Source organism: Sulfuricurvum sp. (genome assembly GCF_036279695.1).
In the GTDB taxonomy this organism is placed as follows: Bacteria; Campylobacterota; Campylobacteria; order Campylobacterales; family Sulfurimonadaceae; genus Sulfuricurvum.
In genome coordinates, this window is record NZ_DASUIQ010000127.1 from 1 (window position 1) to 43,689 (window position 43,689).

At 43.1% G+C, this 43,689-nt stretch carries 52 protein-coding genes and 1 pseudogene; 33 read left to right on the forward strand and 20 right to left on the reverse strand.

What is annotated here, in order from left to right; translation table 11 throughout:
- Together VFW36_RS12045 and VFW36_RS12050 are read left to right on the forward strand one after the other, a co-directional pair.
- A partial coding sequence (locus VFW36_RS12045) for a hypothetical protein (RefSeq protein WP_329659059.1) occupies positions 1-185 on the forward strand: 185 nt, incomplete at its 5' end.
- Between the two features lie 101 nt (positions 186-286).
- Positions 287-586: a DUF4242 domain-containing protein gene (locus VFW36_RS12050; protein WP_329659060.1), complete on the forward strand. Its 300-nt coding sequence runs from the start codon at positions 287-289 to the stop codon at positions 584-586.
- Between the two features lie 34 nt (positions 587-620).
- Here VFW36_RS12050 and VFW36_RS12055 read toward each other — a convergent pair whose 3' ends face one another.
- The 3 genes from VFW36_RS12055 to VFW36_RS12065 are packed head-to-tail and all read right to left on the reverse strand — an operon-like array spanning position 621 to position 2,033.
- Positions 621-929: an antibiotic biosynthesis monooxygenase gene (locus tag VFW36_RS12055; protein WP_329659061.1), complete on the reverse strand. Its 309-nt coding sequence runs from the start codon at positions 927-929 to the stop codon at positions 621-623.
- Positions 920-1,555, reverse strand: a complete 636-nt coding sequence (locus VFW36_RS12060; protein ID WP_329659062.1) for a Crp/Fnr family transcriptional regulator — start codon at positions 1,553-1,555, stop codon at positions 920-922. The genes VFW36_RS12055 and VFW36_RS12060 overlap by 10 nt, the downstream gene beginning before the upstream one ends.
- Before the next feature lie 40 nt (positions 1,556-1,595).
- Complete coding sequence (locus VFW36_RS12065) at positions 1,596-2,033, reverse strand: DsrE family protein (protein ID WP_329659063.1); 438 nt, start codon at positions 2,031-2,033, stop codon at positions 1,596-1,598.
- Positions 2,034-2,156: 123 nt separating this feature from the next.
- Between VFW36_RS12065 and VFW36_RS12070 the strand changes: the two genes are divergently transcribed.
- A complete protein-coding gene (locus tag VFW36_RS12070) occupies positions 2,157-2,570 on the forward strand; it encodes a VOC family protein (protein ID WP_329659064.1) in 414 nt (137 codons plus the stop codon).
- Positions 2,571-2,619: 49 nt separating this feature from the next.
- Positions 2,620-3,042 carry a DUF3995 domain-containing protein gene (locus VFW36_RS12075; protein WP_329659065.1) on the forward strand — a complete coding sequence of 141 codons (423 nt, stop codon included), beginning with the start codon at positions 2,620-2,622 and terminating at the stop codon, positions 3,040-3,042.
- A gap of 164 nt (positions 3,043-3,206) precedes the next feature.
- Here the strand turns inward: VFW36_RS12075 and VFW36_RS12080 are convergent, their stop codons facing one another.
- From VFW36_RS12080 to VFW36_RS12090, 3 genes are read right to left on the reverse strand one after another with little or no spacing between them, the layout of a single operon-like run.
- Complete coding sequence (locus VFW36_RS12080) at positions 3,207-3,872, reverse strand: type 1 glutamine amidotransferase (RefSeq protein ID WP_329659066.1); 666 nt, start codon at positions 3,870-3,872, stop codon at positions 3,207-3,209.
- A gap of 22 nt (positions 3,873-3,894) precedes the next feature.
- Positions 3,895-5,175 carry a GNAT family N-acetyltransferase gene (locus tag VFW36_RS12085; RefSeq protein ID WP_329659067.1) on the reverse strand — a complete coding sequence of 427 codons (1,281 nt, stop codon included), beginning with the start codon at positions 5,173-5,175 and terminating at the stop codon, positions 3,895-3,897.
- Positions 5,176-5,185: 10 nt separating this feature from the next.
- Positions 5,186-6,448, reverse strand: a complete 1,263-nt coding sequence (locus tag VFW36_RS12090; RefSeq protein WP_329659068.1) for a serine hydroxymethyltransferase — start codon at positions 6,446-6,448, stop codon at positions 5,186-5,188.
- A gap of 152 nt (positions 6,449-6,600) precedes the next feature.
- On the opposite strand from VFW36_RS12090, the gene VFW36_RS12095 reads away from it, so the two are divergent.
- From VFW36_RS12095 to VFW36_RS12120, 6 genes are all read left to right on the forward strand, one after another.
- The gene (locus VFW36_RS12095; protein WP_329659069.1) at positions 6,601-7,074 is read left to right on the forward strand and encodes a pyridoxamine 5'-phosphate oxidase family protein; all 474 of its coding nucleotides are present in this window, start codon (positions 6,601-6,603) and stop codon (positions 7,072-7,074) included.
- Positions 7,075-7,115: 41 nt separating this feature from the next.
- The gene (locus VFW36_RS12100) at positions 7,116-7,403 is read left to right on the forward strand and encodes a YciI family protein (RefSeq protein ID WP_329659070.1); all 288 of its coding nucleotides are present in this window, start codon (positions 7,116-7,118) and stop codon (positions 7,401-7,403) included.
- A 161-nt stretch (positions 7,404-7,564) separates the two neighbouring features.
- Complete coding sequence (locus tag VFW36_RS12105; RefSeq protein ID WP_329659071.1) at positions 7,565-8,074, forward strand: cytochrome P460 family protein; 510 nt, start codon at positions 7,565-7,567, stop codon at positions 8,072-8,074.
- 3 nt (positions 8,075-8,077) lie between these two features.
- Positions 8,078-8,761, forward strand: coding sequence for a response regulator transcription factor (locus VFW36_RS12110; protein ID WP_329659072.1), 684 nt, complete (start codon positions 8,078-8,080; stop codon positions 8,759-8,761).
- On the forward strand, positions 8,751-9,743 hold the full coding sequence (locus VFW36_RS12115) for a HAMP domain-containing sensor histidine kinase (protein WP_329659073.1): 993 nt from the start codon (positions 8,751-8,753) through the stop codon (positions 9,741-9,743). The genes VFW36_RS12110 and VFW36_RS12115 overlap by 11 nt, the downstream gene beginning before the upstream one ends.
- A 65-nt stretch (positions 9,744-9,808) precedes the next feature.
- Entirely contained in the window at positions 9,809-10,180 is a 372-nt protein-coding gene (locus VFW36_RS12120) for a thioesterase family protein (protein ID WP_329659074.1), read from the forward strand.
- Here the strand turns inward: VFW36_RS12120 and VFW36_RS12125 are convergent.
- Genes VFW36_RS12125 through VFW36_RS12170 form a run of 10 tightly spaced genes read right to left on the reverse strand, consistent with a single transcriptional unit; the run spans position 10,175 to position 17,516 of the window.
- Positions 10,175-10,633 carry an ankyrin repeat domain-containing protein gene (locus VFW36_RS12125; protein WP_329659075.1) on the reverse strand — a complete coding sequence of 153 codons (459 nt, stop codon included), beginning with the start codon at positions 10,631-10,633 and terminating at the stop codon, positions 10,175-10,177. The two genes, VFW36_RS12120 and VFW36_RS12125, sit on opposite strands and share 6 nt — an antisense overlap.
- Complete coding sequence (locus VFW36_RS12130) at positions 10,630-11,136, reverse strand: ferritin-like domain-containing protein (RefSeq protein ID WP_329659076.1); 507 nt, start codon at positions 11,134-11,136, stop codon at positions 10,630-10,632. Before VFW36_RS12130 ends, VFW36_RS12125 begins: the two co-directional genes overlap by 4 nt.
- 59 nt (positions 11,137-11,195) lie before the next feature.
- On the reverse strand, positions 11,196-11,861 hold the full coding sequence (locus VFW36_RS12135; protein WP_329659077.1) for a Crp/Fnr family transcriptional regulator: 666 nt from the start codon (positions 11,859-11,861) through the stop codon (positions 11,196-11,198).
- Positions 11,839-12,891, reverse strand: coding sequence for a hypothetical protein (locus tag VFW36_RS12140; protein WP_329659078.1), 1,053 nt, complete (start codon positions 12,889-12,891; stop codon positions 11,839-11,841). Before VFW36_RS12140 ends, VFW36_RS12135 begins: the two co-directional genes overlap by 23 nt.
- 11 nt (positions 12,892-12,902) lie before the next feature.
- Positions 12,903-13,565 (reverse strand): uracil-DNA glycosylase, encoded by a 663-nt coding sequence (locus VFW36_RS12145; RefSeq protein WP_329659079.1) that lies wholly within the window; start codon positions 13,563-13,565, stop codon positions 12,903-12,905.
- Positions 13,566-13,612: 47 nt separating this feature from the next.
- A complete protein-coding gene (locus VFW36_RS12150; protein ID WP_329659080.1) occupies positions 13,613-14,023 on the reverse strand; it encodes a hypothetical protein in 411 nt (136 codons plus the stop codon).
- Positions 14,024-14,073: 50 nt separating this feature from the next.
- The gene (locus VFW36_RS12155) at positions 14,074-14,721 is read right to left on the reverse strand and encodes a response regulator transcription factor (protein WP_329659081.1); all 648 of its coding nucleotides are present in this window, start codon (positions 14,719-14,721) and stop codon (positions 14,074-14,076) included.
- On the reverse strand, positions 14,702-15,751 hold the full coding sequence (locus VFW36_RS12160; RefSeq protein WP_329659082.1) for a hybrid sensor histidine kinase/response regulator: 1,050 nt from the start codon (positions 15,749-15,751) through the stop codon (positions 14,702-14,704). Before VFW36_RS12160 ends, VFW36_RS12155 begins: the two co-directional genes overlap by 20 nt.
- An 11-nt stretch (positions 15,752-15,762) precedes the next feature.
- Entirely contained in the window at positions 15,763-16,533 is a 771-nt protein-coding gene (locus VFW36_RS12165; protein ID WP_329659083.1) for a response regulator, read from the reverse strand.
- 2 nt (positions 16,534-16,535) lie between these two features.
- On the reverse strand, positions 16,536-17,516 hold the full coding sequence (locus VFW36_RS12170) for a HAMP domain-containing sensor histidine kinase (protein WP_329659084.1): 981 nt from the start codon (positions 17,514-17,516) through the stop codon (positions 16,536-16,538).
- A gap of 143 nt (positions 17,517-17,659) precedes the next feature.
- On the opposite strand from VFW36_RS12170, the gene VFW36_RS12175 reads away from it, so the two are divergent.
- The 12 genes from VFW36_RS12175 to VFW36_RS12230 all read left to right on the forward strand — a co-directional run bounded on the left by VFW36_RS12175 (position 17,660) and on the right by VFW36_RS12230 (position 30,318).
- The gene (locus tag VFW36_RS12175; protein WP_329659085.1) at positions 17,660-18,070 is read left to right on the forward strand and encodes a response regulator; all 411 of its coding nucleotides are present in this window, start codon (positions 17,660-17,662) and stop codon (positions 18,068-18,070) included.
- A 9-nt stretch (positions 18,071-18,079) separates the two neighbouring features.
- On the forward strand, positions 18,080-19,762 hold the full coding sequence (locus VFW36_RS12180; protein ID WP_329659086.1) for a PAS domain-containing sensor histidine kinase: 1,683 nt from the start codon (positions 18,080-18,082) through the stop codon (positions 19,760-19,762).
- 75 nt (positions 19,763-19,837) lie between these two features.
- Positions 19,838-20,224 carry a response regulator gene (locus tag VFW36_RS12185; protein ID WP_329659087.1) on the forward strand — a complete coding sequence of 129 codons (387 nt, stop codon included), beginning with the start codon at positions 19,838-19,840 and terminating at the stop codon, positions 20,222-20,224.
- Between the two features lie 2 nt (positions 20,225-20,226).
- Positions 20,227-20,724 carry a chemotaxis protein CheW gene (locus tag VFW36_RS12190; RefSeq protein ID WP_329659088.1) on the forward strand — a complete coding sequence of 166 codons (498 nt, stop codon included), beginning with the start codon at positions 20,227-20,229 and terminating at the stop codon, positions 20,722-20,724.
- Positions 20,725-20,741: 17 nt separating this feature from the next.
- A complete protein-coding gene (locus VFW36_RS12195; protein ID WP_329659089.1) occupies positions 20,742-21,002 on the forward strand; it encodes a hypothetical protein in 261 nt (86 codons plus the stop codon).
- Positions 20,999-23,053 (forward strand): chemotaxis protein CheA, encoded by a 2,055-nt coding sequence (locus VFW36_RS12200; protein ID WP_329659090.1) that lies wholly within the window; start codon positions 20,999-21,001, stop codon positions 23,051-23,053. The genes VFW36_RS12195 and VFW36_RS12200 overlap by 4 nt, the downstream gene beginning before the upstream one ends.
- Before the next feature lie 2 nt (positions 23,054-23,055).
- Positions 23,056-23,868, forward strand: a complete 813-nt coding sequence (locus VFW36_RS12205; RefSeq protein WP_329659091.1) for a protein-glutamate O-methyltransferase CheR — start codon at positions 23,056-23,058, stop codon at positions 23,866-23,868.
- Between the two features lie 12 nt (positions 23,869-23,880).
- Positions 23,881-24,924 carry a chemotaxis response regulator protein-glutamate methylesterase gene (locus tag VFW36_RS12210; protein ID WP_329659092.1) on the forward strand — a complete coding sequence of 348 codons (1,044 nt, stop codon included), beginning with the start codon at positions 23,881-23,883 and terminating at the stop codon, positions 24,922-24,924.
- Positions 24,925-24,937: 13 nt separating this feature from the next.
- Positions 24,938-26,410 carry a response regulator transcription factor gene (locus VFW36_RS12215; protein WP_329659093.1) on the forward strand — a complete coding sequence of 491 codons (1,473 nt, stop codon included), beginning with the start codon at positions 24,938-24,940 and terminating at the stop codon, positions 26,408-26,410.
- 33 nt (positions 26,411-26,443) lie between these two features.
- Positions 26,444-28,150: a two-component system response regulator gene (locus tag VFW36_RS12220; protein WP_329659094.1), complete on the forward strand. Its 1,707-nt coding sequence runs from the start codon at positions 26,444-26,446 to the stop codon at positions 28,148-28,150.
- A 45-nt stretch (positions 28,151-28,195) separates the two neighbouring features.
- Positions 28,196-28,693: a chemotaxis protein CheW gene (locus tag VFW36_RS12225; protein ID WP_329659095.1), complete on the forward strand. Its 498-nt coding sequence runs from the start codon at positions 28,196-28,198 to the stop codon at positions 28,691-28,693.
- 2 nt (positions 28,694-28,695) lie between these two features.
- A complete protein-coding gene (locus tag VFW36_RS12230) occupies positions 28,696-30,318 on the forward strand; it encodes a HAMP domain-containing methyl-accepting chemotaxis protein (protein ID WP_329659096.1) in 1,623 nt (540 codons plus the stop codon).
- A gap of 57 nt (positions 30,319-30,375) precedes the next feature.
- Here the strand turns inward: VFW36_RS12230 and VFW36_RS12235 are convergent, their stop codons facing one another.
- Complete coding sequence (locus VFW36_RS12235) at positions 30,376-30,795, reverse strand: class II SORL domain-containing protein (protein ID WP_329659097.1); 420 nt, start codon at positions 30,793-30,795, stop codon at positions 30,376-30,378.
- 182 nt (positions 30,796-30,977) lie between these two features.
- Between VFW36_RS12235 and glyS the strand changes: the two genes are divergently transcribed.
- From glyS to VFW36_RS12255, 4 genes are all read left to right on the forward strand, one after another.
- Positions 30,978-33,014, forward strand: coding sequence for a glycine--tRNA ligase subunit beta (gene glyS, locus VFW36_RS12240; protein WP_329659098.1), 2,037 nt, complete (start codon positions 30,978-30,980; stop codon positions 33,012-33,014).
- Between the two features lie 87 nt (positions 33,015-33,101).
- On the forward strand, positions 33,102-33,416 hold the full coding sequence (locus VFW36_RS12245; RefSeq protein ID WP_329659099.1) for a nucleotidyltransferase domain-containing protein: 315 nt from the start codon (positions 33,102-33,104) through the stop codon (positions 33,414-33,416).
- Positions 33,406-33,816 (forward strand): HEPN domain-containing protein, encoded by a 411-nt coding sequence (locus tag VFW36_RS12250; RefSeq protein ID WP_329659100.1) that lies wholly within the window; start codon positions 33,406-33,408, stop codon positions 33,814-33,816. Before VFW36_RS12245 ends, VFW36_RS12250 begins: the two co-directional genes overlap by 11 nt.
- Positions 33,806-34,930: an FAD-binding oxidoreductase gene (locus VFW36_RS12255; protein WP_329659101.1), complete on the forward strand. Its 1,125-nt coding sequence runs from the start codon at positions 33,806-33,808 to the stop codon at positions 34,928-34,930. Before VFW36_RS12250 ends, VFW36_RS12255 begins: the two co-directional genes overlap by 11 nt.
- Position 34,931: 1 nt before the next feature.
- Here the strand turns inward: VFW36_RS12255 and VFW36_RS12260 are convergent, their stop codons facing one another.
- Positions 34,932-35,165 (reverse strand): helix-turn-helix transcriptional regulator, encoded by a 234-nt coding sequence (locus VFW36_RS12260; RefSeq protein WP_329659102.1) that lies wholly within the window; start codon positions 35,163-35,165, stop codon positions 34,932-34,934.
- A 307-nt stretch (positions 35,166-35,472) separates the two neighbouring features.
- Here VFW36_RS12260 and VFW36_RS12265 point away from each other — a divergent pair, with 307 nt between their 5' ends.
- Positions 35,473-37,143 (forward strand): putative bifunctional diguanylate cyclase/phosphodiesterase, encoded by a 1,671-nt coding sequence (locus VFW36_RS12265; RefSeq protein ID WP_329659103.1) that lies wholly within the window; start codon positions 35,473-35,475, stop codon positions 37,141-37,143.
- A gap of 2 nt (positions 37,144-37,145) precedes the next feature.
- Here the strand turns inward: VFW36_RS12265 and VFW36_RS12270 are convergent, their stop codons facing one another.
- Positions 37,146-37,610 (reverse strand): hypothetical protein, encoded by a 465-nt coding sequence (locus VFW36_RS12270; RefSeq protein WP_329659104.1) that lies wholly within the window; start codon positions 37,608-37,610, stop codon positions 37,146-37,148.
- 5 nt (positions 37,611-37,615) lie between these two features.
- Complete coding sequence (locus tag VFW36_RS12275; RefSeq protein ID WP_329659105.1) at positions 37,616-38,404, reverse strand: C40 family peptidase; 789 nt, start codon at positions 38,402-38,404, stop codon at positions 37,616-37,618.
- 128 nt (positions 38,405-38,532) lie between these two features.
- Between VFW36_RS12275 and hemH the strand changes: the two genes are divergently transcribed.
- The 6 genes and pseudogenes from hemH to VFW36_RS12305 form a co-directional block, all read left to right on the forward strand.
- Positions 38,533-39,480, forward strand: a complete 948-nt coding sequence (gene hemH / locus VFW36_RS12280; protein WP_329659106.1) for a ferrochelatase — start codon at positions 38,533-38,535, stop codon at positions 39,478-39,480.
- A gap of 11 nt (positions 39,481-39,491) precedes the next feature.
- A complete protein-coding gene (locus tag VFW36_RS12285; protein ID WP_329659107.1) occupies positions 39,492-40,742 on the forward strand; it encodes a hypothetical protein in 1,251 nt (416 codons plus the stop codon).
- A 36-nt stretch (positions 40,743-40,778) separates the two neighbouring features.
- Positions 40,779-41,507 (forward strand): DUF695 domain-containing protein, encoded by a 729-nt coding sequence (locus tag VFW36_RS12290; RefSeq protein ID WP_329659108.1) that lies wholly within the window; start codon positions 40,779-40,781, stop codon positions 41,505-41,507.
- A complete protein-coding gene (locus VFW36_RS12295) occupies positions 41,494-41,862 on the forward strand; it encodes a diacylglycerol kinase (RefSeq protein WP_329659109.1) in 369 nt (122 codons plus the stop codon). The genes VFW36_RS12290 and VFW36_RS12295 overlap by 14 nt, the downstream gene beginning before the upstream one ends.
- A gap of 59 nt (positions 41,863-41,921) precedes the next feature.
- On the forward strand, positions 41,922-43,106 hold the full coding sequence (locus VFW36_RS12300) for a saccharopine dehydrogenase family protein (RefSeq protein WP_329659110.1): 1,185 nt from the start codon (positions 41,922-41,924) through the stop codon (positions 43,104-43,106).
- Between the two features lie 157 nt (positions 43,107-43,263).
- Positions 43,264-43,689 (forward strand): annotated as a pseudogene (locus VFW36_RS12305) (flagellar motor switch protein FliG); the annotation flags it as partial.

Genomic DNA, 43,689 nt, shown 5'->3' on the forward strand with positions numbered 1-43,689 from the left:
GTCAGGAAATGATTCTTGTGGTTGAGAAAAAGCATTTTAACCTTGGGGTATTATTCATTAGTATAGGTTTGTTAACCTATTTTGGGCTAGTTGTATATTTAGTTTATTATCGATTTTTTTTGAAACCTCGTCGATTATTGATTGATTTATCCAATACTTCAGAATATATGACTTTAGTAAAATAAAAAGTCTTGTGTGATGAAAGTCACTGAGATGAGGGACACTTAATTGTTAAACTCTAACTGTTGAACATTTAGTGTTCATACATAAAAACAAGGAGTTTCCAATGAATCAAACAATGCATTTTTACATGGATACCCATGATAAAAGTAATGGTACTTTTCCCGATGGCATTACACCTGAAGGGTTGGCGGAATTTTACAAACAGTACGAAAAAGCGTGTGAAGAAGAGGGAGTGATTTCACTCAATATTCAAGTAGGATTTAATGAAGGGAGAGCTTTTTGTCTGACAATGGCACCGAGTATTAATGCCGTATTTAAAGTACATCAGAAAGTTGGATTGCCGTTTGATACGATCACAGAAGTGAGTTCAATCTCTCCTGCGGATTTACTCCGTATGAAATAAATTCAAGGCGGAAATTCCGCCTTATGAACGATGGTTAAAAACCGTACTCTCGCTCAACTTTACACACTCTTACTCTAAAATGGGTGTAAAAATAATGAGCCATTGTTTGGGCTTTTTTATGCAGCGTTTGTTCTTTCCATTCGCGGATGGATTCCAGATCCCTCCAATACGATACAGAAATTCCGATCTCATTTCGGGCCGATTCGAAACCTAAAAATCCTTTTTGCTTTTTTGCTTCTTCTAAAACGTGCTCGGCAATAGCACTATAAGATTCTGCGTCGGTCCGGATAGAGGTGAAGATAACGGCGTAATAAGGTGGAGAAGTATGTGTGACTATTGACATGTTGGATTCTCACAAACTTTTATCCATCCTCTGCCAACTGTTACGATTCCCTCTTTTTCAAGATTTTTTAGGATACGGCTGATCACTTCGCGAGATGTACCGAGAATGAGCGCTATTTGTTCATGGGTAGTGCGTATGGTATCTCTCCCCTGAACATACAGCCAATTTAGTAGTCGTTGATCCATCCGTTTGAAGCGTAATTCTTCTACAAGATGCATAACTTGAGTAAGACGTTCAGCGCAAAAGGAGAGTTTGAAATTACGATATGCAGGAGAATTATCGATTAGCCATCGAATCGTACTTGCCGGAACGAGCCATCCCTCGATGCTTTCATCGACAATGGCGCTGGCAGTTGCCGGAGTTTGGGAGATGGTACTTAGCGTATTGACTAAACACTGCTCTCCCGGTGTGATGTAATAGAGAGTAATTTCCCCTTTACCGATTTCGTCGGAATGGAGGAAAACTTTTACACTCCCTTTATTGAGAAACAAAATCCCCTGATTTATATCTCCTTGGTAATAGAGAAAGGTTCCGACACCTAATGAGACATGTTTGGCATCCGAACGTACTTTTTCAAAAGATTCGGGTTCCAACGACTGAAAAAATTGGTAATGATCCAGTTCCATAACTTATCCTTTCTCTTTGAAAAAGTATAGCTCAGTGAGATTAAAAAGTCATTGATTGAGCATTTGGTGCATATAATGCGCCTGCAAGATCTGCCGGAGCTGCAACTTCAACACCTTCTACCATATCAGATGGTTTGATCCCACCCAATTTTACAAAACCTTCACAGATTTTTACATGACCACCTTTGCGGATAAGACCTGTAATCAACTCTTTGGGTGTAGAACCGGCGAATTTAGGTTGATTCCCTTTATTGAGAGCAAAATTGACTGCATCGGCAGCGATGAATACGTTACTTTGTACTCCGGCATCTTGCATAGCATTCGCAACGGCAAGGCCGAAACCGGCTTTAACAATTGAGCCTTCAGTGATGGTGATCACGATACTTTTTGGCGAGTCAGTATTACATCCACCTGCTTCAGCGCTTGAAATCGCCAACATCATTCCCAACATTCCGCTCATTAACATTTTGAGGTTCATTGTAACCCCTCCTATTTGGATTTAGCATTTTTGATGCAGTTGAATTGTAGGACAGAGAGGCAGGTGAGTTCTGTGACTAAAGTCACATTAAATCTGTATTATAATTGTGAAAAAAGGGAATCCATGCAAAACTTGATTGTCAATCTAGCAGTGAGAGAGATAGGTGAAAGCATCGCGTATTATCGAGATATTTTGGGATTTACCCCCATTATGGCGGTTCCTGAGGATAAAAGCAGTTTTAGCCCTGAGTTGGAAGATGGCAAACGCTACCTTTTTGCGATGGTACAATCAGGCGGGGTGGAGATAATGCTTCAACAAGATGAGAGTTTGCGTGAGGATGTGGGAGACTTTTTTACAGACATCGGTGCATCGGTGACGTTTTACATCCGTGTCGATGATGTCGATGGATGGTATGAGACGATTGCACCCAAAGTGGAGATTATCAAACCGATAGAGACGACATGGTATGGGATGCGAGAGTTTTATATCCGTGACGTCAATGGGTATGTTTTAGCCTTTGCAAAACAAGTGGTATGATGAAATATTCAGAAATGGTGAAGTACAGACTCAAGCAGGTTAGAACAATATGAGTATTCTAGCAGCTCTTGTTATTGTTGTGTTGTGCCTGATCGGATTGCTCCATTTTTATTGGGCATTTGGCGGAAAATTCGCAGCTGAACAAGCGATACCGACAGAGAACGGACAGCGATTAATTAATCCAGGAAAAATAGCTACCGTTATGGTAGGAATAGCTTTATTTTGTTTCGCTTTTGTCGCTTATATACTCTATTTCTATGATTTGTCTTCGTCACACTATCGGAATTATTTCATCATTAGCGGATGGATACTATCGGTGATATTTACACTTCGTGGTATCGGTGAGTTTAATGCGGTTGGGTTGTTTAAAAAAATAAAATCATCTGAGTTCGCATATTATGATACCCATTTTTATACCCCGTTTGCATTATCTATGGGATTGATTTTCGCTACTTTGGCATATCGAGTATGATGAAAATCAATATAAATTTAGCTGTTTATTTGGGAGAAAACAACGGTATGAAATTTTCCTACGATCCATGTGAGTGCAGGACGAAGAGAGATGGAGATAGAACTCTCGCAGAATGATTTCAAAATAGTCTGTTCGGCTGAGTTTTATGATTTGAGGGTATGATTTTAGCTTTTTACCCACTTATCCAAAAGAGTGAATAGTGCTTGATTGCTTTTAAAGATATTGGATACCCCTTGGCGTATTGTTTGGGGGTCGCTAATGTACACAGAGTCAGATCGAAGATACTCACCATCAGCATTTAAAAGTTTTTCCATACTCTCCGCTGTCGTCTCAAAATGAAATTGGGTAGCGATAATCCGTCCATTCTCCGTGGCAAATGCCTGATTCTCATAAGCATCATTACGTGCGATACGGACAACATTATTTGGCAGATCAAACGTATCCCCATGCCAATGAAAGACGCATTGGGTTTTATCCAGTAAATCGGTGAGTGGATGAGGCAATAGTTCGATATTTCTCCATCCTGCCTCGCGTGTTCCGGAAGAATAGACGCGTGAGCCCATCGCGCTTGCCAACAATTGCGCACCCAGACAGATACCGAATACTTTGCCACCCTCACGGATACGTCGGCGTAGAAACTCGATCTCGTTACGGATAAAATCGAGATCATCATACGCACTCATCGATCCGCCCAATACCACCAGTAAATCATCCGCTTCCAAGGGTTCGTTTTCCCAACATCGGATGATGCGGTATGAGATACCGCGACTACGCGACCACTCACCTATGGCCGCTTCGTTTTCAAAAGGTACGTGTTGCCAGATAGTCATAATAACTCCTGCGGTGTTGATGTTAGAGTTGAATCCGAAAGGGGATCATTGCCGATTTTGAAAATCCCATACTTTCGTAAAATCGGTGTGCCGAGAGATTGTCCCCATCGGTGAGGAGGGTGACTCTTCGAATCCCTTTTTCTTTGGTGCAGGTGAGGACGTATTCGAGTAAGGATGAACCGATATCCTCTCCACGGTGTTTCTCATCGATGACCATATCTTCGAGCAGGGCGACTCTCTCTCCCAATGCCGTTGAGACGGTGTACAAAAGATTTACCATTCCTACAATCTCGCCCTCTTTGCATGCGACGTATATCTCACCGATTTTCTCATCCTCAATGATCATTTTCAATCCCTTCGTCTGATTCGCACTATCAGCGGTAAACTCGACCTCTTTCGAAAAGAGCTGATGCAAAAGTGTGCAAAGGATCGGAATATCTTCTATAGTTGCCGTGCGGTAGGTGATGGGGTTATCTTTAGAAGCTGATTCGTAGGCGATCAGGATTTTTTTGCGCTCAATGCCCCATCGATAGCCGCTCATAGCACCGCTTTTGGCGATGACGCGATGGCAAGGGATGAGATAGCCGATGTGGTTCTCCCCGATGGCGTTGGCGACCGCACGAACGGCTTTGGGCTTGTCGATAAAGTTCGCGACATCCTGATAGGTCGTGATGCCGCCGTTAGGGAGATTGATAAGCGCTTTCCAGACATTGATCTGTAGGTTCGTCCCCTTGACCAAGAGATTGTATTTTTTATTTTTGATAAAAATATTTTCCAGATAGGTACGGGCTTTTAGATCATCATGCACCAGATTGGCATTTTCCCAAAGCTCACAAAATCGTTTATAGATCGACTCTTTGTTGTTGTCGATAAAGCCTAAATAACAGACCCCTTTGTCGGTATAGGCGATCAGTGCTTCACCGAAAGGGGTAAGGCCGAAACCGTAGGTGATGGTGACGTCTTTCCCTTTTTCTCGCCACTCTTTTGGGGTAACCCCTATGAGATTGACAAAAAGTTCGTGCAGTCTGCTGGAACTGGATAACCCGATATCCAGAGTGCTATCCAGCAGAGATTTAGACTCTTTGATATGCTCTTTGGCGTAGTTCAGCGTCACGGAGTGGAGAAACTGTTTGGGCGTTACACCGACATACTCTTTAAACACCCGCATAAAATGGTATTTGCTCATCCCTATGTTTCGAGCTATCTCATCGATCGAGGGCTGATCTTTAAAATGGGTGTCGATATAGGTAATGGCTTTGGCAATAAGCTGATAATTCTGATTTAATATCTCAATATCTTGCATACGATCACCTTTAATAGGTTGCATTATTATAGACTCTAAAACCCTTTAAAAGAGTTTTGAGCTCCTCTTTGATCTGCACTTGAAGGGGGATGTTTTTAATGTCGTCCAAAACATCGCAAATTTTATGCGCGATAAGGATAAACTCTTTTTCCTTCATCCCCAATGTACTCAACGCGGCAGAGCCTAGGCGTACTCCTGACGTAGACGAAGCAGGGCGGGGATCTGAGGGAATAGAATTTTTGTTGACGGTGATACCGGCATTTTCTAATGCCACACTTGCCTCTTCACCTGAAAACTCTTTGTCCATCAACGATATGAGAATCATATGATTATCGGTTCCTCCGCTGATGAGCTCATAACCTCGTTGGATCAGCACCTCCGCTAAAACTTTTGCATTGGATTTGATGGCTTTGGCATACTCTTTCCATGAGGGGTGCAAAACTTCTCTAAACGCCACCGCTTTTGCGGCGATAACATGCACTAGCGGTCCCCCTTGTATTCCGGGGAAAATGGCGCTGTCAATTTTTTTAGCGATCTGTTCGTTGTTCGTCATAATCACTCCGCCGCGAGGACCTCTGAGTGTTTTGTGGGTCGTGGAGGTAACGACGTCAGCGTAGGGAAACGAGCTCATATGCTCTCCCGCCGCGACCAATCCGGCAATATGGGCGATATCGGCAAAGAGTATTGCACCTACTGCATCGGCAATTTCTCGGAACCAGGCAAAATCAATTTCGCGAGCATAGGCTGAAGCCCCGCAGACGATAATTTTGGGTTTAACGATTTTTGCGATTTCTAAGACATTATCATAATCGATGCGACCGTTAGATGATACTCCGTAGGTAAAGGAGTGGTAGTTTTTCCCCGAAAAGTTGGGTTTTGCACCGTGGGTCAGATGTCCTCCGTGGCGTAAATCCATCCCCAATATTTTATCTCCGGCATTCAGCAATGCCGCATAGACGGCTCCGTTTGCCTGACTTCCCGAATGAGGCTGTACATTCGCATAGCGGCAGTCGAAAATTTTGCAAAGTCGATCTTTCGCCAGTTGCTCTACCTGATCGGCAAATTGACATCCGCCGTAGTATCGTTTGTTCGGATACCCCTCTGCGTATTTGTTGGTAAAAATACTCCCCATCGCCTCCATGACGGCGGGAGAGGTAAAGTTCTCACTCGCGATCATTTCCAAATGCGTTGACTGCCGGTCGAACTCATTTTCAATAATGGCGAAAACTTCCGAATCCGCAATCGATAAACTCTCTTCACGTATAAAACTCATCGCGTCCCCTTTTTGAATGGTTCGTCAAAGTTTATCTCTCTGAGTAGATATTGGCAATCCAAATCTTGCTGAAATAGAGGGAGAAATGAGCAATTTTTGGATTGTTTTTGATTATTTTTTGAACTAGAATTCACCAAAAAAAAGGATGAAGCATGAGACACAGAACCAAGAACCATTTGCTGACACAAGAGCAGATAGAAGCATTGTTTAAAAGAGCTGAAGTCGGGAGAATAGCGACTTTGAATAAAGACGGTTACCCCTATGTTTTACCGATACACTTTGTATACGTTAATAGTAAAATATACTTGCACGGTTTACCTAAAGGGCAAAAAATAGACAATATAAAGGCAAATCCAAAAGTATGTTTTGAGATTGATGAAATGATTTCATTAATCAGTGAGGGGATTGAAGACCCTTGTGACGTTAACACCGAGTTTAATAGCATTATCCTCTACGGAACAGCCAGTATTGTGGATGATTTTGACGAAAAGAGAGCGGCATTATCCAGTATTGTGGAGAAATTTACACCGCATCTGATGGAAAAAGAGTTACCTGTTCCTATGATTAACGGAACGGCAGTCATAAGAATCGATATTGTAGAATGCATAGGTCGGTATTATAAATGAGTATGAATTGTACAGATTAACAAAGATAAATAGCGGTAACTATGTTTATTATCTCACTTACCTACATAAAACCACTCGAAGAGGTTGATGCACTATTAGAAGAGCATGTCGCGTATCTCAAAGAGCAGTATTTTCTTGGAATTTTCCTTGCATCGGGGCGTAAAGTACCCCGTGATGGCGGGATTATTTTGGCACGTGCCGTTTCTCGCGAGGAGATTGAGACGATTATTAGCCTCGATCCGTTTTATCGCCACGGTGTAGCAGAGTATGCGATCAGCGAATTCACTCCGACAATGACATCGGATGACTTGGCATTTTTGAGGGAATAGAAGTTTGGCTTACCACCACGACGGATACACCAGCGATTTTTTGAGATGGGGATAAAAGTCTTTTTTACTATCGATGTGTCAATGGCTAAATTAAAAATGGTATCTTCATCCAATCTTGAGAAAGAGGCTCTATCATGATGAAAATGAACCAAGGAGCTTTCATGTTTTCACGACTTATCACTTTCACAACGGCTTTGAGCTTTTCATCACTTTTACTAGCGGCTTCGCTTCCCGATATAAAAATGCCCGATAACGGTCTTTCATTTACAATGATCGAAGGGTATCAAGATTATAAAATCGTAGCAACCCACTGGCGTACCGATAAAAAGGAGCTGCGTTATGTATTGGCAAATCCAGTCGCCTATCAAGCATTGAAATCGAAAAAAATACCCCTTCCTGAGGGGAGTAAAATTGTCAAAATCGGATGGAGTGTCAAACCGATGGGGGCATTTCCTGATGCACTTGAAGCGGATAAACTTCAACGGGTTGAGTACATGGTCAAAGACTCTGCACGGTATAATCAAAACGGCGATCATTGGGGATATGCCCGATATGTGAAAAAAGGAGACGCTTATGTACCGTACGCGAACGGCTCTGCGGAGTGTGTTGCCTGTCATAGTGCTGTTAGCGGGAACGATTACCTCTTTAGCGGGTTTCAAGAGACCTATTAAGCGATGAGAAATAGGATTCTGATCGTCGAGGATGAAGAGGAGATTGTCCGTCTCATCTGTAACCGTATCGATCCTGAGCGTTATGAGGTGGTGATTGCCCAAGACGGCAAAGAGGCGTTGGCACAAGTGGCGCGCGAGGTATTCGATATTGCGGTGATTGATATCATGATCCCCTTTATCGACGGTTATGAAGTATCTACTCAGTTGCGCCGAAAGTCTAAAGAGACTTTGATCATTATCGTCAGTGCACTGGGGTCTGAAGAAAACAAACTCAGAGGGTATGAACTCGGAGCCGATGATTTTATCCCTAAACCGTTTTCTCCACGTGAACTGATTGCGAAAATCGATACACTGATCAAACGACGCTACGAGATGATGAACCATCATATCACCGTATTGCGTTCCATCACTCATGATAGGGCAGGTAAAAAAATAGAGATCGAAGGGGAAGTTCTGGCACTGACTCCGAGCGAATATCTAATTTTTGCGACACTTTTGCTCAAACCCAAAAACATCATCTCCCGTGATCAGTTAGCGCAGGCAATCTATGATAATGATATGGGTGAAATCGATGCACGGGGAATCGATACCCATATCTACAACCTCCGCAAAAAAATAGCCTCCATCACCTCACAGCCGATTATCCATACCGAACGTTCATTGGGGTACACCATCCATGAGTTTTAAAACTCTTCTGATTCTCGTATATTCTCTCGCGGGACTTTTAATCGCACTCTTCAGTGCCTTTATGACCTATCTCATCATCGGTGAGCCGATAGGGATGAAGATGTTTTCTAAAATTGCTTTGGTCGTAGTGGCGGCATTACCAGTTATTGCTCTTATCAGCTATGGAGTAGGGAAATATTTTTTCGGTAAATTTGAGGGGATACGCTACCGATTGGATCAGATTGCACACGGTAATTTTGTCTCTATTGAACCACAGGAACGTATCGCCGATGTTGAGCGAATCCATCGCTCTATTACACTCCTCTCTGAACGCTTATCGGAACTGATCGAATCCCTACAGAAGCAAAACGAGATAACCTCAAACATGACCCTTTCACTGGCGCATGATATTAAAACACCGCTCATGATTATCAACGGTTATCTCGAAGAGATACGAGACGGCTTGATTGCTCCCGAAGATTTACCGAAAATTGTGGATAAAATGGGATTAGAGTGTGGATATATCGACGATCTCACGAGTGATGTATTGGTGTATCTCTCGTCGATGAATCCGAACCGTGAACGTGAACAGGTGGTTATCTATGACGTTGTTCATGAGGTTTTGCCGCTGATCCCACTCACTCCCGAGACACATTGGAATATCGACCTACCTCGTGAAGCGATTATCGAGTTTAATCGGATGGATCTGAAAAAAGTACTAATGAATCTGCTTCATAACAGTGCTAAATTCACATCTCACGGTGTGATAACAATTCGCATAGACGATGAAAAAATCATTATCGAAGATATAGGGTGTGGAATCGATCCACAATTTTTTCCCCGCTTGTTTGAGCCTTATAGCACTGCCGATACGAGCCGAAACCGTCAAAAAAACGGGTTAGGTTTAGGGCTGAGTATTACTAAAAATCTCGTACTCAATAACGGCTATAATATCGTGTTTGATGAGAGTGTTACGGTGGGTGCACGTGCGATTATTAGATGACAATACGATTTTTGTAATATCTAAAGGAAATATTGCATAGAATATATAAAATATGAGGTTTACTAATGCTAATACGTGTTTTCTATGAGGATACTGACGTAGGCGGTGTCGTTTATCACTCTAACTATCTGAACTTCTGTGAACGGGCGCGAAGTCAGCTCTTTTTTGATGCGGGACGTTCTCCGATTTTGGAGGGGGGACATTTCGTTGCCAAACACATCGAAGCCGATTATCTCAAAAGCGCCAAGTTTGGAGAGGTATTGGAAGTCAAAACAACGCTCTTGGAGATCAAAAATGCTTCCTTTCGGTTATTGCAAGAGATTTTTAGAGGAGACGAAAAAGTATTCGTGATGACGATCGATCTCGTCTATATCGATTTTGCGGGTAAAATGGCTAAAATACCTTCCGAAGAGAAGGCTTTTTTAACAGCCTTATAGCAGTTTTTTTCGTTTCGGAGTTGCTTTCTCGATAGCGGAGGCAATCTCCTGATTTCCTTGCATGATTGCAATATCAAGCGGAGTCATCCCATCCTTGCTCATAATGCTCCCTGAAGCCCCACGGTCGATCAAATGCAGAGCAATAGGGGTAAACCCTTTCCATGCCGCCAAATGCAGCGCCGTAGCTCCACTGACATCTTGGGCATTGACATCGGCACCTTTGTCGATCAGATAGTTCACCGCCTGCGTGTTTCCGACCCAGCACGCATACATCAGAATCGTTTTGTTATTGTCCTCTCTTGCGGCGTTCGCATCGCTAAGGGTTTGAACACGTGTTTGAAACGTCTTGGTATCATTGCGATCGAGTAAACCCACCAAATCAAGAATATCTGCCGCATGAAGAGAAAAGGTACTCACCAAAACAGCAATCAAAAACGGATATTTCAATCTCATTTTTTGAACTGCTCGATAAACTCTTCGATGTCGTCAAAGAGGGTTTGCAAATCCTCTTCGTGTTCCACTTCATCCGCTAAAATCTGAGAGACCAGATCATAGGTAATGATGTCTTTCTCACGGGTAATATCAAGAATATTGGAATAAACGCCAATGGCGCACTGTTCACCCTTGATCGCTTGCTCTAACACTTTGCGCACATCACCGTCCGTCGGTGCATCATAGCCGCAATTTGAATTAGTTAACCACTCTGCAGGATGCAGTGCAGGGGTTCCTCCGAGTTGGATGATACGATCGCACACCATCGTCGCATGGCGAAGCTCATCCGCCGCATGTTGGGTGAGTTCAACGATTGCCGCATCTTTCATAAGCCCTTTGACCACTTTCGCCTCAATGAAGTATTGATAGTACGCCAGCCACTCATCGCAATAGGCTTTGTTTAGTAGATTATAAACCGTTTCTGCCTCGATACCTCGAAGCAGTGAAATTCCTCTTTTTCCCATCGCTTACTCCTCAACACTAGATTCTTAACTGTAGCACCACATCTCTTAAAGGAAAATAATTATCCACAACTACGATTGAGTTCATCCGGTAACAAAAGGGTAATCCCCTCTGATTTTGAGAGGGTAATCACCCCTTCTGATTTGAGCTTTTTAATCATACGGGAGAGGGTTTCGGGGGTTATACCGATATGACGCGCTATCTCTATCCCTTTGAGGCGCTGAAAGATTCCACGATCATCACGGATCAAACGTGCTACTTTAGCCAATGCGCTCGGTGCGCTGTGACGTTGTAATGCGTGTTCCAATGCTCCGATTTTTTGCGTTAGCGAAGAGATCAGAGCTATACTCAAAGAGGGATCGCTCTGGATCAATGCTAAAAACGGATCACGAGAGATTTTGAGGATAGTGGAGGGCTGGATCGATTCACACGATGCAGGGTAGGGGATTTCTTTGAGAGTTGCGACTTCCGCAATCAAAGAGGGGGCACGGAATCGATGAATCTGTATCGTTTCGCTCGAAGAACCCGATTTGAAAATCGATACTTCCCCCTCGATCAGAAAATGAAAATAGCGGCTCTCATCCCCCTCATAAAAAACGATCTCGCCTGTCGTATAATGACGAAGAATACCGATATGCTCAATTTGTGCACGCTGTGCTGGGGATAGATGGCTAAAGAGGCTAACCTTATCAAGCGATAACGCTTCAGTGTGAGGTAAGGGATTCAAAACCGAACTCTTTTGCCTGTAGCAACTCGACCGGATAGATGACCTGCGAATTGATAAGCCGCATCGAATACTCTCGGGAACTATTATCGAGCGCTGAGACCAGATAATCGATCCCGACACTCGTAGCATACTGTATCCAGTCCACCGTGATGTCATTGTTCATCAACGCATTTGCTTCATAGATACGTGCGGGGAATTCTACTAACGAGTTGGCGAGGATCACATTTTTCCGATCTTGACTTTGGGTCAAGATAAGCAAGGTGGGATCGATGTTGATTTGTGTTGAGAGGATATTACGTGCTTTAACCCCTCTAAAGGTAAGCTGAGAAGCGACAAGCGCGCTTTTTACAACCGGAATATGGAGAATAATACTCGCTTTGTTGAATTTTGCCGGTTTCGAAAAATGGGAGATGATGTTGTCCCCTTTGGTATCCACCGCGTAGCTCTCCACCTTTTTCTTTTCACTTTTATGCGCTAAAAATACCTCTTCAGTGATCGATTTTAGCTGTGTGCCCACACTGGAACTGTCATAAAAAATAGCAATCGAATCCCCCATATAGGAGTGTAAAGCTTCAATCTGAGCCATATAATCGATCCCGCCGAAGATAAAATTCGCAGGGGCACTCGGGAGATCGCGTTTATGCACGGTAGGGATAAATACGGGAAGATTGGTAGAGTGGGTGATAATATTTTTAGCTCCGAGTGACGTCAGAGGGGCGAGGATAGCGTCCACATTATCACGACGAACCTCATCCAACACCGCCGCCAGTGATGCACTCGATTCATCCGCTATATCGTATCGTTTGATCTCATACCCCTCGCTTCGACGACTCATCAATGTCGCGAGTGAAACGTTATAGAGCGATTGTGAATATTTACCGATAACATTGGGGGAGGAAATGAGGGCGATTTTAATCGTTTTATCCGTGGATTCGATCAGTTGCATCAGACTCGAGTTATCCAATCCTTTTTGAATCACGATGTCTCGTCCTTCAACGACACTCACAAAGAGCCATAACAAAAAAAACATCCGTAAAAATATCATGATAACTGTGCCTTAATCGTCTGAAGATCGCGCATTGCCTCTTTTTTCATAGAGGGATTACGGACAAGATAGAGTGGATGATACATCGGGATAATCAAAGCATCTCCCAATGGGACAACCGCTCCCCGAACCCGCTCAAAATCACTGCAATCGCCGCTAAGTATCTGATACGCGTCAGCTCCGAGGGTAACAATAATGCGAGGTTTGATCAACTCGATCTGTTTGGATAGAAAAGGGGCACAACTGCCGCATTCGCTGGGAGATGGGTTTTGAAATCCGAACGGTTTACATTTCACCGCGTGGGTAAAATAAACATCTTCGACTTTTAACGTAAGCACTTTTTCGATCATATCGCGCAACATTGTCCCCGAACGCCCAACATAATATTCGGAAGATTCATCTTCGGCGGCAGATACATAGGCATCAACAAACATCAGATCAGCACGTGGATTACCATATCCTGCCATGCTTTGAGAGCGAGACTTGCATAAATCGCATAGATAGCATTGCGCTATGCTTTTCTCTAACGTGTTGAGGGAATCGGGGAGGGTATTCGAAGCGGTTTGGATATTAGGTGTGATCGGATCGACATAACTGTACCCTAGAGATTTGAGCCGATATAGGTTTTCGAGAAGAGCTAAGTTTTGAAAAGAGTCCACGGATTTCACTTTTATAAATTTGGGTAATTGAGTATAGAGAACGCGTACTATCGATCCAAAATATCATCCGTTTCAACACGGAGATAGGAACTTTTACGAGTCTCAATCATAATTTGTTTCAAACGGTTCAAGACATTTTCGGGTCTCTTGGATTTATCAAACGCATCTACCGCTATGCAAGTAGTATGATTGTTAAAATGGTTATCAAGCTTTTGAATAATATTTTGTGCCGCCTTGTACGCATTCTCTTGTGACGTAAAGGCAAAGATAATAAAGTAGTGATGTTCATCTACCGGAATAAGTTGATCCGATATTCTAACGTATTTGGAAAGATCTATAACAGTTAAAGGCTCCTCATGATACAACAGTGCAAATGTTGCATCAATACTGAATCGTTCAAACGTATAGTATGTCTTTTTTATGGAGACATTGATGCGATTTGAAATCTCATAACTCATAGGGATTCTTCTATTTTATTTTTTCTATGATACCTAAAAAAAGATGAAATTCACACCACCTTTAGCATATACCCCTCACCACGGATATTTTGGATCATTATCTCTTTTACGGCAGCGCGAATTTCCCGAATATGGGAAGCGATAGTATTGAATTTTATAAACTTATCCTCCCATATATACTCAATCAGCATATCATAAGTGATTACACTGTTACGGTGTTTGGTTAGGAGATAGAGTATATTGCGCTGATTTTTAGTCAGATTCACAATACTCCCCCCCGCATAAAGCTGTTTGGAAGCAAGATCAAAGGCATGAATCGAAGTAATGTAGATCATATCATCACCAACATGAGATAAAAGCTTTTGTACTCGTAACAATAGTTCCATCAGCTCGAACGGTTTTTTCAGATAATCGCTGCATCCCAGATGATAGGCGCGGGTAATGCTCTCGATGTCGGTATAGGCACTCATAAAAATAACCGGTTTTCCCGGATCGTTGCGAGTGATCCATTCGATCACCTCAAACCCGTTCGCTCCGGGGGCATTTATATCCAAGATGTAAAGATCCGAATTAAAACGGCATTGATCGAGCATCACATTTCCGTTCCCGAACATCTCAACTTCATACGAATGTAGAGTTAAAAAATCGTTTATATTGGTACGGAGGGCATACTCGTCCTCAAAAAGGGTGATTTTCATTTGAGTTTCTTTTAAAAATATAGGTAAAGGTGGTTATCCCCTCTGCGGACACGACCTCGGCATCGATATTGTGCCGCTTGCATATCGATGCGACAATCTCCAAACCGATCCCCATCCCGATCGTGTCATACGCTTCGCGATACCCCTCGGTAAAGATATAGTGCGGATTGATAATGGTACTTCCGTGGTTCGTAATACTCAGCTTCAATTTCGGATTTTCGCTCAGAGTTATACGAATCTGCGTGTTTTCAAAAGAGTATTTGATCGCATTGGAGATCGTGTTGTCGATAATCCTCTGCAAATCAGCAGAGACGATCTCAACCGTAGAGCCGGTTGTTGCTTCGAGTTCGATACGAATTTTTTTGACTTCGGCTATAAGGGTGAAATATTCAACCCGTTTTTTCAAAAAGCTTGCAATATCGATAATATCCTTTTTGGGTATCTCTTTTTTGGTACCGAGAGCATAATAGAGGTCCTCATAGATGAGATGGAGCGATTTGCTAGCAGCGTACATCGTATCGACATAGCGGTTTTTAGGATGACGATAACCGTACATTTCCGCCGATGTTTTTATAACACTCAAAGGGTTATAGAGCTCATGATACGAGCGTTTCAGGAGGGCTTTTAGATGTTTGATCGCCCAAGCTTTTTTGAGGTGCAACTGTACGCGTGCAAGCACCTCTCGCTCATACAATGGCTTGACGAGATAATCATCCGCGCCGCTTTCGAACCCTTTGGTTTTATCTTCGTGGGTACGCAGTGCAGACATAAATAAAATCGAAAGATCTTTCTGGCGTGTGCTGTTTTTGATTTGCCTGCATACTTCATATCCATCAATATCAGGCATCAGAATATCCAACAACACCATATCAAATTCGACTTCATTCACCCGTTTTATCGCATCTTTACCGTTTTGTGCAACATAAATATCGAGATCCAAAGGTTCGAGTATTTTTTTAATGAGAATAAGGTTGCGAACTTTGTCGTCCACAACCATCACTTTCGGTCTATCGGGTTTGTATTCAAACATCTCAGCCTCTTTTAGTCTACATCAACGCTGAGTGCGTTGATAATCGCATCAAAATCCATAAGATCCAATCTCTCCAAAAGCCATGTTTTAATCTCTCCTGCTTCAAGCATTTCCACGAGCTTCTCGGATTGACTCAAAGCACCGTGTTCAAGTGCACTGCAAAGCTCTTTCCGAAATGCTACACTTAGAGGTGAGAAATCAAGCGATACCTCAGTGATGTCACCCCTGCTGATACTCTGGGAGGCGAGAAGGGAGATAATCTGTTCCGCCGTGAACGGTTTAAAAAGCCAAGCATCAAAAACACTTTTAGAGAGATCTTCTTTGAGTGCACTGATGGCGATCAATGTCCCTTCATAGCCCGCTTTGCGTAATTCGGCGGCGGTTGCATATCCATCCATTCCCGGCATCAATATATCCATACAGACCATATCGGGAGCAAAGGAGCCGACAATCTGCAATGCTTCCAAACCGCCGGATGCACTTCGTACGTCACAATGCAGTGTCTGAAATATATCACTCAATATCTCTCTGTTTTCCGACATGTCATCGACGATCAATACCCTTTTACCCGACGCCACATTGGTGTTTAAAGATTTAGGATACTCGTCAGATGGGGTATGATTGGTCTGAAATAGCTCTTGAAGGTTCGTATCGATGGAAAATGCCGTATGTTCAATCAAATGGGTGTACTCATCTATTTTATCCGGATATTTACGTAAAAGCGCCGCATAGGAGGTGATTTGATGGAGTGAATTGATAATAGAGTGAAGGTAGTATTTCATGGCTAGTAACTTATTATTTCCGGATTAAAAATAACCTCAAATCGGCTACCGCCGCTGATGGGAATATAGTGCAGTTGGCTATTGAAACTTTTACGAATGATCTCAAGGCTCATATAAAGTCCCAATCCTGTCCCTTTCCCTTTGTCTTTGTGAGTAAAGAAAATATTGAAAATCTTATCGCGGATGGATTCGGGTATTCCTCCGGCATTATCTTCTACGCTGAGAATCAATCGAGCCTCTTCATCCATCATGATAGTGATGATTAGCGTTTTCTCTTCCTGCTGTGACTCATCAAAGGCATCACGAGCATTTGAAAAGAGATTAAGAAGAACCTGCTCAAACTGATCTTCATATCCGAAAATTTCTACCCCTTTGATCTCTTCATGAATTTTGATCGTAATATTGTGGTTGTACAGCTGTCGTTCAATCAAAAGGAGAGATTGATCGACACTATGACGCAATGAAAACCCCTGTACCTCTTTGCTCGGTTTGACAAATTCCATAAACGTATCGATGGTTTGGGACATTTTTTGGCACTGGTTTTGGATAAAAAAAGCCCCTTTGACAACATCTTCGCTTTGCAGTTCCTCCATTTGGGCTTTGAGGATCATATTGATCGCCGTTGCGCTCAGTGCGTTAAGAGGTTGACGCCATTGGTGAGCGATCATGGCGACCATTTCTCCCATCTGCATAAGTTTATTTTGGTAATTCATCTGACGCTGATAGTCAAAGAGAGTGAGCGAGAGGATTATTTCGTCCGCGTTGATTCGATCCAACAAGACCTCAGCATCGCTAGCAGATATGATCACTCTGGCATCCGGCAGCAGTACATTCAAATAATCAGACACCTCTAACAGTATTGGGTTATCGGTGATAGGGGAGAATAGCTGTATCACGATCTCTTTGTTTTCTAGGACAAAGTTATCTTGTATCCATTGTTCAAGAGTGTCATTATCGGCGTAGAGATGATAGTATGTCTTCACCTTCGTCTCCTTAAAGGATGACTCTATATTGGCATATTATATCACTAAAAAAATTATATATAATCACTCTTTGCATTTTTACTGCATACTCTTTGACTACTATAACAGCGATAGTATTAATCCGGTGTATCAGAGGAAATAGTATGTTATCACGAGAACTCAAATCGATCGCTCAAAATCTCAGCGTACTCTATGTCGAAGATGAAGAAGATACCCGTGTCCAAATCGCCGATTTACTTCGAATGTTCTTTAAAACCGTTATCGTCGCGGAAAATGGGAAAGAGGGGATAGAGAAATACAAAACTTTCCCTGTCGATCTCACACTCTCTGATCTCACCATGCCGGTTATGGATGGGGTGGAGATGCTCAAAGAGATATTCACCCTTAACCCCGATGCCAAAGCAATCGTAATGACAGCGCATAACACGGGCGAAAAACTGTTGGAAGACGAAAATTTAACCTCTACTGAGATATTGTATAAACCGATCGATATGACTAAAACATTGCAACTTCTTTATGACACATGTCAAAGGGTTATAACAGCAAATGCGTAAAGGTCAATCATGAACGAGCACGCACTGAGTGAACTGAGCGATACAATTCGAGAATATCGTTCACATTTGGATCAAAAAACTATATTTCAACTCCTCTACCAAAAATCTTCCGATGCGGTACTCATCATACATAATGGTCTGTTTGTCGATTCCAACGAATCGGCATTATATATGCTGGGTGTTTCCTCAATGGATGAAGTCCTGCGAATCTTCAATCACCATCCCTCGGCACTTTCGCCGGAGTTTCAACCCGATGGAAGCAGATCCTATACAAGATCCGAAGAGCTGCTTCAAGAGTGTATGGATAAGGGAACATGCCGATTTGAGTGGCTTTTCAATCGGCTCGACGGCAGTAAATTATGGGTTGATACCGTCTTAACCCGAATCTGCGAAGGGGAAGATGAGATCATACATGTCGCATGGCGGGATATATCGACCCGTAAAGAGTTTGAAGCGGATCTCATGAAGCAAAAAAAAGAGCTTACGACGCTGAATAAAGATTTGGAAAATAAAACAACACAGCTCCATATGCTCTACAAACGGCTCGAATACTCCCAAAAATACCAAAAAGCCGTATTCGACGGTCAACCCAATATTATCGTTGCCAATTTCAATGTGCATACCCTCTGTGACGGGAATCGGGCATTTCTCGATTTTGTCGGCTATCGCGATGTCCCCTCATTTTTAGCTGACCATGAGTGTATCTGTGAATATTTCATCGAAAAAGAGGGATATATCTCGATGGATATGGAGGGACAGGCATGGGTAGAGTATGTCAAAGAAAACCCTGAGTACTCGCACTATGCCCTGATGAAAAAGGGGGATAAAGAGCACGTATTCAGTGTCAGTGTTAGCGAAGTTTATATCGAAAACGACAAAATAAATATCGCCTCTTTTTCAGATATAACGGAACTCGAAGAGTACAAAAAAACCCTCGAAGAGCGGATAAAAGCGGAAGTGGTTGAAAATCGGAACAAAGATAGGATGCTCCACAACCAATCCAAAAGTGTTCAGATGGGAGAAATGCTCAACATGATCGCCCATCAATGGCGTCAGCCTCTCAATGCTATCAGCGCATCGGCTATCTCCGTAGCGATGAAACTTGAACTCGGTGAGTTGGAGCCCGATGACATACGCGAACACCTCACCTATATCCAATGGCGCGTTCAAAAAATGTCCCAAACCATCAACGACTTTATGAACTTTTTCAAACCCGATCAGGAGATGCAGCAATTTAGTCTCAATGATGTAATAAAAGATATTGAGTCGCTGATGAAAGCCCAATTGCAAGGAAGAGGGATACGAATCCTCTATGATGAACGCAACCCCATAACCATTTATAGCTATAAAAAAGAGCTTGCCCATGTCCTCATCAATATCATTGCCAATGCCAGAGATGCGTATGAAGGGCTACATATGGAGTCTAAATCGATCACCGTAACGCTCAGTGAACGGGAGGATCGACAACTCGTCCTCACCGTACGTGATCGTGCGGGGGGAATCAATCCAGAGAATATGGACAAAATATTTAACCCCTATTTCACGACAAAAGATCAAGGAAAAGGGACGGGGATCGGTCTGTACATGAGTAAACGTATCGTGTTAGAGATATTACACGGTACGATTGATGCTGCCAATACACCTGAGGGTGCAGAATTCTCAATAATATTTAAAAATAATAGTATTGGTTAAATACTGTCTGCATTTTTTCTGCATTTTTCCCCCCTATACTATCCCTAGAGTTACTATAGATTCAAAGGAGACGTCGTGGCAAAAACGGTTATTTTAGTCGATGATTCAAAAACGATCCTCGCGACGGCCCAAATGGCGTTAGAGGGGTGTGAGAAAAACGGCTCCATACTCCTAAAAACCTACCAAAACCCTGCCGAACTGCTAGAGAGGCTTACCACAGGGGAAGAAAATTTCGATCTGCTTATCAGCGACATCAATATGCCTCAAATGAGCGGTCTCGATCTCTCATCGGCGTTAAAAAGCGATGAACGCTTTAAAAACAAACCGATCCTCGTCCTTACTACCGAAAGCACTCAGGCGATGAAAGATCGGGGCAAAGAGATCGGTGTGACGGGCTGGATGGTGAAACCTTTTAGCGATGACAAGCTCGTTCAAGCAGTCAAAATGGTATTGGGGATATGACCATGCGTAACGAAAACTACATGGAATACATGGATGGTAAACGTCGTTTTTTGACCTTTTTTCTCCAAAAAGAGCAATACGGGATCGACATTTTAAACGTCAGTGAGATTATTGCGACCATCAAAATCACTCCCCTCCCTAGAACACCAAGATTTGTCAAAGGGGTGATAAATCTACGCGGTTCGATCATTCCGGTGGTTGATTTACGTCAAAAATTCGGTATGAACAGTAAAAAAAACGACCTTGATACGGCGATAATCATTAGTGTCATTTTTGATGTCAAAGTCGGGTTTATCGTCGATCAGGTAGAAGATGTTTTAACTTTTGATAAAAATGATCTTGTCGAAGTTCCGCAGTTTGCAAATCGCATCAATACGGACTTCATCGAGGGGATGGTGAAAACCGAAAATGATGTCATTATGGTCTTAGAGATGGAAAAGATGTTGGACGAAGATCTGTTCTCTCTCCTAGCTCACAATGACATGGCGGCTGCATCTTAGGATTAAAGGGGCTTGTCATGACTATTGACGGTAATGTACTCGAAATCGAACTGGATATGTCTCTTGATGATGTCGTAGCGCTTCATGAATTCATAAAAAATCGTCTCCAATACATCGAATCGATAGAAATTGTAGGTGCCAATGATCAATTTGTCTCTTCATCGCTATTTTCCCTCTTATTTAGCATTAAAAAATCCAAACCATCTCTCATGATTCCGCTGATCGATGCGCCCGCAGAGATCACCGAATTCGGGAGAGTGCACTGGGATGTATCATGACACGAGAAGAGTTACGAGCCGTTTTCATCGAAGAGGCTTATGAGATTATCGAGCAATTGGATATTAATATTATAAACTATGAAGAAAATCCCTCCGATAAAGAGATCCTGAACGGACTCTTTCGGGGAGTTCATACCCTCAAAGGGAGTGCCAATTCATTCGGTTTTACCGCCTTGGGATCGTTCGTCCACCATTTCGAGGATCTCTTGGACCGTTACCGCGATTTGGAGACATCGGCACCGTCGAATGTTGTCGATCTTTTTTTCAAATCGGTCGATGTCATCAAAGAGACGATGCAGATCGATATGAGTGGCGGCGAGGAGCTTCCTCAGAGCTATCATCAAACCCTAGATGCTATCAAACAACAGCTCGATGGGGGAAATACACCCCCAGAAAACGATACCGAAGCGCTATTTGATCTCTCTAGCGAGTTTTCAGATTTCACCCCTCATGAGAGATCAACTCTCTCTCAATCGATACAGGATCGTGCTATCCAAGAGGGGAAAAAGATCTATCGAATCGTATTGCGGTTTGATCCTGATATTTACCATCGGGGGTACGATCACGGTCGTTTTTTTCATCTTTTAAAAGAAAAAGGGGAGATCATAGAATCAACATGGTCACTCCGCGATATACCCGATAGTGTCGGATTTAATCCAGAATACAATTACTGGAACAGCGTGGAAGTGATCATGCTGAGCAGTGAATCCCTAGAATCACTCAGCGAAGTGTTTATGTTCGTCGAGCCGAAAGAGTATGAGATATGTCCGATAGAGAATGAATCGATCCCAAGGAAAGTCGAAAAAATCGCATCGGAAAGCGAAAACCAAAATGCGAGCGAGTCTAAATCCGTGCCTCATAACGGCAAAGAAGAGAAACGTTCGTTTGTCAAAATCGATACCCTAAAACTCGATGAACTCTTCGATTCCGTCGGTGAGATGGTGATAGCCCAAAACTTTCTCGCCGAAAACGAAGAGATACTCCGATTGGCCAGCCCGACGCTGAACCGGACTCTCGACAATCTAAACAAAATCACTAGACTGATCCAAAAAAGGGTGATGGCACTGCGGATGGTACCTGTCCATGATACGTTTGAAAAGATGAAACGGGTCGTCCGAGATGCATCTAAAAAGGTGGGTAAAGAGATCGAGTTTATTATCGAAGGGGAGGAGACGGAGGTGGATAAAACCATGGTCGATCTCCTCTCCGATCCGCTGATCCACATTATGCGCAACGCGATAGATCACGGGATAGAGCATACCCTCCAAGAACGGCTGGATGCAGGCAAAAGCGCCAAAGGGCGGGTATCACTGAGAGCGTTTCACAAAGGGGGGAATATCGCTATCGAAGTACGCGACGACGGTGCGGGAATCGACCGAGATAAAGTTCTCACCAAAGCGATAGAGAGAGGACTGGTATCTGCGGGGGAGGATCTGAGCGATCAGCAGATATATGCCCTTATCATGCAGGCGGGATTTTCGACTGCCGATACGATCAGCGATATATCCGGTCGCGGTGTCGGATTGGATGTGGTGCGAAGTTCCATCGAAAAATTGCAGGGAAAAATCGAAATCGACTCAAAAAAAGGGGAGGGGTCGGTCTTTACGATTTGGCTTCCACTGACACTCGCGATCATCGATGGTATGCTCGTCAAAAGCGGCGAAAATACGTTTATCGTTCCGACCTTGAGCGTTATCGAGTCATTCACCCCATCACCTGAAATAGTCCATACGATCAAAGGGGAAGGGGAGTTCGTCGATCTGCGCGGGGAGATGATCCCCGTATTACGACTGAACCGAGTGCTAGGTATCAACAATGAGATGCCTCTCATATCCGAATCCATACTCATGTGTTTGGAGAGCGATGAGGGGAAATACGCTTTGCTGATTGACGGTCTTGTCGGTCGTCAGCAAGTCGTTATCAAATCACTGGGAAAAGCACTCGCAGGGCTGAGAGGTATTTCGGGGGGAGCGATCATGGGCAACGGTGATATTGCTTTGATACTTGGGATTGACGATCTCCCCGATCTTATGCCGATGGAGAAGGAATAAGTATGCAAAACGATATGAACAAACGAGAGTTTGAGCTTTTTAGCACATTGGTCTATGAACGGTTGGGCATTTCACTCAGCGATCAAAAAATATCCCTCTTGCAAAATCGTCTAGGCAAACTGATGCATCAAAAAAACATGGATAATTACCGTGAGCTATACAACTACTTTATCGATCATGAAGGGGAGAGTGCGGATAATGAACTCGAAGATGCCGTAACAACTAACGTAACCTCTTTCTTCCGTCATGAGGAGCAATGGAGCTATCTCAAAGAGTATCTTTTACAGCACGCATCCAAAAACAAAGATAAGAAACTTCGGATTTGGTCAGCAGCGTGTTCAAGCGGAGAGGAGCCTTACAGCATGGCGATGATGCTCAAAGAGCATTTGAATGATTTTGACACGTGGGACATCAAAATCCTTGCGACCGATATTTCAGAAGAGATTTTACGACACGCTATTCAGGGCAGCTATAAAGGCGATACGATGGAGGGGATTTCAGATTATCTTCTGAATCGCTATTTTAGCCCTGAAGAAGATCGTTACCGAATCGATGAGGATCTTCGTTCATTGGTGACATTTCGAAAATTCAACCTCGTATACGGTGACTATTCCCTCTTTTCACACCCTTTTGATCTGATACTGTGCCGCAACGTAATGATCTATTTCGACCGTAATGTACAAACGCAGATCAATACGAATCTCGCCCGTATTCTCAGAAGCGGAGGGTTGCTACTCGTAGGACATTCCGAAACGATTCCTGCCCATGTAGGCGGTCTCAAACTCATCAAATCATCCATCTATACCAAACACTAAGAGGAGGGGTCAATGGGAATTAATGTACTGATCGTTGATGACAGTGCCACGGCTCGGGCTGTTCTTAGTGAAATACTCTCAAGCGATCCGGAAATCGGAGAGATTGATACGGCTCCCGATGCCTACGTCGCGCGGGATAAAATCGTAGCAAACAAGCCCGATGTCGTATGTTTGGATGTAGAGATGCCGCGGATGGACGGGATCACCTTTTTGACCAAGCTGATGCACTATATGCCGCTTCCGGTAGTCATGGTCTCCTCTCTAACACAAAAAGGGGCAAAAACAACACTGGATGCATTAGCAGCAGGAGCGATCGATTTTGTCCCGAAACCCCATTCCAATATCTATGACGGAAGCGATGCTATCCGTGAAGAGCTCCTCGCTAAAATCAAAAGTGCCGCCCGAGCTAAAATTATCCATCCACAAGCTTCCCATGAGATCAAGCCCCTCGTCTATCACAGCGCCCTCTCGGAGACAACCCAAAAAATCGTTGCCATCGGAGCTTCCACAGGGGGAACCGAAGCACTCAAAGATGTGTTGGTACAGTTGCCCCGCAACAGCCCGGGGATCATTATCGTGCAACACATGCCCGCTAACTTTACCGCCCAGTTTGCCGAACGGCTCAACGGAATATGCGAAGTCGATGTCAAAGAGGCACGCGATGGTGACACGGTAAGCGTAGGTCAGGTTCTCATCGCTCCGGGCGATCTTCATATGGTTTTACGCCGTTCCGGTCACCGATACTATGTCCAAATCGGAAGCGGAGAGAAGGTTTCAGGACACCGTCCTTCCGTAGACGTACTGTTTAATTCGGTCGCCAAAACCGCCGGAAGCAATGCCGTAGGGGTGATACTGACCGGCATGGGTGCAGACGGAGCCAAAGGGCTTCTCAATATGCGCAGTGCGGGTGCTCGAACCATAGGTCAAGATGAAGAGTCATGTGTTGTCTACGGGATGCCAAAAAGTGCATTTGAGATGGGGGGAGTAGAGCGGCAAATATCACTAGAGAGCATACCGCTCACTATCCTCGAAACAATCAACGAAATAAGCGGATAAGAAAGGAGATAGGATGGAACCCTCAAACGACCTCATCAAAATCAGAGAGATGACCAAAGAACTCGTCGTTTTATACGTCGAAGATGAAAAAGATATTCGTTTCCATATGCTGAGCCTGTTGCGTATCCTTTTTAAAGAGGTTTACGCCGCTTGTGACGGGTTGGATGGTCTTGAACTCTTCCATAAATATCAATTCGACTTGGTGATTACCGATATTCAAATGCCGAATATGAACGGTCTGGAGATGGTTGAGAGTATTCGATCGACCCATCCGAATATTCCAATCATTATTACCACCGCGTTCAGCGATCAAGAGTACTTCATACGATCCATCGATCTCAAAATTGACAAATACCTACTCAAACCGATTGAAGAGGATCGAGCCAAACAAGTTTTCGCCGACATCGCATGGATGATTGAAGATCGCAGAAAAGCCAAAGAGTATGAAATCCAACAGTTACAAGAGAAAATAAACCGCCTATCCGAGCGGATTATAGCCCAAATCACCGAAAGCTATTTCTCTCCTTGCATCATCTATACCGAGGATACGGTACGCTATTTCAACGACCCGTTTTGCACCATCTTCGATGCACAAGAGCTGCAACGATTTTTAAAGAAAGAGGAGGGGAAACTTCCCTTTGACATGATTGCGGGATTCATGCACTCGTTGGAGGAGTATGATACATCCGACCTCTCAAAAAACCGTATATCCGTCTCTAAACGGCACGGGCGCAAGATTTATCGAATCATACGCCGAGATATTCATATCGATAACGAAGAGGAACAAAGCCGCATCTACTTTTTTATCGACATCACTCTCGAAGAGTATCAAAAAATCAAAATCAAATCCTATACCGAAATCCTAGAGGAACTGGTGATACGGAGTCGTTATTGCGGCAAAATGAATCCATCACTGCCTACTAGCGAGACAAATCACACCATCGAGACTACTCCCGACTCAACACGCCATATCAATGCCGAAGAAAACCGTCTCCTTCGACGTAGCCATGTTCACAAAACGACGGCCATAGAATATGTGAGCGAACTCGATGATGACATACTGCAAGAGCTCCAAGAACTCGATGAACTCGACAAAGAGTTCAAAGAATCGATTTATCTTTTGAGCGAAGAAGGGGATATGAGCGCATTGGCTCAGATGGCTATACAGCTCGAAACCTACGCTCATGAGATCAGTATGCTTTTTGAATTCGAAGATCTCTCTTATGCCATCCGATCCCTTGCCAAACTATTTTCCGAGATCGAAACCTCAATTATCGACATGAAAAAAATGAAAAAAATCATCCTATTATTGGAGGGGATACAGTCAGATCTTGCGGATTGGCGTCGATTGCTTTTTGTCACACAAGAGGTTTTGGACATCCATTATCTGGACAGTTCACTTTTCAGCGCTTGCCTTCAAATCGAGATGCTTCTTTCCGATGCGAAAGAGGTGGAATCCTCAGAAGACGAGCTAATCCTTTTTTAGAACTAACTATTTTATATAAAGCGGGGTTTTCAGATGAAAACGATCAAAACACACGAGGCAAAAGGGCATACAGAAAACTTGAATGTCCTTTATGTCGAAGATGAATACGATATCCGCAAAAAAATGCTCAAAATACTGGAGATGCTCTACGCGAATGTTTATGTCGCAGTAGACGGTGTAGACGGATTGCAAACGTACCATCAAAACCGAGATACTATCGATTTGGTCATAGCCGATATTACGATGCCCAATATGGATGGCTTAGAAATGATCGAGGAGATTCGACTTCATGATCCGGATATTCATGCGATCATTGTCACCGCGCACAACGAACCCGAATATATTATTAAAGCGATCAATACAGGAATCGATAACTTCGTTGTAAAGCCGATCGAGATGCAACAGCTGATGAGCGTATTGGCGAAAAGTGCCAAAACGGTTCGGATGAGAAAAGAGAATAAAACCTACGCCAGCCACTTAGAAAAAATGTTAGAGCAAAAAAAAGTACAGTTAGAACATTCCTACATGTACGACTCTCTTACCGGATGTTTAAAAAAGGAAAAACTTGACTATAACGTAAAAAACTCCCCCCTACACACATTAATATTATGCAATATTGACAATTTTGATTCGATCAATTCTACCTATGGATACGAAATAGGGGATCGGCTATTATACCTGTTCGCCGAGTACCTCCGACACCATATCCAAGAAGGGGAGACCCTATATCGAGTCGCTTCGGATGAGTTTGTCATATTATCTCCTATGTCCGCGATCGAAGATACCATTCGTCCGATTGAACTACTGTATCAAAGGATACAGAGTTACTACTTCAACATCGAAGACATCAGTATCAACCTCACGTGTACCTGCGGGATCGCTTCGTCCCCAAATGCATTGGTAAAGGCTCATGCCGCGATGAAAGAGGCACGCGCGATCGGCAAAAACCGCTATCACGTCTTTCAAGAAGATTCCGATTATATAACTCGACAAAAAAACAATATCGAATGGATGCGTAAAATCCGCATCGCCCTCAATGAAAAAAGGATAGTCCCTTATTTTCAGCCTATCATCGATAACCAAACCCTCCAAATTGTCAAATACGAAGCGCTGGCGAGAATTATCGAAGACGATACCGCGATCACTCCGTACTATTTTCTAGAACCTGCCAAACTCGTAGGACTCCTACCCAGCATCACACGAACTATGCTGGAGCAGTGTTTCGCGATATTTACCGATACAAATACCTCTTTTAGTGTCAATATCACCGAAGAAGATCTCCAAAATAGTGACCTTCCATCGATGTTGGGAGATTTAACACAGAGATATGCCATAGACCCCTCGCGAGTAACGCTAGAAATTCTTGAAAATATATCGGTCAACGGAACCAATGAATCTATTTCACAATTGAGAGAGCTTTCTCGGATGGGGTATACGATTGCTATCGATGATTTCGGAAGCGATAAATCCAATTTCTACCGTATTCATTCGATGCAAGTAGATATGATCAAAATCGACGGAGCCTATATCCAAGACATCGATTCCAATATGACGAGCGAACTGATTGTCCATTCCATCGTTTCATTGGCACAGGCGATGGGGATCCCTACGGTAGCCGAATATGTCAGTAGCGAATCCATTTACAACAAAATCAAAAAAATGGGTGTTAACTATTCACAAGGGTTCTATTTCGGCGAACCGATGCCTATGGAAATCTCTAAAGGGAGGATGCAAAACTAATGAAAAAACGAACAAAAACCCCCACCATAACTTTAGGAGTCTAATATGGAAAGAAATCCGCTCCAGTCTCGAAAAGAGCGATATTTGACATTTTATCTGGATGAAGAACAGTACGGAATAGCGATCGATCGAATCAAAGAGATTATCGCGATAATGAAAGTAACCAATGTTCCTAAGACCCCCGAATATATGCGCGGGGTCATCAATCTTCGCGGTTCGATTATACCCGTAGTTGATACACGACTAAGATTCGGGATGCACGAACGCTTACCCGACATGCATACGACTATTGTGATTGTCGAAGTAGAAGGGATCAGTATCGGGTTTATCGTCGATCGGGTCGAAGAGGTCGCCACAATCGATGAAGCACATTTGAGTGAACCGCCGAATTTCGGCGGACACATCGACACCGATTTTATCTGTTCTATGGCACAGATAGGGGAAAACGTCGTAATGATTTTAGATGTTATGAAGCTTTTTGAAGCAGATGAACTTCTAGATTTAGAACAGATTCAAACAACACAAACCCAGATAGGAGAATGAAAATGGAACCGAAAAATTGGACAATAGGAAGCAAAATGGTTATGTTGGTCAGTCTCTTGCTGGCTATATTACTAGGAGTAGGGATTTATAGTGTTAGTCACTCAAAAGATTCGGTTAATAGTGCCAAAACGATTACTGAAGACCGGTTAATACCTGCGGTAGATATTGGGAAAGTCATAAATCTAATGCAAACGAATATGAATCAGCTTGCATTAGCATCAATGCACGATCCGCGATTGGAAGAACATGTTCTGCATGATCACCACATCAACAAACATTTAGATGAAGTACACACTAATATATCAGAAATCTCAAAACTGTGGGATGGATATATGGCAACCTACCTCACACCTGAAGAAAAAGCACTGGCAAAGGAGTTTCAAGAAAAACGGGATAAATTTTTTCAGGATGGATTACTCCCAACCGCTGATCTTTTAACTAAAAATGAATACAAAGAAGCAAATATGCATCGCGTTAAGGTTGTCGGACCTCTTTTCAAAGACGCTATGGAAAGTGCTACCAAGTTGCTTGAACTCCAAAAACAAGTAGGGCGTGATGAAGTAGATTCTCAACAAAAAGATACCGAGCATTTAGTTATGATTCTAACCTTCGGAGGAATAGTTGTTTTTTTAGGAGTCATATTACTCTCTTTTTATACCATCCGATCTATAAATGCCTCAATCGGTAATGCCGTTTCATCTATCCGTGACGGAGCGATGCAAATCACCTCAGCATCCGGTCAGGTTGCCGCGTCATCCTCATCACTAGCCCAAGGGGCGAGTGAACAAGCGAGCAGTGTCGAAGAGGTAAGCGCAACCCTCGAACAATCCACCGCAATCAACTCCCAAAACGTCGATAACGCACGTCAAGCCGATATATTGGCCAAAAATGCCAACAGCTCTGCCCGTACCGGATATGAAAAGGGAGAACAGCTCTCTCACTCTATGCACTCGATCACCGAATCGGCATCTAAAATCTCAGGCATCATAAAAACCATCGATCAAATCGCATTCCAAACAAACCTCCTCGCTCTTAACGCGGCAGTTGAAGCGGCACGTGCAGGTGAACACGGTCTAGGATTTGCAGTGGTTGCGGACGAAGTTCGTAACTTGGCTCAACGTGCGGCATCAGCGGCAAAAGAGACGTCAGACATCATCGAAGAGGTCGTTTCTCAGATCAAAGAGGGGAACCAAATCGCCCTAGCAACCCACACTTCCTTTCAAGAGATCGTTGAACAAAGCAAAAAAGTATCGGACTTGATTGGAGAAATTGCCATTGCAGGACGTGAACAATCCGATGGGATGGGACAAATCAACCAAGCGATGGGACAAGTAGACCAAGTAACCCAACAAGTAGCGGCTAACTCGGAAGAAGCGGCGGCGGCGGCAGAAGAGCTAAACGCACAAGCCACCTCGATGATGGAAACGGTCAGTGTCTTAGCAAAAATGGTAGGAATGGAGAATACCATGATGACATCCGCACCGAAAAAAGTACCGTTACATCGCATGGAGGTCAAACACCTCACAGTAAAACGAAAACCTCATTCTGAACAACAACGTGCAAAATCCTCCGGCAATGCCGATGATGTCTTTCCACTCAATGAAGATGATTTAAAACAGTTTTAATAAAAAAGAAGGAGAGGAGAGGAGAGGAAAAGCCCTAGAGTAGGGCTTTTTATAAACTTATGAACAGTGACCGCCACCGCAGCATTGTGAAGCTTCTTCCACTTCAACTTCTACCGGAGTAGATTCCCAAACACCGTGTTTAGTGCAGTAACCGTGAGCTACAAGGGTCAATTTTTTACCCATAGGGACGATGTTGAATGTTACTTCCGCATGATTTTTTTCATTTCCGAGTGTTCCTGGAACGAAATCAGCGCGAGCAAGCAATGTTTCACCGTTGTAAAGTGCGATGTTAGCGATGAAGTGATCGAAATCATCCGGATGAGAATATTCGTTCCCCATTTTAACGGTAACGGCAAATTTTTCACCTTTTTTTGCTGTTGAAGCACAGTGGATAAACGGTGAGTGACGATCGATATAATCTTTTTTCGCTTCACGATCTACAGTGCTGATGTCGACGTAACGGTTGATTGTTGGCATGTTGGTTCCTTGTTGAGTTTAATTATGATTGGGGTATTGTACTCCCCTAAACTTTTAACTTCTTCTAAATCAGATATTTTATCTCTGAATTAATTTTTTCCAAAGCAACCATCATCCAACAGCATTTTTTAACCATCCAATCGGTAAAATCGGGACTTTAAAATGATGAATGGATAAGTGATATGTTAAAACCTCTTTTGATTGAAATCGGTGTCGAAGAACTTCCGGCAGTCCCACTGCTCAAAGAGCTTGCAGAAATAGAGAAAAAATGGGTCGCCGTTTTGGAAAAAAATGCCCTTGTCGGGGAGTTTGAGTTCTACTACACGCCGCGCCGTTTGGTACTGTGGCATCGTGAATTCAAAACACGCCAAGACAACCGTGTCGAAGAGTTCTTCGGAGCACCGGTCGACATCGCAATCAAAGACGGAGTTCCAACCCTAGCGGCTTTGGGCTTCGCCAAAAAATGCGGCGTTGAATTCGAGCAGATTAGTCGAGCCGAAAAAGGGGGCAAAGAGGTCCTCTATTTCAGTAAAACTATTGCGGGACAAGAGAGCACTGAGATTTTGGGTGAAATGATCGATACATGGATCAAAAGCCTGAGCTTCGGTAAATCGATGCGCTGGGGTTCAAACCATGAGAGCTTTATCCGTCCGATCCGTTGGGTAAACGTGACCCTCGGCGAAGAGCTCGTCGATATGGAACTCTTCGGTGTCCGCTCATCCTCTGAAACCTATGTCCACCGTATCAGCCATTTCGAAGCCAAAAAAGTAAACTCGATCCATCACTATTTCGATCTCCTCAAAGAGGGTTCCGTCGATCTTTATCCGCAAAGCCGCCGCGAATCGATCTTGGCGAACTTCGCTGCACTCGAACGTGAGCACGGCATCACTATCGAAGTAGATGAATACTTGCTCGATGAAGTCGTTGCCATTACGGAGCACCCGACACCACTTTTAGGAAGTTTTGATGAGAGTTTTCTCGAACTCCCACCTGAGGTTATCATCACCTCGATGAAAGAGCATCAACGTTATTTCCCTGTGTTCAAAGAGGGAAAACTCATCAACGCATTCATTGTGGTTTCCAATGCTCTCACCGATGATTTCAGCCACGTAATCGAGGGAAATCAACGGGTTCTCCGTCCGCGCCTCTCCGATGCACTTTTCTTTTACCGTAATGACCTCAAAAAAGGTTTGAGTACCTCAGGATTAGAAAAAGTCGTCTTTATGAACGGTTTGGGGACGTTAGCGGAGAAAATAAAGCGTGAAAAAGTGGTCGCATCGACTATCGCCAATCTCATATATGATAATATCAATCCTGACCATTTAGATCGTGCGATGGAGTTGGCAAAAGCCGATTTGATGTCTGAGATGGTGTATGAGTTTACCGAGCTTCAGGGGCTTATGGGGTATTACTACGCCCTAGCTCTCGGCGAATCTGCCGAAGTAGCCACGGCAATCAAAGAGCAATATCTCCCAACAGGGGAGGAGAGTGCACTCCCATCTACCATCCTCAGCGCTATCGTTGCCATGTCGATGAAACTCGATACCCTTATCGGTATGTTCAGCATCGGTGAGATTCCGACAGGTTCACGCGATCCGTTCGCCCTTCGCCGAGCCGTCAACGGGATAATCAAAATCGCCGTAGCACACCAAATCCCGCTTAACTTCTCCACCTTGATCGATCAGCTATCATCATTGTATCCACAAGGTAAAGAGTACAAAAAGAACATTGAGACCTTTATCATAGAACGTCTAGCGGGAGCTTACATCGGTGTTAATCCATCGATCATCCAATCGGTCGTTGCCAAAGATGCTAATGTCGAACTCGATGTCCTCGAAATCGACCGTAAAATCCGAGCCGTCTCATCTATCGCATCCTCCGAGTCGTTTATCGAAGCGTTCTCCACCTTTAAACGGGTCAGCAACATCCTCAAAGACGAAGCGATGGACAAAGGTTTCAGTGTCAACGAATCACTCTTTGAAAACGATGCGGAGCGCAATCTATACTCTGCTGCAACTGCGGCTATCTCCGCGAACTACGAAACCCTCGAAGAGCGTTTGGATGCATTGTTCGCTCTCAAAGCACCGTTGGACAACTTCTTCGACAATGTTATGGTTAATGCCGAAGATTTGAGCGTTCGTGCCAACCGCAAAGCGTTGGTCGGGATGATCTACGCCGAGATTTATTCGATTGCCGACATCAAAAATATTACTCTCTAACTTTTCCGTCATTCCAGACTTGATCTGGAATCCACTTTCAATCAACTTCATGTTATACTTTCTACACAAAAAGAGGAGGGTGACAAAGTGATCAATATCAAAGAACTGCAACCGCTGATTGTTGAGCGTCTACTTTCTCTTAACCCTGAAAAAATTATCCTCTTTGGAAGCTACGCATACGGAACACCTCGTAATGACAGCGACATCGATCTGTTTTTAGTCAAAGATAACGCCGAAGAGAATATCGAAGCATCCGCATTGATGAAACTCAGAGACCTAATGAAAGAATATAAAATTGGCTTTGATATTTTATCCGCCAGCAACCGTTTTTTATCGGAGAGAAACGATCCGTTTTACAAAGAAGACATTTTGTCCAAAGGGCTAGTCATTTATGGCAAATAAACCCCATGCGATAGAGTGGGTTGAAAAATCGTACCACGATCTTGATTCGGCTAAAATCCTCTATGAAGCGGGTCATTTTACCGATACGATAGGTTATATCCTCCATCAAAGTATCGAAAAGCTGTACAAATCATGCTTGGCGTATGAAAACGTCGCTATTGTAAAAACGCATAACCTCGTTGAATTAAACGAGCTTGTAGAGGGGTGGATGGGATTGGAAGATGCTGAGATTCATCTCCTCGCCATTGCAACAACTTACCATACGAAGCAACGATATCCATCACCACACAAACGCCTCCCCCCAAAAGAAGAGATTAAAGAGATATTGGATTTGAATATTCAGCTATTTACGACTGTTTGTCAAAAATTAGGTATCGAAGCGGGTACGTTTGGAGTATGATGTCATCATCATCGGTGCAGGGATAAACGGCTGTTGTAGCGCCTATACTCTAGCGCAAGCAGGTCTAAACGTCGCCCTGATCGATCAAAACGGCATCGCTTCAGGTGGAAGCGGTGCGGCGGGAGCATTTATCTCGCCTAAAATCTCCAAAGCCGGAGAACTCAAAAAGATTATGAGCCAAGCCCACACTGAGGCTCTCACATTTTACACGACCCGTTTCCCCCAATTTACCCTCACAAAACCGCTTTTGCATATCGCTAACTCTCCCCAAGAATCAGAGAAGCTTGAACATTACAAACGTGAAACCACACTACAACACTCTAACATCGACAATGAGCTTAAATCCCTCCTAACCTCAGATGCCTCTGCGGATAGCTATATCTATTTCTCTGAAGGTGCCGTTGTTGATGCGCAGGGGGTATGCAATGCCATGGCAGAGGGGATCGATTTTTATCCTCTCAAAGTCGAAAAACTGATCCACCGCGACGGTGAGTGGCAGGTAGGTGATCTTCGCGCCAAACACCTCGTCCTCACCATCGGAGCCTATCCGAAACTTCTCCCCATCGATTATGTCGGTTTACGAGGTATTTGGGGTCATCGGATCGATTGTGAAACCTCCACCCACATTCCTTGCATCCTCCATCACCATGTCTCGATCTCACCGACATCAAACACTGGTATTGTTGCCATCGGAGCAACCCATAATGTCCATTATTCGCCGTTTTCAGGAGAAGTATACGATCTGGAGCAGGGGAGAGCACAACTGCTCGAAAAAGCCTCCAAAACATTAAAATTAAATAATATTAAAATTACCAATGACTACACTGGACTCCGTTCGGGGTCAAATGACTATCTCCCGATGTTGGGAAGTCTCGTAGACGCCGAGGCAACTCTTCAAAAATACCCTCATCTACGTCATGGGGAAAGGGTTAATCCATCTGAATATACCTATTATCCGAATTTGACGATGATAAACGGTTCAGGAGGGTATGGATTTGTCCTCGCACCGTATTTGGCAAAACGGTTGGGCGAATGGTTAGTTGAGGGGAAAGAGTTAAATCCTGCTTTGTCACCGTCACGATTTTTTCCTCGATGGGCGAAGCGTCAATCATAACTTATCTGAAAAATTCTACGACATCTACATCCAACGCTTTTGCTATTTTATATAAATGCTCCAAATTAAACCGTCGATCTTTGACAGAATTTTCTGCATTGGCATAAAACGCTGCCGATTTTTGCCCAATCATGAGGGCTAATGCTAATTGAGTTATTCCTTTTTCCTGCCGAATACGCTTCACATTAGCCGCAACTCGTTGTATAAACTCTTGCACTTCCGCATCTTCTGCCACACATAAATTATTAAAAATGCTCAAAACTGAATCCTACTATGCATTTTAAGAATACTTTAAATTATAGTTACTTACCATCCATGAAACAATTTCCTATAAGTAATTAACCTATGGGTATATTTCGGTTAAAAAATCATATACTTTTTATGACCGTTTTATGACCATCATCTTAGTACTATTATATTGTCATAAAATAAGGATTTGGATGTTATACCAATGTATTAATCGTTTCCAAGCTGCCGACAATCTTTCTACATCAAAGCAATAAAATATGAGTGATATGTTTTGTATCGAACAATTCGACCCTATGGAAGTTATTGTCAATAGCACAGGGGCTTTAGTCTATGTTATCGATTTAGAAACCCATGAGATATTGTATGCCAATGACCGATGTATAGAAGAATTCGGCAATGTAGTCGGAGAGATTTGTTTTAAAACTCTTCAAAAAAATCAAAATTCTCCATGCACTTTTTGCCCGATACAGCAATCTAACGACCCACTGTCTCTCCCCATCGGAACCATTTTCGAGTGGGAAAATCAAAATTCGATCAATAACCATCACTACTTTTTCAACGATAGGATTATTCGATGGAAAAATGGTCAAATCGCCAAAGTACAAGTAGGGATAGACATTACAAAGCAAAAAAAATTAGAAGCCGATCTCAAAATGAAAGAAGCAGAAATTATAAAACTTGCCCATTATGATATTTTAACAGAGCTCCCCAACCGATTATTGTTGAAAGAATATATATACCAAATGATCAAACAAAATACTAAAAATGCCCAGTATGGAGCACTTTTATTGATAGATTTGGACCAATTTAAAACCATAAATGATACCAAAGGGCATGATGTTGGTGATATGGTTTTGGTTGAATCCGCAAATCGTATCCGTAATGTTATTCAACATCATGATACGCTATCGCGTACAGGCGGAGATGAGTTTTTTGTTTTGATCAATACATGTGAAACGGATAAAGAGAAAGCGCTCACCTATATAAGCACCATAGCAAAAACAATTCTTGATGAACTACAAAAGCCTTATTTTGTGAGCGAAAGCGATTTTTGTCTTAGTGCTAGCATCGGTATCACACTATTTGCCGATGAAGAAGACTCTATCGATGATTTGATGAAATATGCAGACAGTGCTATGTACAATGCAAAAGCAAACGGACGCAATACATTCAACTTTTTCGATCCAAAATTACAACAAATTATGGAAAATAAAGCTCTATTGATTGAGCGATTACGAAAAGCGGTTGAAAAAGATTCTATGACATTGTTCTATCAACCTCAAATTGTTTTCGTTAATCATTTTTTACAACATGTAGGTGTAGAAGCATTAATAAGGTGGAATGATCCTGATATTGGAATAATCTCACCCGGCAACTTCATTCCCGTTGCTGAAGAGAGCGGATTGATTGTCCCCTTGGGAGAATGGGTTCTCCGTGAAGCGGTTAAACAATTAACATTATGGAATAATGACCCGATCAAAAATAAATGGCGAATTTCGATCAATGTAAGTTATAAGCAATTTGAAAAAGATAATTTTGTATCCACGGTAGAATCAGTCATAAGCACAAATAAGATTCAACCTGAGAAACTTAGACTCGAATTGACTGAAAGCCTATTAGTTAAAAATACCCAAGAGGCACTTGATAAGATTAATCATCTCAAAGGATTAGGACTATCTCTCTCTATTGATGATTTTGGAACAGGCTATTCATCTTTATCGTATCTCAAGCAGCTTCCTATCGATGAACTTAAAATCGATCAGTCTTTTATTCGTGATCTTGCAAGCGACCAAAATGACGTTATTATTGTGGAAACTATACTATCTATCGGACAGAAGTTTGGTTTAGAAGTCATTGCTGAGGGGGTAGAGACAGAAGAACAATATGAAAAACTAGTTTCAATGGGATGTAAATATTTTCAAGGCTATCTTTTTGGAAGACCTGTGGAGCCTAAGTATTTATAAAGTCAATCGTAAACAACGACTCCGTAGTTATCATCAATACGATAAAAGCGCGAATCGGCGGTGATAATCAGCTCATCGAGTCGTGCCAGATGGACATAACTTTTCTTACCGATTTTGATTCCGTTTTCGAGAAAAAACCGCTTGAGATTGACAAATTTAATGTCGTTCACAAATTTGTACTCAAACTGACTGTACAGCCGCATTTTTTTGTAGCCGAAAATGTGGCTATCAATCCCGAGCTGTGTTGCGGCATATTGGGTCGGCAGATAACCGCTTAGATCGGTCAAATCTTCTTCGATATGAGCATATTTGAGCGGAAGGGTCTGTTTTTCGAGAAACACATATCGATTCAATTTGATATGACGAGTATCATTCCAATATTGGTATGCAGGAGAAGATATGTCAAGTTTGGTATATACCTCTTTCCAAAGCCAGTGTCGGTCTAACGTTGAATAGAGTGTTGACATGATATTTACTCGTCGTGATCTAAGTCATTTAAAGCCAAACGTTTCGCATACATAAAACGGTTTTTATAGTACCCTTTATCCATCGAATCGTATTGAACACGTCTGTTTCTAAAAGATGCATGAATAATTTGATTGTTACCCGCATAAATTGCGACATGAGACGGATCGGATTTATACGTTCGGTAAAAAAGCAAATCGCCTACCTGTAAATCGTCCGGACTTACTTTTTCTCCCAACATAGCTTGTTCCGTTGCACTGTGAGGGAGAGATACCCCGAATGATCTATAAACTTGTTGTGTAAATCCAGAACAGTCAGTACTATCGCCGTTATCACCGAAAGAATAAGGAGTCCCCAAAAACTCTTTTGCACGTGTTAAGAGCTTCTCTTTCGCATTTTTAAAATTTTTAATGATTTTACGAGGAGTACTTTTAGGTGTTTCTGCCGGTTTTACCTCATCAGTACTACACAGCGGTGCCGATGTTATAGGGGAAGGTTTGGTGATTACCAAAAACGCTTTGTTGTCATCACCGATTTTATCATCAACTTTGGTATTTTTTAATACCTTTATCGGCTCATTCATTGCTATTGGTTTATTATTGGACTCAGGTTGAGAGGTAGGTTTAGCTATAGAAAAGATATTTTTTATGAAAGGATCTTCATCCTTAATGGAGTCATTCGCTTTTTTGACTTCACGTTCATATTCTAAAAAGAGTGACGGCTCACGCCTTGATGTCTCAGCCTGCACCGCTATAGTCAGTAAAATCAGTGATAACACTGTTCGTTTTATCAGCATTAACCCTCCTCATTTTTCTGCGTTATAGTCATTATAGATTAAAAAGCTTTAGTTTTTTTTATAATACTCAATATTAACACTATGTTATGGTACACTTTCTTCAAAAACGAATGGATAACAACCCTTTTATGAAAGAAGCTATTGTATTACTCAACATGGGTGGTCCTAACAATCTGGACGAAGTCGAGATGTTCTTACACAATATGTTCAATGACCCCTATATCATACGTACGAAAAGTTCACTTCTTCGTCGTTTTATCGCCGGAATGATCACCCTTACTCGAACAGAAAAGTCTCAAGAGATCTATCGGAAAATCGGAGGAAAATCTCCTCTGGTGGATCATACCCGTATCTTATGCGAACGTGTAGCCGAATCGCTCGGGAACAATGTTATCGTTGATTTTGTGATGCGATACACCCCTCCAATGGCAAAAGAGGTGTGTCAGCGTCTAAAAGAGCAGGGGGTAGAGAAAGTCTACCTCATCCCTTTGTATCCCCAATACTCTTCAACGACAACCCAATCCTCACTGGATGATTTTGAACAAACAGCTCAGAAAATCGGTTGGGATGTTATTACGGTCGAGGTAAAACACTTCTTTTCGAATCCCACTTACAACCGATGTCTCATTGAACGGATCAAAGAGTCTTTAGGAGAGGATAGCGCCGAATCGTTTGAACTCATCTTTTCCGCACACGGATTACCGCAAAAAATCGTCGATCAGGGTGATCCGTATCAACGTCACGTAATCGCTCACGTGGAATTGATGAAAGCGATGTTACATGAATCTCATCTGAACTTCAATGCCATCCATTTAGCGTATCAATCCAAAGTAGGGCCTATGAAATGGCTGGAGCCCTCACTGGAGAGTACCTTGCATACTATTCAAAGCAAACGGGTCATTATCGTCCCAATCGCATTTACTGTCGATAATTCTGAAACCGATTTTGAGCTCTCTATTGAATACGCCGAAGTCGCTCATGAACTGGGATATGATGCTTATCGGGTATGCCGCTGTCCAAATGGGCATCCATTGTTTGTCCAAACCATCACCGAGTTGTATGCAAAAATGAAATAAAAGGTGCTTTGATGATTAGTATTGACTTGTTGCTCGTTATTCTGGGAATGTCGCTTCTATTTTTACGTCATATTTCCGTCTATAAAGATCCTACTAAAATCAACTACACCCCCGTCGTATTGGGTCTTGGGTTTGTCGGTGCACTGCTCCATTTTGTCCTAAGTCCATTGATCGATATAAACATCATCAAAGAGTCTCTTTTGTCTTTGAGTGTCGGGATTCTCCTCTCGGCTGTCATGAGTGTTATGAATCAGAGTATATCGGTCATGAATACCCATGCGATCCGTTTGCGGATTCATGAAATAGGGGATGAACTATCGACGTTGGCATCATCACTCATGACCTTAAAAGATCGAATCGATCTCGTCACCCAAATGGAGAGTTCGACGCATGAACAAATCCGTAATGTATTCAAAGATGAATTTGAAGTGCTCAACACAATCGATGCTAATCAAAATCTCTTTATCACCAAAATCGAGGCTCTTTTGCTTCAGCAACAAACCGCAATGAAAAAATTTGAGGAGTTTACCCTCTCCGAGCTCCCCAGTTTGGATAATGTCGTTCATCGCCATATCGATATGCTTCGTATCGCCGAACAAGACCACTTCAATCAACTCAAAAATGTTGCCCAATTCAGCTGTGACGAACAAAAAGAGCTCCATTCTCAGCTTCAAGAACTTCGAACCCTGTTAACTCAAATGGCACATCAAAAAAATCCCGAGCACACCGTTGCGATTGTTCAAAAAGAACTCGACCGTGTCGTTCATGACTTTGCCCATCATCTTCAAATGTTAGGATCAAAAAGCGAAACTATCGTTACGTCATTGCTCGAAAACGATGCACTGCTACGCGGTTCACGCGAACAAAGCGAACTCATCATGCAGCAAATGGTTCTCTCCTCAAAACAGATGCGGGAAATGACTTCCCATTCCAAAGAACTCTCCGATTCATTAGCCCCACTTACACGCCTTTTTGCCTCTGCCGAGTCACTTTACAACGAGTTTGTCCATGCCAAAGGGAAACTCAGAGAGCTGATCGTGACTCTCGAATCGTATGAACATCAAGAATACCGAGCCATCCGCCAGAGTTTGGAAGAGGTTGCCTCCGAAGCAATCGCACAAATGAAACTATTAGTGCACACCCTCCAAACCAAAGAGTCTCAGAACAAAGAAGTCCTCTCCCTCATTGAGACCAAAAATGTTCAAGAACTTGCAAGTAAAGTAAAGCTTCATAAGAGCTATTTGGGAGAAACCCAAGAATAAAGTTATAATGGCGAAAAAATAAGGTTCTTGGTAAACATGATTGAATTTTACGAACTCCTCGATGATGAGAATATCCCCTATCGCTGTGATGTGGAACTTGATCTCATCGAAGATGCCCCCCAAGAGGAGAGACCGTCGCTTTTATGGCTCTTTGTCAAAGCCGACACCCTTACCGAGACATTAGAATCGTTCACTCGCGATTTGATAGCGACATTAGAGAGTTCTCTCGATGCCGTGTTCGCCGGTCGCGTCATGAAAGAGGGATGGGCAGAATTTTATTTCTATGCTCCGCAGGCTAAGCGATTTGAAAATATCAGCTCCGAGGTGATGACTCGCCATGGAGGATTTGTATACGAACGCGGTGTATCCAGAGACAGCAAATGGGAAATGTATTCCGATAACCTTTTCCCTGATCCCTACGGTCTATTGAGCATCCAAAACCGTCATACGATTTCCGCATTACTCGAAGCAGGGGATGATCTGAGCCTCGAGCGAGAAGTAGAACACTACCTCTTTTTCCAAACCAAAACCTCGATGGAACGTGCCGTTGCACAGCTTGCATCACACGGCTATAGTGCAAAAGAGTACGTCAATGACGATGAAAGCGATTATGCGTATGGTGTCGTGTTGATCAAGGTCGAAGCGATCACCCCTGAAATCGTTTCCGATACGACCACCTCCCTATACGAATCCGCTATCCAAGAACACGGTATTTACGAGGGATGGAGCACAATTATGGGAGAAAAAACAAATGGCGCTGAATAAACCGAAATACACCCTTTTTAAAAACACCCGCTATGCCCTCAACGGCTTATTGGAAGTGAGTCAAAACGAGAAATCGTTTCGTTTGCAAATCCTCCTCTTTGTCGCAGGGATGATTAGCGCATGGCTGTTGCCGATCTCTTTTGTCCAAAGTTCGATTTTATCTGTCGCTTTGTTTATCCCTCTAATGGCGGAGATGATCAACAGTGCCGTTGAACGTACAGTCGATTTGGTCACATTCGACCACCATGAACTCGCCAAACGGGCAAAAGATGCCGGAGCGGCGTTGGTATTTCTATCCTTAACAATGCTAGCGTTAATCTGGGGATTAGTCCTCTATAGTGCATTTTGTCTGTAACGTTTTCGTAAGAGACTTTAGCTTATAATTTCCATTATATTTTTATCAGAGGTTTTACTATGGCAACTGCACTTATTATCGGCGCCGGCGGAGTAGGGCGCGTAGTGGCACACAAATGTGTCATGAACAACCAAATTTTCGATCGTATTATTTTAGCAAGCCGTAGTATCTGGCGCTGTGAAGAGATCCAAAACGAACTTCCCGCAGGTGCTATCGAAATCACTACGGTCGATGCGGATAACACCGATGAAGTGATCGCATTAATCCAAAAATATTCTCCTGATATTTTGATCAACGTTGCATTGCCATACCAAGATTTGAGTATCATGGATGCATGTATCGCTACTAAAACACCGTATCTCGATACCGCAAACTACGAACACCCTGATGAAGCAAAATTCGAGTATAAACTCCAATGGGAACGTGACGCGGCATTCAAAGAAGCGGGGATCATGGGATTACTAGGAAGCGGATTCGATCCGGGTGCGACGAATGTTTTCTGTGCCTATGCTCAAAAACACTATTTCGATGAGATCCACACCATCGACATTCTCGACTGTAACGCCGGAGATCACGGCTATCCGTTCGCTACGAACTTCAACCCTGAGATCAACCTCCGCGAAGTAAGTGCCAAAGGGCGCTACTGGGAAGAGGGCAAATGGATCGAAACAGAACCGATGGAGATTATGCAAGTTTGGGATTATCCTGAAGTCGGACCAAAAGACAGCTATCTGTTGTACCACGAAGAGATGGAATCTCTCGTCAAGCATATCAAAGGGCTCAAACGTATCCGCTTTTTCATGACGTTCGGTCAAAGCTACCTTACCCACATGAAATGCCTCGAAAACGTCGGTATGCTCGGTATCGAACCGGTTGAGCATCAAGGGATGAAAATTGTCCCTATGGAATTTTTGAAAACGTTGCTCCCTGATCCGGCGTCACTCGGTCCTCGTACCAAAGGGAAAACCAACATCGGTATCGTTGCCGAAGGACTCAAAGACGGTAAAAAACGCAAAATCTATATCTACCAAGTCAAAGATCACGAAGAGTGCTACGCCGAAGTAAAATCACAAGGCGTTTCGTATACGACAGGTGTTCCTGCTGTTATCGGTGCAAAACTGATGGTTGAGGGTAAATGGAGCGGAAAAGGGGTGTTCAACATGGAACAACTCGATCCTGATTTCTTCATGGATGAGATGAATACCCAAGGTTTGCCGTGGAATGTGATTGAGATGGAGTGCTAATAAAGCACTTCTCTCCCTCGTTTTTAATACCGTTTTCATTACTCTTCTGATAAGATGCATGGATAATCGAAACAAATGGCAGGTTCCGAATGATTTTTCTTTACTGTAGGAGCCAAAATTGACTCTCAATTCCAATCAGCAACTCTCTTTTGATGAAATGGGGATGACTGAAAAAATTGCTATTTTGCTCATGCAGCTTGGCGAAGACGTTACAGCCACCATTTTTTCACGTATGAATGTCGATGCAATCACCGAAGTTTCCAAATATATTGCCAATAACCGCTCAGTAGAAAAGAATATCGGCGGTGCGGTTCTCGAAGAATTTTACGCCATTTTTCAATCCAATCAGTATCTCAATACCGGCGGTATGGACTATGCCCGTGAGATTCTCTACAAAGCTCTCGGTCCCGAAGAAGCCAAAAAAATACTCGAACGCCTCAGCAAAACGATGCAAAGCACTCAGAACTTTGCCTTTTTATCAAAAATCAAACCGCAACAGTTAGCCGACTTTATTATGAATGAGCATCCTCAGACAGTTGCTTTGATCCTAGCGCATATGGACCCTTCAGCCGCGGCAGAAACC

Bases quoted from the DNA above. Each gene is read 5' to 3' on its own strand.
- VFW36_RS12050 (WP_329659060.1), top strand. From the start codon at position 287: ATGAATCAAACAATGCATTTTTACATGGATACCCATGATAAAAGTAAT.
- VFW36_RS12055 (WP_329659061.1), bottom strand. From the start codon at position 929: ATGTCAATAGTCACACATACTTCTCCACCTTATTACGCCGTTATCTTC.
- VFW36_RS12060 (WP_329659062.1), bottom strand. From the start codon at position 1,555: ATGGAACTGGATCATTACCAATTTTTTCAGTCGTTGGAACCCGAATCT.
- VFW36_RS12065 (WP_329659063.1), bottom strand. From the start codon at position 2,033: ATGAACCTCAAAATGTTAATGAGCGGAATGTTGGGAATGATGTTGGCG.
- VFW36_RS12070 (WP_329659064.1), top strand. From the start codon at position 2,157: ATGCAAAACTTGATTGTCAATCTAGCAGTGAGAGAGATAGGTGAAAGC.
- VFW36_RS12075 (WP_329659065.1), top strand. From the start codon at position 2,620: ATGAGTATTCTAGCAGCTCTTGTTATTGTTGTGTTGTGCCTGATCGGA.
- VFW36_RS12080 (WP_329659066.1), bottom strand. From the start codon at position 3,872: ATGACTATCTGGCAACACGTACCTTTTGAAAACGAAGCGGCCATAGGT.
- VFW36_RS12085 (WP_329659067.1), bottom strand. From the start codon at position 5,175: ATGCAAGATATTGAGATATTAAATCAGAATTATCAGCTTATTGCCAAA.
- VFW36_RS12090 (WP_329659068.1), bottom strand. From the start codon at position 6,448: ATGAGTTTTATACGTGAAGAGAGTTTATCGATTGCGGATTCGGAAGTT.
- VFW36_RS12095 (WP_329659069.1), top strand. From the start codon at position 6,601: ATGAGACACAGAACCAAGAACCATTTGCTGACACAAGAGCAGATAGAA.
- VFW36_RS12100 (WP_329659070.1), top strand. From the start codon at position 7,116: ATGTTTATTATCTCACTTACCTACATAAAACCACTCGAAGAGGTTGAT.
- VFW36_RS12105 (WP_329659071.1), top strand. From the start codon at position 7,565: ATGTTTTCACGACTTATCACTTTCACAACGGCTTTGAGCTTTTCATCA.
- VFW36_RS12110 (WP_329659072.1), top strand. From the start codon at position 8,078: ATGAGAAATAGGATTCTGATCGTCGAGGATGAAGAGGAGATTGTCCGT.
- VFW36_RS12115 (WP_329659073.1), top strand. From the start codon at position 8,751: ATGAGTTTTAAAACTCTTCTGATTCTCGTATATTCTCTCGCGGGACTT.
- VFW36_RS12120 (WP_329659074.1), top strand. From the start codon at position 9,809: ATGCTAATACGTGTTTTCTATGAGGATACTGACGTAGGCGGTGTCGTT.
- VFW36_RS12125 (WP_329659075.1), bottom strand. From the start codon at position 10,633: ATGAGATTGAAATATCCGTTTTTGATTGCTGTTTTGGTGAGTACCTTT.
- VFW36_RS12130 (WP_329659076.1), bottom strand. From the start codon at position 11,136: ATGGGAAAAAGAGGAATTTCACTGCTTCGAGGTATCGAGGCAGAAACG.
- VFW36_RS12140 (WP_329659078.1), bottom strand. From the start codon at position 12,891: ATGTTTTTTTTGTTATGGCTCTTTGTGAGTGTCGTTGAAGGACGAGAC.
- VFW36_RS12150 (WP_329659080.1), bottom strand. From the start codon at position 14,023: ATGAGTTATGAGATTTCAAATCGCATCAATGTCTCCATAAAAAAGACA.
- VFW36_RS12155 (WP_329659081.1), bottom strand. From the start codon at position 14,721: ATGAAAATCACCCTTTTTGAGGACGAGTATGCCCTCCGTACCAATATA.
- VFW36_RS12160 (WP_329659082.1), bottom strand. From the start codon at position 15,751: ATGTTTGAATACAAACCCGATAGACCGAAAGTGATGGTTGTGGACGAC.
- VFW36_RS12165 (WP_329659083.1), bottom strand. From the start codon at position 16,533: ATGAAATACTACCTTCACTCTATTATCAATTCACTCCATCAAATCACC.
- VFW36_RS12175 (WP_329659085.1), top strand. From the start codon at position 17,660: ATGTTATCACGAGAACTCAAATCGATCGCTCAAAATCTCAGCGTACTC.
- VFW36_RS12180 (WP_329659086.1), top strand. From the start codon at position 18,080: ATGAACGAGCACGCACTGAGTGAACTGAGCGATACAATTCGAGAATAT.
- VFW36_RS12190 (WP_329659088.1), top strand. From the start codon at position 20,227: ATGCGTAACGAAAACTACATGGAATACATGGATGGTAAACGTCGTTTT.
- VFW36_RS12195 (WP_329659089.1), top strand. From the start codon at position 20,742: ATGACTATTGACGGTAATGTACTCGAAATCGAACTGGATATGTCTCTT.
- VFW36_RS12200 (WP_329659090.1), top strand. From the start codon at position 20,999: ATGACACGAGAAGAGTTACGAGCCGTTTTCATCGAAGAGGCTTATGAG.
- VFW36_RS12205 (WP_329659091.1), top strand. From the start codon at position 23,056: ATGCAAAACGATATGAACAAACGAGAGTTTGAGCTTTTTAGCACATTG.
- VFW36_RS12210 (WP_329659092.1), top strand. From the start codon at position 23,881: ATGGGAATTAATGTACTGATCGTTGATGACAGTGCCACGGCTCGGGCT.
- VFW36_RS12215 (WP_329659093.1), top strand. From the start codon at position 24,938: ATGGAACCCTCAAACGACCTCATCAAAATCAGAGAGATGACCAAAGAA.
- VFW36_RS12220 (WP_329659094.1), top strand. From the start codon at position 26,444: ATGAAAACGATCAAAACACACGAGGCAAAAGGGCATACAGAAAACTTG.
- VFW36_RS12225 (WP_329659095.1), top strand. From the start codon at position 28,196: ATGGAAAGAAATCCGCTCCAGTCTCGAAAAGAGCGATATTTGACATTT.
- VFW36_RS12230 (WP_329659096.1), top strand. From the start codon at position 28,696: ATGGAACCGAAAAATTGGACAATAGGAAGCAAAATGGTTATGTTGGTC.
- VFW36_RS12235 (WP_329659097.1), bottom strand. From the start codon at position 30,795: ATGCCAACAATCAACCGTTACGTCGACATCAGCACTGTAGATCGTGAA.
- glyS (WP_329659098.1), top strand. From the start codon at position 30,978: ATGTTAAAACCTCTTTTGATTGAAATCGGTGTCGAAGAACTTCCGGCA.
- VFW36_RS12250 (WP_329659100.1), top strand. From the start codon at position 33,406: ATGGCAAATAAACCCCATGCGATAGAGTGGGTTGAAAAATCGTACCAC.
- VFW36_RS12265 (WP_329659103.1), top strand. From the start codon at position 35,473: ATGGAAGTTATTGTCAATAGCACAGGGGCTTTAGTCTATGTTATCGAT.
- VFW36_RS12270 (WP_329659104.1), bottom strand. From the start codon at position 37,610: ATGTCAACACTCTATTCAACGTTAGACCGACACTGGCTTTGGAAAGAG.
- VFW36_RS12275 (WP_329659105.1), bottom strand. From the start codon at position 38,404: ATGCTGATAAAACGAACAGTGTTATCACTGATTTTACTGACTATAGCG.
- hemH (WP_329659106.1), top strand. From the start codon at position 38,533: ATGAAAGAAGCTATTGTATTACTCAACATGGGTGGTCCTAACAATCTG.
- VFW36_RS12285 (WP_329659107.1), top strand. From the start codon at position 39,492: ATGATTAGTATTGACTTGTTGCTCGTTATTCTGGGAATGTCGCTTCTA.
- VFW36_RS12290 (WP_329659108.1), top strand. From the start codon at position 40,779: ATGATTGAATTTTACGAACTCCTCGATGATGAGAATATCCCCTATCGC.
- VFW36_RS12295 (WP_329659109.1), top strand. From the start codon at position 41,494: ATGGCGCTGAATAAACCGAAATACACCCTTTTTAAAAACACCCGCTAT.
- VFW36_RS12300 (WP_329659110.1), top strand. From the start codon at position 41,922: ATGGCAACTGCACTTATTATCGGCGCCGGCGGAGTAGGGCGCGTAGTG.